Consider the following 56,631-nt stretch of genomic DNA (forward strand, 5'->3'; position numbering starts at 1 on the left):
ATACCTTTTTACATTCATCTCACCACTTATAGAAGTGGAAGACTTTTGCTGAATAAAGTTAAAAGTCGTTCAAAAAAGATGGTCTTTATTTGAACACTTATTGCTAGAAGTTTTTCGCATTTGGTTTATTAAAGCCATAACGTTCGAAAAATTCTTCTCTAAAGTCGCCAAGACGATCTTCTCTAATCGCTTGTCTGACTCCTTCCATTAATTTTAACAGAAAATAAAGATTGTGGTAAGTTGTAAGACGAATTCCGAATGTTTCGTCACAGCGAATCAAATGCCGGATATAAGCGCGGCTGTAATTTCGGCATGTGTGACAATCGCAATTCTCATCAATTGGCCCGAAATCCCTTGCGAATTTCGCATTTTTCACAACTAATCGTCCATTGCTTGTCATCAGTGTACCATTACGAGCAATTCTCGTAGGCAGCACGCAATCAAACATATCGATTCCGCGAATCGCACCATCTATTAATGAGTCAGGCGACCCTACTCCCATTAAATATCTAGGCTTGTCCGCCGGTAGCAATGGAGTCGTGAAATCTAGCACCCGATTCATGACATCTTTCGGCTCGCCTACAGATAATCCTCCTACAGCATACCCGGGAAAATCAAGAGAAACAAGATCTTTTGCACTTTGTTTTCGCAGTTCTTCATATTCGCCACCTTGCACAATTCCAAATAGGCCTTGGTCATTTGGGCGTTTGTGTGCATTTAAGCATCGTTCTGCCCAGCGGGAAGTCCTTTCAACCGACTTCTTCATATATTCAAAAGATGCCGGGTATGGCGGACATTCATCAAATGCCATCATAATATCTGAGCCAAGGGAGTTCTGAATTTCCATCGCTTTTTCCGGTGATAAAAATAATTTATCTCCGTTTAAATGATTGCGGAAATGGACGCCTTCCTCCTCGATCTTGCGAAATTCACTTAAACTAAAAACCTGGAATCCCCCTGAGTCGGTTAATATCGCACGATCCCAGTTCATGAATTTATGCAGCCCGCCTGCTTCCTCGACAATTTCCTGTCCCGGACGCAGCCAGAGATGATAAGTATTGCTCAAAATAATTCCGGCGCCCATTTCAACTAATTCTTCTGGAGACATTGTTTTTACAGTGGCTAGAGTTCCAACCGGCATAAAAACAGGAGTTTCAAAGGAACCGTGCGGCGTATGAACACGCCCAAGACGAGCTCCTGTTTGCTTACATGTTTTAATTAATTCATAGCGAATAGCTGTCATGATATTCTCCTTCCATTTCATTTGTTCTAATTATAGGATCAGCATGGCATCTCCAAAGCTAAAGAAACGGTAACGTTCTTCAACAGCCTCATGATAGGCATTCAAAACGTTATCCCGGCCTGCTAATGCGCTGACAAGCATGATAAGGGTCGATTTGGGCAAATGAAAATTAGTAATCATTCCGTCAATCGCTTTAAATTCATAGCCCGGATAAATAAAAATATCCGTCCACCCGCTTGCCTCTGTAAAACGGCCATTTTGTGCAGTTGCAATCGTTTCCAGTGTTCTAGTAGAAGTCGTTCCAACTGTAATAATTCTTCCACCTTGATCCCGAACATCATTTAACAGCCTAGCCGTACCTTCAGTCATTTGATAAAACTCTGAGTGCATCTCATGCTCGTTTATATCTTCAACATTAACCGGGCGGAAGGTTCCGAGCCCAACATGAAGAGTAATAAAGGCAATATGTACACCGTTTGCTGTTAATTCTTCAAGTAATTTTTCTGTAAAATGAAGGCCAGCTGTCGGTGCAGCTGCTGATCCCCTCTCACGAGCGAATACGGTCTGATAGCGATCCCGATCATCTAATTGCTCTTTAATATAAGGAGGCAATGGCATTTCCCCCAATTGCTCGAGAACTTCATAAAAAATTCCTTCATAGTGAAACTCAAGAAGTCTGCCTCCATGCTCTGAACTGCCTACACACTCGGCGGTCAGGATTCCATCCCCGAATTCAATCTTTGTGCCTTCTTTAACACGCTTCGCAGGTTTGATGAGTGTTTCCCAAACATCGCCTTCTTGCTGTTTTAATAAAAGCACTTCTATCTTTGCACCTGTTCCTTCTTTTTCACCGAACAGTCTCGCAGGCAAAACCCTTGTATCATTTAAAACAAGACAGTCCCCTGGTTGCAAATAATCTTTAATATTTTTGAAGATATCATGTGTTATTTTTCCTGTTTGTTTATCCATCATCATTAATCGGCTACTTGCTCTCTCTTCAAGAGGCGTTTGTGCAATTAGCTCTTCTGGTAAATGAAAATCAAATAAATCTACTTTCATGTTGTCACCTATCTTTATATTTAGCAGTTTTCTTAGTTACCTTTACTCCGCAGGTATCTCCATCTGAAAATGGCGGTATACGAGATCTGTTACCAATCTCCCCCTTGGCGTACGTTGAAGAAAACCAATTTGTAATAAATATGGTTCGTAAACATCTTCAATTGTATGTGCCTCTTCTCCAATCGTTGCCGCAATCGTTTCGAGACCAACGGGGCCACCACGGAATTTTTCAATAATCCCTCTTAGTAATTTATGGTCAATATGGTCTAGGCCTAAACGGTCTACCTGCAGAAGCTCCAACGCTTCTTTTGCCTGTTCCTCACTAATTTCCCCATTTCCTTTCACTTGAGCAAAGTCCCTTACCCTTCGCAAAAGCCGATTAGCAATACGGGGCGTTCCTCTTGACCTTCTGGCAATTTCTGCAGCAGCAAAATCTTCAATTTCAGTATCTAAAACATCTGCTGTCCTCAATACGATGTCTTTCAATTGAGACTCATTATAGTATTCCAGTCTGCTGAGAACCCCAAACCGATCCCTTAATGGAGCCGACAATGAACCTGCTCTTGTCGTAGCACCCACTAATGTAAATGGCGGAAGGTCAAGTCTTACTGATCTGGCACTCGGACCCTTTCCGATTACTATATCAAGACAGAAATCTTCCATCGCAGGATACAAAACTTCTTCAATCGTTCTTGGCAGACGGTGGATTTCATCGATGAATAATACATCACCTGGCTCTAAAGCTGTCAGAATGGCAGCCAAATCACCCGGTCTTTCGATTGCCGGGCCAGCCGTCGTTCGAATATTTACGCCCATTTCATTGGCTATAATCGCAGCAAGTGTTGTTTTCCCCAAGCCCGGAGGACCGTATAAGAGTACATGATCAAGTGTTTCCTGCCGCATTCTTGCTGCTTTAATAAAAATCTCAAGGTTATCCTTCACCTTATCCTGCCCAATATATTGTTTTAAGTTTCGAGGTCGCAGACTCTGTTCAAAAGACATATCCTGAATATCAGCCTCGCTAGATATTATCCGCTCTTCCATTGATCCATCATCCTCCTACACTAAAACAATTCCGTTTTTCCAAGGCAACCTAATTATTTTAGGCTGTTTTCGCATATATTGTTGCTTTAGCCTACAAAGTTTGCCCGTTGATTTACTAGATAAATTTCACATTATAAAAGCAACAAACTTTACGAGAATAGCCTTATTTTAAAAGCCTTTGGAGAGCTTTTTTTATGTATTGGTCTGTTGTAAGCTGTTCTTTTTTCAATTCAGGTGAAATCTTGTTAATTTCTTTTTCTGAATAGCCGAGTGCTTTTAATGCAAGCATCGCTTCTTCAAATTCTGAATTGCTGTTTTGCTGCAGCTGTATTTTATCCGCGGAGAATAAATCCGGAAAAAAGTCAGGGACAACATTTTGCAATTTTCCTTTTAAATCAAGGATCATTTGTCTTGCTGTTTTCTTTCCTACTCCTGGAAACTTCACAAGAAAGGCTTCATCTTCATTTTCAATCGCCTGAACCACTTGTTCAGGCTCGCCAGACGCAAGAATGGCCATGGCACCCTTTGGGCCAATTCCTGTTACATCTAACAGTTTTGTAAAAAGCTTTTTTTCTTCGCGAGAATGAAATCCGTATAACGCCATGACATCTTGTCTAACATGATGATATGTAAACACTCTTACTTCCTGTCCATATTCATATGTATAGCTAAACGGATTCGGAGTTAAAATTTGATAGCCGATACCATTATTTTCGATGACGATAAATTCAGGCCCGATAAATTCGACCCGGCCTTTAATAAATTCAAACAATACCTTTCGCTCCTCTGATTTGCTGTACACCATTGTATCATACTTTTTTCAGGTTTATTGAAAAAAAAGTTGCAAAAAAAGATTCGATTTAATTATAATGAAAAATGTTTTTAAAAAGATCGGAGGTCATTAAATGAAAAAATTATTAGCACTTTTAACAATTTTCTCACTCTTATTCGCAGTAGCAGGATGTTCATCAAAAAAAGAAGAAACAACCAATAAAGGTACTGAGGAAAAAGCGGCCGGGTTAACGGATACGGTTAAATCAAAAATGTATAATTCCGTTCGGGTTGCTGAATTAAAGGTGAATGAAGTATTCCATAAAGAAACGGCTGGTGATGGAGAAATACCTATCATTAACGGAAGCTTTGCTGAAGATAATAAAGCTGTTGAATTTTTATCCAAATACTACAGTGAAGAAGTAGCAAAAGATATTTATGCTCACTATGCAACAGTTAAGAAAACAGCAGAAGGACAAATGATTATTAATGCGGAACCTTACTTTACTCCTTCCTTTCTCGAAACAAGCCAGCAAGATGTAACAATCGAAGGTGACGAAAAGAAGGCAACGATAAAATCAGCAGGAATGACCTACCATGTTGAATTAAAGGATGGACAATATATTATCACTAGTGTGGAAAAATAAATAAACGAATGTCCATGTTTAACATCGAAATAGACCGGCTTTAAACCGGTCTATTTATCTTTAATTCGCTTGCTTTTCTGATTTAGAATAAGTTTTGAATGCTTCCAATACTTCAACATACTGATCCTTTGTTTTTATCGGTATCCCCTTTTTTAATTCCTCACATTTTTTGCTTTCTAGCCGCCCTAGATCAATTTGAAAAAAAGATTGAATGATATTCATCTTTTGCGGTCTGCCGTTGAATATCGTTAAAACCCCATCATCTGTAATCCCAAAATATCCATTTGCTTTCAATAACGGTGAGATATCGTCCATTTGCTTGCGAAAAACCATTTGATCTTCGCCCATATCAATTAATTCCCATTGATCATATTTTGCCCAAAAGTCTTCCTTGGACCAAATCGTTTCAGTTACCACTTCTTGACTGATTTCTCCGTCTAAATACTTTCTTTCTAATATGACGATCATATTAAACGGACCGTTTATCTCCTCTTGTATCTTCGGTTGAACATTAGCCGATGCATGATTTTTTTCGGTGTCGCCTTCTTGCATACCAATAGATTGAAAGAGAATAAAAGGAACGGCAATGTAAATTGCTAATATAGAAGAAGCCCAATGGGTTCTCATATACGATCACCTCGGAGCCTAAATTTTGTTTCATCTCAATATTTATTTTGGCCATATTTTTCAAGCTTATCCAGATATTTTTAACAGATTTTGAAATGGCTGTGCAAATGAAAAAAAGAGCAAAGCGAATTCGCTTGCTCCCTTTTTCATTTCCAGGGCTATCTGTTTCTGATGGGACGGAATAAATTTTGGATATCTAAGTCAATTTGTTCCCTCGGTCCGCCATCCCTAAGGTCATTATCGATATTTCTAATCCGGCTGAATGTTGCTTGATCTGTTATGATTGTGTCTGTATCTACATTTGTATATGGCAGGACAGCATGACGTATTTTGGCTTTTGTTTCTCCCTCCCGACTGTAGTCTGAAAGGAGAACGCCAATTAGTACATCATTGCCATACACGATTGTACGAACATCTGCTACATTATTTACCGATTTCGCAGCATTGCTAATCTGTTCGGAAAGATTCCCTTCATAAGCATGATAATAGGAGCTGCGGGCATTTCGAACATTATTTCCTAAATGTCCATGATAATTGATATCATCACGGCTAAAAAGGTGATTATTCCGATCTATCCGATTGTCCGTTACCTGCCTAAGGGGATGTCCCGGGTCAGCATTTAATCCCTCTGTCTTTACCTGAAGTATTCCTCTTCGATTACGATTATTCTCACCTTCCAAACCGAGTGAATGGTCCATTATTTCCGTAACTGGTCCATCATTATCATCAAGAATCTGGGCGTTTCCGCCGTTAGTCCGATGGTTTTCATTGGAATAATAGCCCACTGGCTGAACATTTTTAGGACGGCTGCCGTGAACCCCTGATCCATCAGTCGCCCCGCAACCTGCTAAACCGATTGACATCAAAGCAGCTATCGGAAATACTGCCAGTTTCTTATTCAAGCGCAAAACACCCCTTCATAAAAGATCAAATTCGACTTGACGGATTTGCGCCCAGATTTTTCCCTTAGCTTGCTCGATAAAAAATCTGAGGCGTCCGCCGGAGGCTTAACTTTATTCAGCCAGGGTTTGAACCCCCACTGTATTGATTACCTATTTGCATTCATCTCGCCACTTATATTGTTTAGAGACTTCTGCTGAATAAAGTTAAAAACATGAGCAATCTGCTCTTTAGTAGGGTTTCAGCAAATGGGTATTTTCATTCTGACAGTTAACTCCAATTTATTTTTACTTTTTATCAAGCTGATTTTTTAATTCTTTGAAAAACCCCTGCCTTTCCGAAAATTGACCAACTGTCATGTCTACTAATTGCCGGATCTTCAGCGGCTGTAAATACGTTTTTTCTCTAATCGTTCGATTCCATTCTCTAAAAATATCTGTCGGAAAAGCAAGTGCATAAAGGAAACCTTTTTCATTAAGAAAGGGCTTCATTTTCCTATACCCGGATAAATCTCGAAACGACCAATTCAAAAATGGCAGAATTCGATTTGCATATTGAAGATAATCGCCATGGGGAGTTCCAAGGCTTATTAAATCAAAATCAATTAAAAAAAGATCATGATTTTTGGCCCGTAAAAAATTATGATGAGCCACATCACCATGAAGAATCACTTTCCTTCCATTTTGAAATAGATGTGATTCTTTTTGTATTCCTTGGATAGACCAATTCATCCAAACGAGTAATTCATGGATAATTTCATTTTGAATAAAATATTTGATAATAGGTAAATTATTCAAAAAAACAGCCGCCCTTTCCTGCCATTTTTCAATTTGTTTAAAAGCAGGAATAATTGAATGATATCGATAGAATAATTTTTCTGTGGCAGTATGGAATTCATCTAATAAATCAAGCCCCTCTAGCCGGTTTTTTGGCAGGTGATAAGTAAATAACTGATTAGAGGGATGGATATATTCAAGACATCCATAATAATTTTGTTCAAAATATAGAGGGGGGTCTTCGGCAAATTGATAAAATGTATTTGTTTTTTTAAATCCTTCCTGAATTAAGGAAGCTGAAAAGGCTTCTTGTAATTTCAGCTTGCTATATGACGAGAAGCCTTTTAAGATAAAGGTTCGATTTTTGGCCTTCACTAAATGGACCTGCTGTCTAATTGGCTGGATTTCATCAATTGGAAAATCAAACTGCTCTTGTAAATAGGAGAAGAGACGATTATGAAAAAAATCGTCTCCTCCATTGTTAACCGTCGAATTCACTGCTTTCCTCGATACTGCGCGGCATTCCGAATGGATATCCCCCCGTTGGTCCGTATCCATATGGATTAGCGTAAGGTGCAAAACCAGCTGGCGGACCATACGGCGCTGCCCCCATTCCATAAGGTCCTGGTGCAAATCCTGGACCATATCCTCCCATTGGCGGCATTCCTCCACCACATCCACAGTCTGCTTCTATACCCTTAACGCCCTGAGCAGGCATTAATGGCATCTGGCTTTGTGTTGGCATTAACGGCATTTGACTTTGTGCCGGCATTAACGGCATCTGGCTTTGTGTTGGCATTAATGGCATTTGGGCCATAGGTTCTTCCATGACGCCCTGAACTTGTGGCATTACACCCATTGGCGGATATCCGCAAGGCATCTCATAAGGCATTGGTTCACAAAAGCCTGGCCCTGGCATAACCGGGGATACTGGGATCATTTCGTACGGTGGACATGGATAACCATACGGTTGTTCCATCATCGGTGCTGTATATGTTGGCTGTAGCGGCATTTGATATTGAGTTTCTTCCACCCCCATAACAGGTGCAGGCATTTGTGCTTGTGCAGGGCTAGTTAGCGGCATTTGATGCTGCATTTGGTGATGCATATGGTGATGCATATGATGCGGCATTTGGTGCATTGGCATATGAGAGGAAGATTCCATATATCCATGGCTTTCAACCCCGGCCATGCCATAATGCGGCATTTGATGTGGCATTTGATACATCGGCATTGTCGCACCTTTTACATGTTGCATTGGCATGGTTTCTGCTGCTTGAACTTGCGGGTATGGCATTTGGTACTGCGGATATCCACCAGTGAAACCAGGTCCGGGCATTGCCGGAGAGACAGGGTATAAACTACTAGGTTGGTATGGATACATCGGCTGATAATAACCTCCTTGTTGTGTATGAACAAATGTTTCACTTTCCACATATTCTGGATATTCTTCAGCAATTGGTTTAACTTGAGGGAGAATATTTACTGGTTTAGGCGGGAGCTGTGGCGCCGGCTGCTGGACTGCTAAATTGGCCATGTTCATCATGTAGTAATTACTCATGTCTACTTCCGGCATAATGGGCTTAGGCATTTTTGGAGCGTATGGTTTTACTGGCATCTCCGCTTGAGGTGACACCATTTTTGGTAATTGCTTCGGTGTTTCCATTTGCGGTGATACCATTTTCGGCAATTGTTTTGGCATCTCCATTTGCGGGGATACCATTTTTGGCAATTGCTTTGGCGTTTCCATTTGTGGTGATACCATTTTCGGCAGCTGCTTTGGTATCTCCATTTGTGGGGATACCATTTTCGGTAGCTGCTTTGGCATCTCCATTTGTGGGGATACCATTTTCGGCAATGCCTTTGGTATTTCTTTCGGAGCCACGATTGGGGCTTCTTTTACTGGCATTGCCTTTGGAGCCTCAACAACAGGCAATGTAATCGGTTTTTCTTTGGCAAAAGGGTGTTCGGCTTTTGGCATTTCTTTTTTAGCACCCATATGAATCTTTGCTTCCGGCACGCCCCCAATCGGAGCTTCTTTTTTTATGGATCCCCCTGGTCCAGGGATTTTTATTTTCATACCGGGCATAATCATATCAGGGTTGCTGAGCTGTGTATTCATCTTTTTCAGCTCTTCAAAATTCACGCCGTACTTCTTGGCGATCTTCCAAAGAGTATCCCCTTTTTGTACGATATGGATCTTCACTCTGATTTCCCCTCCTATGCGTAAGTCCATATAGTGTATGATCAAATGGGCAAATTGCTAACACTCTACATAAAAACTTATGCGTTTTTTATTAAATTTATGAGAGGAGTGCAGATTTTCATGTTTATACAAAAATTATACTTACCTAAAAAAACCTCCTAGAAGGAGGTTTTATGATTGAACGAGCATTCGATCTAATGCCAGCTTAGCAAATGTTGCGACTACTTCTTCTACTTCAATAAGATTTTGTTCTTCGCCCCGCTCGATTGTATCCAGGCACCAGGCTAGATGCGGTAAATCGATTCGATTCATTGTCAAACATGGACACATATGCGGATTGAGGGAAATAATATGTTTATCCGGATGCTGCTGGATAATGCGATTCACTAGGTTCATTTCCGTCCCAATCGCCCATGACGAACCTTTTTCTGAATTCATGATTGCTTCTATTATATAATTGGTAGATCCCGCCATGTCTGACAAAGCAACAACTTCCCTTGTACATTCAGGATGGACGATGATCTTCATATCTGGATAATTTCGACGGACATCCTCTATATTTCCCACAGTAAAATTCTCATGGACGGAGCAGTGCCCTTTCCAAAGGATGACTTTAACTTTTTCTATTGGTCCATCGAATTCCAATTCGTCTGTCATAGGGTTCCATACAGCCATTTCATCTAGCCCAACACCTAAATTAAAGGCTGTATTCCTACCTAAATGCTGATCAGGCAAAAATAATATTCTTTCCTTTTGTGCAAAAGCCCATTGAACCATTTTTTCCGCATTTGATGAAGTAACCGTAGCTCCTCCGTTTTGGCCAACAAAAGATTTAATGGCAGCTGTCGAGTTCACATAAGTTAAGGGAATCATTGTCTCGCCAAACATCTCGCCCAACTTCTCCCAAGCTCTTTCTGTTTGAAATATGTCAGCCATGTCTGCCATTGAGCAGCCAGCACGCATATCCGGCAAGTAAACTTTTTGCTTGCTCGTCGTCAAAATGTCAGCTGTTTCAGCCATAAAATGGACCCCGCAAAAAACAATATGGTCAGCTTCACTATTTTCTTCAGATAACTGGGCAAGCTTTAATGAATCACCCGTTGCATCAGCAAATTGAATAACTTCATCTTTTTGGTAGTGGTGTCCAGGAATAAACAATTTGCTGCCAAGCTTATTTTTTATGAATCTTACTCTTTCCTCCAGATCTGTCACAGTCATATTTCGATATTTTTCTGGAAGAACATTTGACTTTTTTTCTGCCGTTTGAAAAATATTCATACCGCTTATCCCCTTTTTTTGCGTATATTTTACACCTTTAATCTTCTATGATAACTTTCACACTGATATCTAAAGATTTTACCGAGTGGGTTAAGAATCCGAGTGAAATATAATCGACACCAGTCTCCCGATATGCTGCCAAATTTTCCAATGTTATTCCCCCAGATGCTTCCGTAATGATTCCCTTGGGAACATATTGGATCCATTCTTTAATTTCGCTCGGCTGCCTATTGTCAAACATAATGACATCTGCTTTTGCAATAACTGCTTCTTGCACCTGGGCTTTCGTTTCTGTCTCGACCTCAACTTTGACCATGTGCCCGATGCTTGAACGTACAGCCTCAACAGCCTTTGTTATGGTACCTGCAAAAGAAATATGATTGTCTTTGATCATCACTGCATCGTAAAGCCCGAAACGATGATTATACCCGCCACCACATCGAACCGCGTACTTTTCGAGCATTCTTAATCCCGGAGTCGTTTTTCTAGTATCACAAATTTTTGTAAGGGAACTATTTAAAACAGAGACTGCTTCTCTCGTTTGTGTAGCAATCCCGCTCATTCGCTGTACAAGATTCAGAATCACCCGTTCTCCTTTTAATAAATCGGTAACAGCCCCTTTAGCTTCAGCAATAACTTGCCCTTTTTCAATCATCTCACCATCCTTAGCCGTCATTTCAACTTTTATCCTAGGGTCAAGGATCGCAAAGCCCTGCCGGATGACTTCTCCCCCGCAAAAAACGCCATGTTCCTTTGCAATAAAAACGACTTTTCCCTTCTCTGCCTCACCGAAAATCAGTTCACTTGTTACATCACGGTCCCCGATATCCTCTAAAAAAAATTGTTCAAGTTGCAAGCGCAGTTTCAATTTGTTCATGCTTCCCATCCTTTTCTTTTTTTCGGCACTGAACGATCTGCTTTCTTAACCAAAAGTGATTATTTTCACATGGATAATCTTGACGAAAATGCCCTCCGCGACTCTCTGTTCTTTTCAAGGCGGAATCAGTAATGAGCCATGCAGTCATAAGCATAAATACTCTGGACATTTCTTTAATTGTTAGATGGTCAAGTCTCACGTCTAGCCAATTTTTCATGCTAAAGCTTTCTAGCCATTCTTTCTGTTGTATTAGACCTTCTTTCGTCCGAAATATCCCCGCATGATCCATCATTGATGTTTGAATCGCATGAGCGGAAGGCAATTGATCGAAACAAAATTGTAAGGTTTGATAGGAGAGATCAGTGATGGGACAATCAGCAATTTGCGATTTACTGTTTTCCATCGTAAGCTCTGCCTCGAATCGTTCAGAAAAAACGCGTCCAAATGGATCACTGATTGGCTGTGTGTTGATCCATTCTGCTAGTTTTTTCCCAAAAAATAACCCTTCTAATAAAGAGTTGCTTGCAAGCCGGTTCGCCCCATGAACACCTGTGCACGCTGCTTCACCAATTGCATATAGCCCTTTCACACTGCTTTTTCCAATTAGATCCGTCTTGATGCCCCCCATTAGAAAATGACTGCCCGGAACAACTGGAATCATTCCTTTCTTTACATCAATCCCCCTTTGTTCGCACAAAGCAGTTACTGTAGGAAATTTGCCCTGAAAATTAACCACGGCGGAAATATCTAAAAATATTTGGATTCCCTTTTTTAAATAGCTGTAGATCGATTGGGAGACGATATGTCTTGGTGCTAGATCGCCAAGAGGATGAACGCCAGCCATAATCGGTTTTCCATCTTCCGTCACAAGACGCCCACCCTCGCCTCTTACTGCCTCTGACACGAGCCCGGCAGCTTTTCCATTTGCATAAAGAAGGGTCGGATGAAACTGAATGAACTCCATATCAGTGATTTCAGCCCCTGCAAGGTAGGCGAGTGCGATCCCATCACCAGTAACAGGTTCCGCATTTGAAGTGTAGCTATATAACTGCCCGCACCCACCGGAAGCAATGACAATATGATCGGCAAAAAAAGTTTCCGTTTTGCTGTCCAAGTCCTTGCCCTTCACACCGACACATCGATTCCCGGATTCATCTAGCAATAACTCATAAACAAAGATATTTTCGATGATTTCTATATTCGTATTTATTTGCGATGTCATAAATTGAATAAGCGTTCTCCCGGTTGCATCCCCGCCCCCGTGGACAATTCTATTTTCACTGTGTGCCCCTTCCAGCCCAAGAAGGAGTTCCCCGTTTTGATCTTTATCAAACATGCAGCCCTCATTTAAAAGGCCATTAATTAGAGAAGGGGCCTCATGTGTTAACGCAAGAACTGCCTCCGGATCATTATGGAATCTCCCTGCTTCAAGTGTATCAAGATAATGCTTTTCCGGATGATCGCTTTTTCCGATGGCAACCGCTACACCGCCTTGAGCAAGATAAGAGTTGCTATTGTTCAAATATGACTTTGTGAGAATAATCACATTCATATCACAGCGAAGGCTTTTGGCCAATTTCAAAGCCGCAATACCGCTGCCAATAATTATGACATTGGTGTTTTTCATCTTTTACCTCCTGTTTTACAGGTGTCTTGACACCTATATTTACATAGATTTAAACTTATGACAAGTGTTTTTTTAGTTTAGTTGTTTTACATCCTATTAAAGTAAGGCTTTGTTAAACTTGCCTGTTGATTTCCATTCCAGGCGCTTCGCTTTCCGCGGGGCGGGCAGTGAGCCTCCCCGGCGCACTGCCCTGCGGGGTCTCACCTGTCCCGCTGCTCCCGCAGGAGTCTACGCGCCTTCCGCTCCAATCAACAAAGTGCAAAAATCAATATTGAGCTTTAACACAACCTAAAGTAAAAATAGATTATTGAAAGCTGGTGTGAAACATGAAATATTTCGATTATGCAGCCACTTGTCCACTAGATGAAGAAGCAGCGCAAGTTTATGTAAAAGCCGCAACTGAATATTACGGTAATGCACAAAGTCTTCATGATACAGGCAGTCAAGCTAAGGAGTTATTGGAGAATTGCCGTCATGAATTTGCCAAGTTGCTTGGCGTAATGAAAGAAGGAATTTATTTTACAAGTGGTGGTTCTGAAAGCAATTTTCTTGCTATTCAATCGTTATTATCTTCAAGCTTAAAAAAAGGGAAGCACATAATAACAGGGATTGCGGAGCATTCTTCCATTTTAAGCACATTGGAAAAATTAACAGAGGATGATTATGAGGTGACCGCACTCCCGCTAAATTCACTAGGCCAAATTGATTTGGAGCAGGTCAGAAATGCGATCAGAGAAGATACAGTGTTAATCACCATCCAGCACGGGAACCCGGAAACTGGCATCCTGCAGCCGCTCGAGGAAATAAATAAGATTTGCAAAGAACATCAGATTCTTTTCCACAGTGATTGTGTCCAAACATTTGGAAAAGCGGAGTTAAAAACCGTTGCTCAGTTTGTTGATAGTTTATCCATTTCCGGCCATAAATTTTACGGACCTAAAGGAACGGGTGCTGTTTATATTCATCCGCGCTTTCATTGGAAAGCATTTTATCCAGGGGCTTCCCATGAAAAGGGCTTTAGACCGGGAACAGTGAATGTACCTGGCATCGCAGCAATGACAGTCGCAGCACAAAAAGCACTGGGTAATCTTGAAGACCACATAAAAAAAGTTCACGTACTGCGTAAAACATTTCTTAACGCCTTAGACCCTATAAAGGAAAACTGTATTATTTATGGTTTATCTGACTCTAGGCAGCTCCCATCCACGATCGGAATGAGAATAATAGGGCTTGAGGGACAATATGTCATGCTTGAGTGCAATCGCTACGGATTTGCAATTTCGACGGGGAGCGCTTGCCAGGTGGGGATGCAGTCGCCTTCGAAAACAATGAAAGCAATGGGCGTTTCAGGAAAAAGTGGCAAAGAGTTCATCAGAATTTCATTTGGATGGAAAACAACAGAAAGGGAGACACAAGAATTAGGAGAAGCACTTGTAAAAATTGTTAACCAATCGGTACGGACCTAATGGGATTTATTGTTGATCTGCCATTTATGATAGAATGAATATTATTGGGATGTAAGGGAGAATAAAAAATGAAGGAACAAAAGAAGGTGCTTGGTGAGGAAAGAAGAGAGCTACTGCTCCGACTTTTGCAAGAAAAGGGAGAACCGATCACAGGCAGCGAGCTCGCATCGAGAACGAATGTGAGCAGACAGGTGATTGTCGGGGATATCACGTTGTTAAAGGCAAAAGGGGAGCCCATTATTGCTACAAGCCAGGGATATATGTATTTATTGCAACCATCACATTCCCCTGCTGTGGAACGGACGATTGCTAGTTCCCACCCTCCAGAAGGAACCGAGGAGGAACTTAACATTCTTGTCGATTACGGTGTAACCGTAAAGGATGTTAAAATTGAACATCCGGTATATGGAGATTTAACTGCCTCTGTCATGGTATCCAACCGGAAAGAGGTAAAACAGTTTATGGAAAAAATCAAATCAACTAAAGCCTCTTATTTATCTGAACTTACCGGTGGAATCCATCTTCATACCATTTCGGCAACATCTGAACAGAAGCTAAATGAGGCGGAACAAGCATTAAGAAGAGCAAACTTTTTAGTCGAATAATAGAAAAGGATCCGTCATCCGGATCCTTTTTCTATTATTTCACTATTTCAATAGCGCTTTTTTCATGCCAAGCTGATAGTAGGGGTAATTCCCTAAAATCTTCACTTTACAATCCAGTGCCTCTAATTCCGCGACAACACCAGGGATTAATACCTCGTCTTGCTTCATATCGACATCGATGATAAAAAAGTAATTTCCCAATCCTGTTTTCGTCGGCCTCGATTCGATCTTTGATAGATTTAAATTGCGCCAAGCAAAAGCAGACAACACTTGATGGAGGGAACCTGAACGATCTGATGGCAGCGTGATCATAACAGTTGTTTTGTGGCCTTTAAATGACTTTTTTTCCTCACTAAAGGGAACTTGTTTTTTGGAAACAACAATAAAACGCGTATGGTTATAATTAAAATCATGTATATCCTCGCGAACAATCTCGAGTCCGTAAACTTCTGCTGCTAACTCGTTAGCAATAGCTCCTCCCTTCACTTGCGGATTGTCCTTAATATACTGGGCCGCTGCTGCAGTGGAAGTTGTATTTTCAGTCGGAATCCCCTTTAGTTCTTTATGTAAGAACTTATGGCATTGGGCAATCGCATGTGAGTGGCTATATATAACACCCGTTTCTTTCCATGTATCTTTATTATCTGGATGAACCATAAAATGCTGGCGAATCGGGGAAGTAATTTCACCAATAATTGGCAAATCCACTTCATGGACTAAATAATCAAGAGTAATATTCACGGAGCCCTCAAGTGCATTTTCAAGAGGAACGACCGCCATTTCGATTTCATCTGCCATTAATGCATCGAAACAATCAGGAATCGTTGGATATGGAAAAGATTGTTGCTCTGGAAACATTTCCCGAACAGCAATATCTGTAAAGGTTGCTTTCGGACCTAAAAAGCCAATTTTCACGGTTTTCTCCTCCTTCAGAACACTTATAATTATCGGTTAATAATACCACTTTAAATAATGTATGTAAAAGAAAAAAAATAGGGCCGGAGCAGCCGCATAAAAAATTTTATGCGCCTGACCCGAGCACCTCTACTTTTTCAACGAATTCCAATCTTCTTAGCCTCGTCAATAATTCTTCAATTTCGATGTCCAACCCAATCGTATTCAAAGATAAAGTCACATTCGCTCTTCCTTGCAACGGGATGGTTTGATGAATCGTCAAAACATTACAGCCAGATGAAGCTACAACACTTAATAAATGGGATAATGTGCCTGAGCGGTCTTCAAGATGAAAGAATAATGAAATGATACGTTCCTTAACAACCGTATGAAAAGGAAAAACTGTGTCCCTGTATTTATAGAATGCACTTCTGCTTAAATCGACTTTTTGAACTGCGTCCCATACAGATTCCGCTTTTCCCCTTTCAATCATTTCTTTTGCATCTAATGTTTTCTTCATAGCTTCAGGTAAAACATCTTCCCTGACTAAATAAAATTTTTTATCGAATTTATCTTGTCTCATTTCCCACGCCGCCTAACCTGAGATTAATCCATAAACTCGAATTCATATTCCATCAGCTTAACCGTATCCCCGTCTTTTGCTCCTTTTTCACGAAGGGCATCATCGACTCCCATGCCTCTAAGCTGTCTTGCAAATCGACGGACAGATTCATCCCTTGAGAAATCAGTCATCACAAACAGTTTCTCAATGGCATCACCTGATACGATAAAGGTGCCGGCTGAATCCCTTGTTATCACGAATTCTGTAGCTTGAGCTTCATGCTTGTAAACCACGCGATGGACGCCTGTCTCCTCTTCTTCATGCAGAAGCGGGAATTCAGGTGTTGCTTCAATTTTATCAGCAATAGCAAATAACAATTCTTTCAGCCCTTGTCGTGTGACTGCTGAAATCGGGAAAATCGGATAATCTTCCTCCAATTTTTCTCTGAATTTTTGAAGGTTTTCTTCCGCATCCGGCATTTCCATTTTATTTGCAACAATAATTTGTGGTCTTTCAGTCAATCGTAAATTATACTCTCGTAACTCTTTATTAATTGTTAAATAGTCTTCGAACGGATCTCTGCCTTCAATTGAGGCCATATCAATGACATGAACAATCACCCGAGTACGCTCAATATGCCTTAAAAATTGGTGACCAAGCCCAACCCCAGAGTGAGCACCTTCAATTAATCCCGGAAGATCCGCCAGTACGTAACTCCTGCCGTCTTCAGTTTCTACCATCCCTAGATTAGGGACGATCGTCGTGAAATGATAATCCGCAATTTTGGGTCTAGCGGAAGATACGACTGATAAAAGCGTTGATTTTCCGACGCTTGGAAATCCGACTAGCCCTGCATCAGCCAAAAGTTTTAATTCGAGAACGACTTCCCTTTCATACCCAGGCTCACCATGCTCAGACAATTCAGGTGCCGGGTTTGCTGGTGTAGCAAAGCGGCTATTCCCTCTTCCGCCCCGGCCCCCTTTTGCAATGACGGCTCTTTGGCCATGCTCCGTTAAATCGGCAATAACTTCATTCGTTTCTGCATCGGTAACAACAGTGCCAGGCGGAACTTTTACAACCATATCTTTCGCATTTCTGCCATGCTGGTTTTTGGACATTCCGTGTTCTCCACGCGGCGCTTTAAAATGGCGCTGATAACGGAAATCCATTAGTGTGCGGAGCCCTTCGTTCACTTCAAAGATTACATCTGCTCCATTTCCACCATCACCGCCAGCCGGCCCACCTTTTGGAACATATTTTTCACGGCGGAAAGCAACCATTCCGTTGCCTCCATCTCCGCCCTTTAGATAAATTTTGACCTGATCGACAAACATATTTTATTCCTCCTGTCTTGGCTGTCTATCATACTGACAGCAAGAACCGAATGTTTCGATTTATTGGGTAAGATCCCCATAATCATTTACATTAAATTCCATCGAGAGTTCTTGCTCCGTTATTACATGAACTTTTATTTTCGGAGAAGAAGACGCCTCTCTCAAGAAAAATTCAAGTTGTTCTCTATCTGTTATTATCCCTCTAAAATCAAAAAAGAAACGAGTGGCTTCTTTTTGGGGATCGATTGTGACGGATAAATGATTTTCGTCAAAGCAATTGATGGATGAATTCAAGCAGGCAAAAAAAGAACTCGTCCACTTTGCAAGCCACTCATCATTCAAATAATCGCATTTTGAACCGTCTAAAACGTCATATTCCAATTGAAACAAATGATTTTCCCAATTATAGGTGAGAAGCAATGAGGCGAATTGGGGAAGATTCAAGTTTGAAAGCTTTGCCTCGGCTTGGGCTTCCATAACAATTTCGTCAATAATTTCTTTTGCTCGGTCCATTTTATTGAGGGCCAAATTTCCTTTTATTAGTTGGATTTTATTTAACCAGTCGTGCCGTGCATAGCGCAGCACCTCGATCACATTCCAGTCTTTATTCATAATGTACTCCTACACGGGTTATTAAGAGTAGTATATCAAAAAAGAGTGAGGGCGTAAGCAAATTTTAGGAATTAATATAATTACTGCTAACGAAAAAGGCAAAAAGAAAACTCTAACCTTAGGTGGTTAGAGTTTTCCATCAAAAGCTTACGCTTCTTGAGCTGCAGGATATACGCTCACTTGTTTGCGATCACGGCCTAAGCGTTCAAACTTAACAACGCCGTCAACTTTTGCAAATAGTGTATCGTCGCTACCTTTACCAACGTTTACTCCAGGGTAGATTCTTGTCCCACGCTGACGGTAAAGGATAGAGCCGCCAGTTACGAATTGCCCGTCCGCACGCTTCGCGCCAAGACGTTTAGCGATTGAATCACGACCGTTCTTTGTAGAACCTACTCCTTTTTTAGAAGCAAATAACTGAAGATCTAATTTTAGTAACATTTATTCCACCTCCTGCTTTTTGAAGGTTATTTTAATATGCTGTCCGTATTCTTCTTCAATCGTCCGCAATGATACAACCATTCCTTCTAAAAGAAGCTGAATTTTCTCATCTGTATCTGCCGGAATAGTATCCGGAATCACACAACTGAGAAATCCGTCCTCCTTCTGTTCAATCTCGGGAGTAATACCGGTTAGGGCATGTACTGCGTTAATTGCACCAATCGAGACTGCTGATACGCCCGCACAGACGATATCATTTCCCCTCTTGGCGAAAAAGGCATGGCCGCTTACTGTAAATGATTGAATCGTTCCGGATTGTTTACGATGAATCGTCACTTGAATCATTTTTGATCGCCTTAAGCGTTGATTTTTTCAATCACAACTTTAGTGTATGGCTGACGATGACCTTGTTTCTTATGATAGTTTTTCTTCGCTTTATACTTGAAAACAATGATCTTTTTCGCACGACCTTGTTTTTCAACTTTAGCTGTAACAGTAGCACCTTCAACAACAGGGCTTCCTACTTTTACACTTTCTCCGCCAACGAAAAGAACTTTATCAAAAGTAACTGTTTCGCCTGCTTCTACGTTAAGCTTTTCGATGTAGATTGCTTGACCTTCTTCTACTCTTACTTGCTTACCACCAGTTTCAATAATCGCGTACATGAACTGCACCTCCTCTTAAACTAAGACTCGCCATCTTCAGGCGTTTTACCGAAGTAAAAACTTATCACCTGTTCTGAGCGGTTGTAGCACGGGTGCTACAAACATAACATAAGAATCCTATCATAAAATGACTAAGAATGTCAATATCATTTTCTTTTTAACTCAGCTGCTTTTCCAAATTGACGAATTTCGTAAAATGGCTTTTCTGAATTTGAATCTACAAAAATAACTTCCAAGCCAGTTAACTCTTCAATTCTTCTTTTATGGATATTCTGTTCGCCTGAAAAAGTCTTTTGCACGTCAATAGAAGCGTGAATCAGGACAGCCTCATAATCTCCGCCACGATGCTCCCATAGCTCTCTTTCCAGCCGAAAAGCGACCGTTTCTGGACTTAATATCCTTCCAGTCCCTTCACATGTAGGGCATCTCACAGTCAGCGCTTCAGAAATGGCGGGCTTCGTTTTTTTCCTTGTTAGCTGGAGAATTCCAAGTGGAGTAAACCCAATTAGGTTTGTCCGTCTCTCGTCTTTCTTTAATTCTACTTCCAATTTGGAGAGAATATGCCTCCTATCCTTCTCCTCTTTCATATCAATAAAATCAATTAAAATCATGCCTCCGATATCTCGGAGACGGATTTGCCTCGCTACTTCCATCGCGGCCCATTCATTGGTTTTTATGACTGTCTCACGAAGATCATACTTTCCGGCATATTTTCCTGTATTCACATCAATAACGGTTAGAGCCTCTGCTTCATCAAAAATTAGATAGGCGCCATTTTCCAGCCAGACAATTCTTTTTAACGCTTTTTCAATTTCATGTTCAAGCCTATAGGCTGAAAAAATATTTTCTTTCCCGCTGTATAGCTGTATGGGAAGATGGCTATTTTTTTGAATAGCGGCTTTCGTGTCCGCATCATCCACGATGATTTCGCCAGTCTCCATTTTCTTAATTTCTTCCAATACATCATCTATAAAAGCATTGCGTTCAAGTAATTTTCCGGGTTTTTTTAAGGATTCCGCCTTTTGCAGCACTCCTCTGTAATCCTGACGCAATTTCTTTAGTTCTACCGTCAAGTATCCTTGGTCGATATTTTCGCAAGAGGTTCGAAAAATTAAGCCCTCTTCAGGCTCTTTCATTTGATAGCCAAATTGGCGCCACTTCTCTCGAGTAAGACTGTCTTCCATTTTTTTTGATACAGCGACATATCGTCCGTGAGGCATATAAATCAAATTGCTCCCTTGGAGTTCAATCACGCCAGTAAGACGAGGTCCCTTAGTTCCTGTCGCATCTTTTTCAACTTGAACAAGGAGCTTTTCTCCTTGATGGACATAAGAAGAAATGCTACGGGCATCTTTTACAGCCTTTTCATCATCCGCAATGACAAATGAAGCTAGTTTATCCCGGTGCAAATACCCGCTTTTTCCCTCGCCAATTTCTACAAAAGCAGCATTCATCCCGGGAAGCACTTTTTCTACAATCCCCAAATAAATATTCCCGACCGATGAATGTTGTTTTGGCTGATTAATCACAAGCTTTTCAACAACCTGATCCTTCAATAAAGCATATCGTTTTTCCCTTGTTAAATTATTTATAATGATCGTATTCAAATCCATTTTCCTCACTTCAAAACATTATTCGACAAAATTCGGGTGGTGCCTTTCACCATGTATACAGTAAATCACCAACACGCGCAGTGACGATTTTTTCTGTAAAGTACGCATGCAGTAATTCATTTTCGTCCAGGCTGCCTTTTTCTTTTCCGTCTTTTTCAATAATAATCGGATGCTTGCACCCGCGTTGGAATTTTTCTAGCACATGAATGACCATTTCCTCTTCTTTTACAACAAGTGGCTTTAATGTACGGAAATCACTATTATTTCCGTAATACCTTTCAAGGAGAAAACGAATAAAAACATACCTGCTTTGCTTCCATTCATAATAAAGAGAAAACAGCAAAAAAGCGAGGACAACCCAAATATTCAAGTTAATTGGTGAAGTAATGAAGAGAACTACAGCAAATACAGCCATACAGCCTACAGAGATTTGCAGAGCTTTCCGGTGGGCTATCGGAAATGCATAGTAAAGAGACATCCATAGAAAAATTAATTTCCCGCCGTCAAGCGGCCAGACTGGCAAGAGATTAAATAGCAAGATCATGAGATTGTACTGTATAAATAGCTGATAAATCCCCTCAGGCAGCAAAGAGAACTGAAAGAGAACATATGCCAGACCCATCATCCATAAATGTTGGAGTGGCCCAGATAAGATCACGATGACCTCTTCCTTTAACGGCCGATTCCCATGTTCATCCATTTCCGCAACACCGCCAAATGGCAAAAGAGCAATTCTTTTAATCCGCCACGAAAAAAAAGACGCTGCAGCGGCATGTCCCATTTCGTGTACAAAAATAATCAGCAGTAAAAGCGACAACTCTATAAAGTGAGCGGTGGCAATCGCTATCCCGATTACTGCCCATAGGAGCGGGTGGATTTGAATATATTTTAACAATCCTATGAATTTATTCAAATGGGATCACCCGAATCGGATCAATGAAATCATCATCTTTTTTAATAGCGAAATAAAAAGAACCATTCATTCCATCTTTCGTATCAGTTGAAGTGCCCAGCTCTGTTCCTTTTTCTATTTGTTCAAAAAGATTTACGTTGATTTTATCTAAATTGCCATACCAGGATTCACTATTATCAACATGTTTAATAATAACTGTTTTTCCAAAACCGTCTTTTTTCCCTGCAAATTTGACGAGTCCTTCACTCATTGCTTCAACAGCAGCTCCCTTACCAGTTTCAATTGTAATTCTTTGCCCGTTCACTTCAAAGTTCTCGAGAATTCTTGCTGATGCAGGCAAAGCGTACTCCTTAGTAGGGGAGGAACCATCTTTCTTTCCGTCGATGGAAGGTAACAAGGCCAGTGGCTTACCGAACTGTTTTTCATACCAGTTTGAAACAGCAACAAATTGAAAATCCTCATTCATGGATGATTTAACAAAGTTCCTAGCTGGTTCTAATGGTGTAGCTTCATTCTTAAATAGGATGGCGACAATAAGAAATAAACAGGCAGAAGCAAGTATTTTGAAGATAAACCATTCTTTGCGAAATAATGGATGCTCGCCTTCTCCCGTCTTCCCTTCATAGGATGAGAGTTTACTAAATCCATATCGTTCTTCATCTTCTGCCCATAAAACATGATGATTCGTATTTTTCGTCATCCTGTCACGTTCTTTTTTTCTTTGTGTCATCCGTTTCCGAATATCATCCGCTCTTGATCTCATAATCTCCCCACCATTCCCTTTTAACCATTTTGTACAAGTCTATGAGTTGTCCAAAAAGAGTATGACTCATTGGGAATGAACAGAAGAAATTATTAGTGAAAGAAACGTATAAAAAACAAAGCCAGGGAATTTTCCCTGACCTTCTCATATCTTTTATTTAACGCCAAAAAACTTTTTAATTTTTGTAAAGACGCCTTGATTTTGTTCGTCAAGTGATTGGAGTGGGACTGATTCACCCAAAATTCGGCGGGCGATATTCCGGTAGGCGATGGACGCTTTACTGCTAGGATTCATCGCGATAGGTTCCCCATGATTGGAAGCTCTTATTACTTCATCATCATCAGCGACAATTCCAATTAAATCAATGGAAAGATGGGCAGCAATTTCATCGACATCGAGCATATCTCCATTTTTCATCATTTGACTGCGAATGCGATTGATAATTAGTTTAGGTGCCTCAACATTCTCTTCTTTTTCAAGTAATCCAATAATTCGATCCGCATCTCTAACAGCCGAAACTTCAGGTGTTGTAACAACGATTGCTTTATCCGCACCGGCCACCGCATTTCGATAACCATGTTCAATCCCGGCTGGGCAATCAATGATGACATAATCATAGTCTTGCTTTAAGTCTTCTACTAAAACTTTCATCTGCTCTGGATTTACCGCCGTTTTATCACTCGTTTGAGCAGCTGGCAATAAATAAAGCAAATCTTCAAATCGCTTATCTTTTACTAGGGCTTGGTGAATTTTGCAGCGGCCTTCTAACACATCGACAAGGTCATAGATAATACGATTTTCAAGTCCCATAACAACATCTAAATTCCGGAGGCCGATGTCTGTATCAACGAGGCAAACGCGTTTTCCTTGCAGGGCTAAAGCTGTTCCAACATTGGCAGAAGTCGTTGTTTTACCGACTCCCCCCTTACCGGATGTGATGACAATTGCTTCTCCCATCCTAGTATCCCCCTTCCAATCTTGAAATATTCGGTCTAAGATGCATTAAAACTTGCAATCTATCAACAGTTATTTGCTCCTGATCATTTATGTAAGCACATTCCATTTCCCTTTTCTCATCATCCTGAGCTTTATCAGGCGCTCTAGTAATGCAATCGCTAATTCTTATTTGTGAGGGCTTCATAATGGAAGCGGCAACAATTGCTTCTTTGTCTCCGTAAAAGCCTGCATGGGCAATTCCTTTCAATGTACCCATAATAAAAATATTACCGCCAGCAATTACTGTTCCCCCCGGGTTAACATCCCCAACGAGCAGCAAATCGCCCGGCACCTGCAAAACCTGTCCAGATCGAATAATTCTGGCTACAGAAACAATCTCATTTTCTTCTTTTAATTTGACTGCCTCTTCTTTCGTTATCACATTGGAACTAATCGAATCAACAACAAGATTTTTCTTATGTCTGATTAATTCTCTTAATTCCTCCTCCTGCTCATTTGTTAATAGTCTATTCCCAACCTGAACCTTCACCGAAATCAAGCGGTCTTCACGGGATCTGGCACTTTCCGTAAGTTTGTGGTCCAATTCTTTTTTCAATTCCTCATAAGAGCAGGAATCATCAAGATGCAGTGTTAATCCATCCTTCGTTCCTTTAATTGTTACATTTTGGAATTTCTTCATGTCAAGATGTTCACCTCAATTAGAAAAGCGCAAGCGCCGACAAGCATAAATCTAGCCGGCGGGTAAAACTTGTACCTTTTAATAAAAATAATTCGACAGAAACCTCGTAAATTCCTTTTTGACACAAAATAATTCGTCCAATAATAAAGTTTATCGACTCTTACTGGTTCCAGGCTCTCCCCATCCGATCGTTAATCGTCTAAGTCTATTGCAAACTTTTCTAAATGCTTTTTAAGAGGAAGGGAGGCTACGATGATAAAGATTACATTCAATAAGGATGTTGGAAGTAATCGCAGCGATAGATAGCTAGAAAAATCCATATGTGTCCGATGAATTAAAAAATTCATTTCATATGCGCCCAACTCTAAGAGCATAACTCCAATAATAGCAACGAAAGAAACCATTACGATATTTGTCTGCAATATTTTCAACAGCTTGGAACTGATATAAATAACTAATGGAAACAGAAACAGATAAATGCCAATGATTTCAGTATAAACAATATCGAATAATAGTCCGAATAAAAAACCATAAATAATCCCATATTTCTTCGATCCATAAGCGGTCAAAAATAACAACGCGACCATTAAAAACCGTGGGACAATGATATGGTTACTGCCAAATAGCGCAAAAGGAAATAATTCAACAAAGATACTTTCTGAAACAAAAAGAAGCATCAATAAAAGAGGAAGAAGGAATCTTCTCACAGTTCCTCCTCCTTATCATCAATCATATCCGCTAAATCAGGCTGCACTGCGCCTCTTTTCACAACCATTACATGCTCAATGTCGTAAAAATTCGCTCCAGGCTTTACATATGCCGTCTGGGTGAGCCCATACTCAGCGGGAACTACTTCTACCACTTTACCAATTGGAAGGCTCTTTGGAAACACTCCGCCCTTTCCGGAACTGATCACATTCTGCCCTTTTTCAACCTTGGAATCAAAGGGAATGCGCTTCATTAATAAGAGACCTTTTTCATTATCATATCCCTCGATGAATCCGAAGATGCTTTCGCCATCAGCCTGAATTTCCGCAGAAATTCGATTAGTAGGGTCCATTGAACTTAATAGCTGGACGGTAGATGTAAAGGACCGGCTGTTTTTCACCTTTCCGATTAACCCCTGTGCCGTAATAACAGCCATATTTTTTTTAATACCATCTTTTGAGCCCTTATTTATAATTAGCAGTTCATTCCATTTATCTGGATTTCTGCCAATAACAGTCGCCTGTCTCGGTTCAAACGCGCTTAAGGCGTCTTTTTTATCGAGAATTTCACGAAGCTCCACATTGTCTTTTTTAAGCATTTGCACTTCCGACTCAAGCCGTGCAAGCTCTTCAAGCCGTGTTTTTAATTCTTTATTTTCGGTATATGTATTTTGCAAGTCTTGCACATTTTCAAAAAAACCGGCAACATAATGAACGGGCCGTGAAACACCGGCTTGTATCCAACCAGTTGTATCCTTTATGAATTGCTCAGGCCAGCTTAACTGTGCACGTTCCCTTAATGAAAACCCGATTAATGCCACGAGAATAATGATGCTGACAAGCAACACAATCAAGCGTTTATTCAAAAAGAACTGTGGCATTCCTTCCACCTCGATTTATTTTTTGTGTAAAGAAATGGGGCGGATTTACGCTTAACTTATTTAGTTTAGCCAATCTTTTTGGAAATTTCCCTAATATTGCTCGAAAGTCCAGTAAAGTTTGGCTTCGCTTACGCCGCCTTATTCGGTTCGTTTGGTTGTAAAAACTAAAGTTATTTTCATAGCTAACAGTGGCATTTATACGCCTTTCCCGCTTTGTTTTTAAAAGGAAAACATCCAAAATACGCTGATGAAGCCCAGTCACGTTTAGAAGGTGAATGGGCTTTCGTCGCGTTCAAACTAGCATGCTTTCAATTGAATTTATTAGCGGGAATCCCTTGTTTTGTTTTTGAATAGATCAATATGATCCAACGCTTTTCCGGTACCAATCGCAACACAATCAAGCGGATTTTCAGCAATCAGCACTGGCATATTCGTTTCTTCACCGATTACCTTGTCCAAATTACGGAGTAAGGCACCGCCGCCAGTCAATACAATCCCACGATCCATAATATCTGCCGCAAGCTCTGGAGGGGTTTTCTCAAGTGTAACTTTTACTGCATCTACAATCGCATATACAGTATCATGCAATGCTTTTGATATTTCTTCAGCGGTAATTTCAATCGTTTTCGGAAGACCTGTCAAAAGATCACGACCACGGATTTCAAGATTTTCAATTCCTTCTGAGTCTCCAGCAGAACCAACTTCTACTTTAATTGTTTCAGCCGTGCGATCACCGATTAGCAAGTTATAGTTTTTTCGGATATAGTTAATAATCGCCTCATCCATATCATTCCCGGCCACTCTGACTGATTGACTTGTCACAATTCCGCCTAATGAAATAATTGCTACTTCTGTTGTTCCTCCGCCAATATCAACGACCATGCTTCCAGTTGGCTCCCACACAGGCAGATTCGCTCCGATAGCTGCTGCAAAAGGCTCTTCAATTGGATAGGCATCTCTCGCTCCTGCTTGGCGGGTAGCGTCAATAACTGCGCGCTGTTCTACAGCTGTGATCCCGGACGGAACACATACCATTACATAAGGCTTACCAGAGAAAAGACCTTTGCTTTTATTGGCCTGCTTAATATAGTATTTCATCATGACTGCAGTTGTCTCATAATCAGCGATGACACCATCCTTCATTGGACGAAGAGCAACGATGTTCCCCGGAGTTCGGCCGATCATATTTTTAGCGTCATTACCGACAGCGACAATATGTTTCGTGTCCGTCTGCAAAGCAACAACTGAAGGCTCCCGAACGACAATTCCTTTTCCTTTTACATAAACAAGTGTATTAGCAGTCCCCAAATCAATTCCAAGGTCTTTTGTTCCAAACATAGTTGTATCTCCCTTTCTGATACGAAATGCAATTTTTAAGATAAGGTTATTAGAATAGCGCAAGCGCCTTCGCAACAATCAAAGTGTGATTTTTCCTACGGTGTTCTAAGGAGCTTTCCTTCGGGCATGAAAGATGCCGGTTCGGTACCGGTTTATCGGATGTTATACGATTCCAGGCACGTATGAAGCTCGTTCGTTACTGAGTTCTCGGATGTTACACGATTTCGGGCACATAAGTGGCCGATTTTAGTGATTTTATTCATTTCCATGTAAAAAAGCATAAACATTATTATATCTTATCGTCAAATAAAAACATAGTGTTATAAATAACCTTTTTCCTTTAGGCTAATAAATTTATTTTCCCCGATAATAAGATGGTCGAGCACATCGATGCCAATGATTTTCCCGCACTCGGTTAGCCGCTTTGTCACCTCGATGTCTTCCTTGCTTGGAGTTGGGTCACCCGAGGGGTGGTTATGTGCACAAATGATTGAAGCCGCTGAGCGCCGGAAGGCCTCTTTAAATACTTCGCGCGGATGCACTATGGAGGCATTTAGGCTTCCAATAAAGACAGTCTGTTTGTGGAGAACTTGATTTTTAGTATTTAAATAGAGGCAAACAAAATGCTCCTGCGAGAGGAAGCGCATGTCATTCATCACATATTTCGCCCCGTCTTCAGGTGAGCGAATAACATATCTGTCATCATAAGATAGATTCGAGATCCTTCTGCCAATTTCAACGGCCGTCAGCAATTGTATCGCCTTTGCCGTTCCTATTCCTTTAATCGCGGTTATCTCATCCAATGATGCATCCTTTAAAAGCCTTAAACCTTCGAATTGAGTAAGAAGCCGATTGGACAATTGAAGGACCGATTCATCCTTTGTCCCCGTCCGAAGAAGAATAGCGACTAACTCATGATTGGATAAACTTTGCGGGCCATTTTGTACAAAGCGCTCCCGAGGACGCTCATCCTGTGGGAAATCTCGAATCATTAAGGATTCTGTTTGCATAAACTTATTCCTCCCTTTCCTAGAGGTGTAAGGGAGTTGAGGATGAGAAAAAGATCAAATACGCCTTGGCGTTTTTGCAAACCCAGAATTTATCGAGCTTGCTCGATAAATTCCTTTAAAAAATCTAAAGGCTCGCCGGGGGCTTAACTTTATTCTGCCGGGGTTTGAACCCCCAACCTAATTGGATACCTATTTGCATTCATCTCGCCACTTATATCGTTTAGAGACTTCGGCTAAATAAAGTTAAAAAGGAATAACATATCCTGCATTCCTTAATTCTCGAACCGTTTTCGAAACTGGAAGACCGACGACTGAAAAATAATCGCCGCTGATTTCTTTGACGAGCACACTGCCGAAACCTTGGATGCCATACGCACCTGCTTTGTCGAACGGTTCACCGGTGTCAATGTAAGCGTCAATTTCTTCATCTGAGAGCTCCCAAAACACCACATCCGTTTTTACATGAAATTTAATTTCTTTTCTAGGAGTCATAATTGAAACCCCTGTGTAAACAGAATGCGTTCTTCCTGCCAATTTCTTTAGCATTTCAAATGCTTCTATTCTGTCCTTCGGCTTACCTAATACGGTTCCCTCTGAAACAACAACTGTATCGGCGCCGATCACAAATGAATCTGGGTTCTGCTCATATACTGCCTTTGCTTTTCTACTGCTAAGCTCCATGACAATTTCTCCAGGCGTTAACCCGGGATCAAAGCTTTCATCAACATCACTGCTGGAAACTTCGAATGTTAAATGAAGATTTTCAAGAAGTTCTTTTCGTCGTGGAGAAGAAGAGGCCAAAATGAGGTTTTGCATGCAATCACCTTACCTTTTATTCGTAACAATTTGGGAGATACAACTTAATCGTACCAAAATTCGCCATGACAAACAATTTTAAACCGACAAATATCGAAAAATTTCACACTTATTCGGTTTAAATAAACAAAATAAAGAAGCCTGTCGAAAAGTAATGAACAGACTCCAATAATTTGTGTTATTTCCTAGAAAATATTCGAAAAGAAATAGATTTTGTCATTTGCTGAAGCTTTCAATGCTAGAACACTGGATAGTTTAAAAATGCCAAAAAGGCTCTACGGTAGAAAGATCATTAATATCAATTATATTTAATTTATAAAGAATGGTAGGCAGCAAGAAAGCCGAGCAAATGGTTTTGGTATTTTGTAAGAGTTGCTTGACTCGGGGATTGCTTATATGCCTTTAGTTGTTGAATCGCATTGTCCAACTCGCCTTTTAATGTAATTATTCCATCATTTTTGAGTAGCTTCGATTCAATTCCGCTTAACATTGCACTTTGTTTTTCCACACTAGCAGCTATCGTGTCTGAAATCGAATTCCCTATTGTCGCCTCAGCCGCACCTGCTGCCAATGTTTCATAGATCGTAGGAGCCGCTTCAAGCAGTTTTTTTTCCTCAGGAAGAAGCCCATTTAGTGATTTTTCTTCAAAAGTAATTGGCTTTGCAAAAACATCGATTCCCTTGCTTTTGAATTGAGTTCCGACCTCTTTTGCGTGTTCTATGCTGTCTGCGACACTTAAATAAAGAAAAGCTTGTCCATTCATTTCAATAATTTGCGCTGAAGACCCTTTCGGAATCGTTTCATCCTGAAATTGCTTTGCTGCTTCCGAAGTGGAAAACACACCGCCCTGAACCACAAAGGCTGTTAATGGCTGAAGCATTAACTTCTCTGATCCAGTCGATTGCTTGTCTCCTGGATTTTCGACTGTAATTACAGGCTGCTCAGTTGCTATTTCTTTTTCAGTAATGACAAGCTTCAACATAATTAACCCAAAGCTCGTCCCTAATAAAACAGCAAAGAAAACAGCAATTAATACCGAACTCAGGAAACTGTTTTGATTATTCTTTTTTAAATTTTTACTAATTGTTCCAAAGGGATTCTTGTTTGTCCTTTTCGGCTGCTTGGCAATTGTGTCTTCCTTTGCATCGGATTCCATTGTTTCTTCTGGCAGAATCCAATCGAAACTCTCATCCTCCAATGCTTCTTGAGCTGCAGCCGTTTCAATAGAAGGAAAAGAATCAATTTCCCTATTTGGTACATTCGTTTCTTGAATACTCTCACGTTCAGCTTCCTGTTTGCCTTGACTTTTATCTAGCTCTTTAATCTCCTGATAGGAGCGGTGTTTCCCGTTAATTTTTATCGTGATCGTTCTCCCGTTTTCCGGCCTATCCACAATTCGTCCTCCTTTCGTGTCGATTGCTGATTTTGTTCCATCCTAACACAACGAAAAAAAAAAATAACAAGACTTTTGTCGTCTTGTTATCGAATGCTTTCGTCAAATTTTTTACTAGTTATTTGTAATTAGATCAGCAGAGAGTTCGGCAATCGGGATACCTTGATTACCATTGAAGGAGCATAGACTGCGTTTTTCCCCTTTAAGACATATAGATACAATATTCACACCATTAATAAGCACGTATGTCTCTTCTGAAGGGATTAAATATGTACCGGTGTCTGGATCTTTAAACTGATCAATAAATTGATTCATTGCCAAATCCTTATAAGTTAGTTTTTCAACGGGAACAGTACCACTTGCCACTTCTTGTCTTATATATAATGTTGCTGCTTCTTTAATTGCAAGTGCATTACCAACAAAGGCTTTATCTCTCATATTTTGAATGACGGTTGTAACCGCAATTAAAGCGATCATAGAAATAACACCTAATATTACGATAACAGCCAACAATTCGATCAATGTTAAACCCTTTTCATTTAGTCTAGTTATTCTATACATTCACTAGACCTCATTTCATTTTTTCTTTTATGGCAACTAATCTTTTGTATCTGCTTATTTTACTTCCGAAAAACTACTAAATGGGTTTTTCTTATTTGAAATTCCCGGTGTGTCTAGAGGAGGCAATTCATCACGCAAGTCTTCAAGTTTTGGAAAATAGTACGCTGCAAGTGTAAGTTCGAATTTCACCACTTCAGCGTTTTGTTCGATTGAATGTATTTCATTCAATCCATTAAATTTCAAGGCTTCTATTTTCACTATTCTCGTCAATTCTTCTAAGCTGCCGATAAATTTTTCCATATCGAAGTAAGTTTCTGCTTCCCCGTTTAAAGTAATCGATATTTTCTTTATTCCAGTTGGCAATTTTTCTTCATGTTTGGAAGAGGCATCGGCGTCCCCTGAATTGTTAGATTCCTCACTCGTACGATCATTCTGATTTTCATTGCTTTGAAAATCAATCTCTTCGTCTTTCATTGTTCCATTTAACTTTAGTTCACTAATAGTTGTATCTGAAATAATCTCAGCTTTTTCAATATTAAGCAATAATTGATCAAGAAGACGTTTAACAGGTACTTGCTTTTGAAGTTCCATTGAGCTTAATACTGTTTTTTCCTTGGATTGTTTCAGCGAATTTTCAATGATCGTTAGTTCCTGATTTGCCATTTCAAGCTCTGTATGCTTCCTCTCGAGCTTTTCATATACAGGCTGTAACAATAATAGGTATGCACCTGCAGAAAGAGCCCCGATTATAAGGATAGCCAAAACAATGATGCCTAGTTGTTTTTTAGAGATTTGGAGATTCATGGGGATGTTCCCCCTTCCTCTTCATCCTGATTAGAGTTTTCGTCTCCAATACTTTGTTCGGGCTTATCCTTTTCTTTTTGCTGCTGATAACTGGTTTTTAACAATGGTACATTCATTTTCAATTCATATTTAGCAAAATATCGCGGAAGAATATCGTCCTTTTTCGCTTCTTTGTCCTTTTCTTCCTTCAATATATCTGTTATTTTCGCTTCATTAATGACAGCTTCTTCAATCCAATCGAGCGTTAATAATGAATTTAAGTAATAAGCTGCCTCACTTTTTGTATCAAACTGGACGATTTGTACAATTTTGTTCTCTTCATCGATTTCAAACTCGGCAACAAAACCACGCTTCGGAAGTAACTTAGTTAATTCCTGCAAAACGTAAACCATATTGAAAGGCTGATCTTGAGCCCATTTGACGGCGATTTCAAGTTCATTTACAGAATTTGAAGATTCAAAAGAAGCTTGTTTCTTCCTTTCAGCTTCTAAGATTACATTTGTTTGCATAATTTGATTTTCAATATTTAGCAACTGTTGATTTTTATCTTTGATAAATAAAAAGAAAAACAAAGAGATCAGGATGATAAGCAAAATAATAATTCCAATGATCATATAAGCAGTTTTGGATTTTCTCTCTTTTTGCGGGAGTAGGTTTATGTCAGCAAGCATCGATCACACCTCTTTTAAACCTAGTCCTATATTAAGATGAAAAGAAGACAGGTTATGTGTTTCCTCGGTTGAATGTAGACGGCTATTATCCAATTGGAAAACCGGAACTTCGATTCTTTCTTTCATTTCCACTGAAATATCAGCTAGCCACGGATGGTCTCCATCTAAATAAATATTGGTTATTTGCTGTTTTCCTTGATTTAAAGAATAACGATAAAAATTCAGTACCTTATCTATTTCTCCGTAAATATCCTTCAATGAGAGGAGTACTTCTGTACGGTCACCAGAATAAACAAGTGTCTTACCTACACTTTTTTCTTGTTTTGAATATTCCCATTTCTCTGGATCGATATCCATCATCAAATGTCTCATAAAGACTGGCTGGTGGTTCTCAAAAATACTAACATTAACGGTTGTTATGTCAAATTGAATGAGCAATAAATTTTCATTGGTTTTTGCCAGATCTAAATAATGATATAAACGATATAAAGCTAAGGAAGATACATCTGCAGCAATAGGCTTCAGTTTAACCTGTTCAAGTATTTCTGTATAATCTTTTACGATGTCTTCCGGGGCGGCAAATAATAAAATTTCATTTTGGCTGCCATCCCCTTCCGGAAGCAAATGGAAATCAAATACAGGGTCTTCAAATGGCAGATGAATGCTTGTTCCTAGCTCCATATACAAATAACCTCTTATTTCGTCTTTTTTTACATCAGCAGGGACTTTGAGTTTCCTTAAGACGATATATTGATCAGGGACAAGAAAAGAAACAGTCCTGTTCTTAAGCTTCCAAGAAGAAACACATTCATCCAATATTGTTGTAAGGGTTTCGTGATCTAATATTTTTCCTTCTTTAATAACCCCTGCAGGCAAATACCGTTCTTCCCATTTCTGAACTTGAATCTCTGGAAGGTTCTTAGTTTCAGCAAAACGGATGACATGATCTTTGATTACGATGCTAACAGAGCGCTGCTTCCCAAGCTGAAAACGAAATGCCATTTTGAAAACTCCTTATAAAAATGAATAAAAATACCATTCTATTATTCTTTCACCGTAAAAATAAGCGACAAGCGTACCTAAACCGATATATGGACCGAACGCTATCGGCTTCCCTTTTTCCACCACACCTAACAGCATACCAACAAAGCCGAAAAGGGCCCCAAATAACGTTGCAAAGAAAAACGAAAGTAATACTGCCTTTAACCCTAGCGCAAAGCCTATCACTGCAAACAGCTTAATATCTCCGCCACCCATCCCGCCTTTACTGATCACAGCGATCAATAATAGCAGAGTAAAGCCAACACCAGCACCTACTGCTGAATCCCACCAAGGGCTCAAAGGCAGAAAAAATCTTTCTGCTAGAAAAATGAGTGCAAACACGAGCAGAACTTTATCAGGAATAAGCATATACTTAAAGTCGGATACAAAGATAATTACTATTAAAGAAATGAGTGTCCATGCAATGATGAGCTCTGAACTCCAACCGATTACGAGTGGTGTCACCATAAACAATACGCCTGTCATTAACTCAACAACAGGATAAAGAGGTGAAACCGGCGCCTTACAGCGCCGGCATTTGCCTCCTTGCAGTATATATGACACTACCGGAATTAATTCCAGAGGTGATAAGGTATGTCCACAATACGGACAATGCGACCGCGGCTTGACGATTGATTCTTTCATTGGGACACGGAGTCCTACTACGTTGAAAAAGGAGCCAAAAACAATACCTAAAACAAATACACTAATCAATAATATATACATCATGTTATTAGATTACTTTCACTATTAAGGAGCAGGAGTAGTAATAGTTATTCCAGTTGCGCTTCCTTTTTGTTTATCCCCATCAATAGCTTTAACAGTTGCACCTGAGAATGTAATTTTGTTCTTACCTACTGTCTGCTCTGGAGTTGTTATTTTATAATTAGCACCATCATATTCTACATAGTAATCTCCACTAAGAGTAACACTTTCTAGATATTCTGTTAAATCAGTTTTATTTATTTTATTATTTGTTAATTTATCGGTTCCATTAGCTGCAACATACATTTTAGCAGCATTAATAACTGTAATCGCATCCGCCTTAACAGCATCTTCCTTCGACTTCTGAATAATTCCACCAATACTCGGAATCGCAATCGCTGCAATAATCCCCAAAATAACAATAACAGCAAGTAATTCAATTAATGTTAACCCTTTTTGATTCTTTAGTCTTTGACCTAGTTTTTGTAGCATTTAAATCTTCCTTTCCAGAATAGTTTTTGTGACTTTTTACCTATTTATTATTATACTAAAAAATTACAATAGTAAAAGGTTTAATTGTTAATATTTTGAAAACATTATCCTACATGTTGGAAAATCTCAAACATTGGTACCATGATGGAGGTAACGATCGTTCCAACGATTCCTGCTAAGAATACAATCATTATTGGTTCAATCAGTGATTTCAAGCGGTCTGTTGCACTTTCAACTTCTTTTTCATAGAAATCAGCGACTTTTGATAGCATCGCATCTAAAGACCCGGTTTCTTCACCAATTGCAATCATTTGTGAAACGAGAGGAGGAAAGACCCAATGCTTTCTCATTGGTTCAGTGAGCGACTTCCCCTGTTCAAGAGAATCTCTTGATTGTCTAACTACTCTTGCTACTACTTCATTTTCGACAATGTTTTCAACGATGCTCATTGCCTGCAAAATCGGCACCGAGCTTGCAAACAGAGAACTTAATGTTCTTGTCATCCTCGCCAAAACAGCTTTTTGGAGAATTTTTCCGAAAATAGGCATCCTTAATATTGCGTGATCCAAATAATATTTTGACTTCTTGTTATTTCTTACGAGAACAATACTGATAAAAATAGCAATAAACAATAAGATAACAAGCCACCAATACTTCTGCATAAATTCACTAGAGTTCAAGACAAACTGCGTAATAGCCGGCAATTCGCCACCGAAATCTTTAAACATTTCTACGAATGTTGGAACAACAGATACTAATAGAAAGATAACTACCGCTACAGCAATAATCGCAACCGCAACAGGATAAGCAAGAGCCGAGACAATCTTTTGCTTTGTAAAATGTTGTTTTTCAAAATGTACTGCAAGCCTTTCAAGTGTATCGTCCATATTTCCGCCGGCCTCACCTGCCTTAATCATGTTTACGAACATACTAGTAAAGATTTTTTTATGCTTAGCCGTAGCATCTGACAAGGGGTTCCCTTCACGTAAATCCTGCTCTACTACTAGTAACGCCTTTCGCAACGCCTTGCTTTCTGTTTGTTCAGCAAGAATGGCAGTCGATTCTACGACAGAGACCCCAGCTTTTAGTAAAGTTGAAAACTGTCGCAAGAATATGACAAAATCCTGAAGCTTCACCGGATTGCCGATTGTGATATCCTTTGTAAGAAGCGTTTCTGGAATTTCATTAAATTCCAGCACACGGATTCCCTTTTCTTTTAATTGCATAACTGCTTCCCGCTTAGAAGCTGCTGTGATGGTACCCGACTTCTTCCCGCTTCGGTCACGGCCGCTGTATTTATACCGAGGCATTTTCGTTCACCTTTTCTTGAAGATAAGGCAAAGCCAACTCTCTAGAGATGAATCCTACCTGTAAAAGCTCTTTAATACTTGATTCTAACGTATGCATGCCTTGCGCTCGGGAAGTTTGCATAATATTAACGATTTGGTGAATTTTTTCGTTTCGGATCAAGTTAGCAACTGCGGAATTATTCATTAATATTTCTGTCGCCGCTTTTCTGCCCTTCTTATCAATTGTCGGAAATAATCTCTGAGACATTATGGAAACTAGAACAGACGCTAATTGAATGCGAATTTGTGCCTGTTGGGATGGTGGAAAGACATCAATGATGCGGTTAATCGTTGCTGGGGCACTTGAAGTATGCAATGTCCCTAATACTAAATGCCCTGTCTCTGCTGCGGTAATGGCTGTCTGAATTGTTTCTAAGTCACGCATTTCTCCAACAAGAATGACATCAGGGTCTTGGCGAAGTGCTGCTCTCAGACCATTGGCAAAATTATTTGTGTCAAAGCCAACTTCTCGTTGGTCAATTATACTTTTATCATGTTTGTGAAGGTATTCGATTGGATCTTCAAGCGTAATTATATGTTTTCGCATCGTCTCGTTCATATAGGCAATAAGTGAAGCAAGCGTTGTTGATTTTCCGCTTCCGGTCGGACCAGTTACAAGCACAAGCCCCTGCGGCTTCAGTGCTACTTTCTTTAATACTTCAGGGAGATCCAATTCTTCCAATGCCGGAATCCTCGTCGGAATTACACGTATCGCCATCGCAATACATGAACGTTGAAAATACGTGTTCACCCTGAACCTTGACACTCCCGGAATCCCATAGGAAAAATCAAGTTCCCCTTTTTCTTTGAATTTTTCCCACATATGGTCAGGAATAATAGCTTTTGCCATTCCTTCAGTATCAGCTGGAAAAAGATTGTCCTTCCCATACTTTTTTAAATCGCCATTAATCCGCATGACAGGCGGTACACCAACAGTCAAGTGAATATCAGAAGCTTTTAACTCAAAACCGGCCCTAAGCAGAAGATCCATTTTATTTTTCATCATTTGCACTCCTAATCAGGGATTGCTACCCGTAATACTTCCTCTGTCGTTGTAATTCCTTGTTTTACTTTTAATAAACCATCATCAATTAAAAAAATCGTTTTGTTTTTGACCGCAAGCTCTCTAAGCTTCGAGAATGTCTCCCCATTCATGATCACCTTCCGAATCTCATCATCAATAACGAGAACTTCATGGATTGCAACACGCCCTTTATAGCCTGTCATATTGCAAGATGAGCAGCCTTGGCCACGAACAATTTTCTCTATCCTCATACCTCGTCTTGCAAAAATTTCGATTTCACGTTTTGACGGCTCCTGTGCTTGCGCACAATCACGGCAAATTCTTCTAACTAGCCTTTGGGCAATAATTCCGCTCACAGATGAAGCAACGAGAAACGGCTCGACCCCCATATCAAGCAGGCGGGTGATGGAACCAATGGAGTCATTTGTATGCAGAGTACTTAAGACAAGGTGACCCGTTAAAGAAGCTCTAATCGCAACTTCAACCGTTTCTCTGTCACGTATTTCCCCGACCATAATAATATTCGGGTCCTGACGCAAAATTGCTCTTAGCCCTGTAGCAAAAGTCATCCCTACATTAGAATTGACTTGAATTTGATTAATTCCTTCCAGCTGATACTCTACCGGATCTTCAACCGTAATAATATTTACTTCTTCACTATTTAGTCGATTTAAAGCTGCGTACAAAGTAGATGATTTCCCCGAACCTGTTGGACCTGTTATTAAAACGATGCCCGTTGGTTTTTCTATCATCTCGATAAAGCGATGCAAATTCACCTTGTTAAATCCGAGCTTATTGAGATCATTTAAAGAACTTCCGAGATCTAATAGACGCATGACAATTTTCTCTCCGTATACGGTCGGTAGAGTTGATACCCTTAGATCGACAGGGTGAAAGTCTAAATTCACTTTTATCCGTCCGTCTTGAGGGATGCGGTGCTCTGTTATATCCAAATTTGCCATGATTTTTATTCTGGCGATGAGTACACTTTGCATATGCTTCGGGAGCGTTCGTTCTGTTCTTAACACTCCATCTATCCTGTAACGGATCATTACTTTCGTTTCTTGGGGATCGATATGTACATCGCTTGCTTTCATTGTAGCCGCATTCGTCAAAACCTGGTTAACGAGTCGAACAATGGGTGAATCTTGATCGGCAATCGTATCTCCTTGGGCATCTTCTGTATTGGACGATGTGCCAAATAGTTCCTCAAAACCTTCATCCATATCATAATATTTATTAATAGCCCGCAAAATATCGTCCTTCGTGGCAATGGCTGTTTCAATATGGAAGCCGGTAGATAAGCGTAAATCATCAATCGTATAAAAGTCCATTGGATCGGCCATCGCTACAAACAGCTTTTCTCCATCCTTTTTTAAAGGGATAATCAAGTTCCGTTTAGCCAATTCTTTCGGAACGATATTAAAAAGCTTGATATCAAAAGGGTAACGATAAAGACTGACATGAGGGATACCAAGCTGAAATTCCAACACTTCAATTAACTGCTGTTCTGTTATATAACCCCTTTGCAGCAGCGCATCTCCAAGTTTTTGTCCATCATCTTTTTCCTTTAAAGCAAGCTGAAGCTGTTCTTCAGAAATCAATCCTGATTCAACTAATAAGTCCCCAAGCCGCTTACGATACTGGTTCATATTAATCCCTGCTTTAACCGCTTATTTTTTTGTTTCATCTGGATTTCCCCATATTTCAGATTCTTTTCCTTTGCTGCTGTCTTGCCCTTTTTGTGCATTTTCGCTTTGGGAATTCCCCTCTGAATTCTGCCCAGATTTATCCTCTTGTTTATTATTTCCTGCTTCACTGTCCTGTTCGCCAGCCTCACCATTGGCAGAATCACCTGGCAGAATCGGCCCCGGATTATTATTAACTGCCGAACCAGTCACCTGTTTAACTGTTAGACTTTGGACAATGACTTTATGTACTGGCGGATAAAAATCTTCAGAGACAAGCTCAGTTCTTAACAATTTTCCTGTTTCATCGACAATTTCCCGGTAAACTTTTAAAAGTATGCCTTCCTTGCCTTCTTCTGAATTTCTTTCTTCACCAAAATTAAGCTTTGCATCAAATTGAATAATTTTCTTCGGTTTAAATGTTTCTTTATCCTCAACTGACACATTATATTGATAAATAAATCGGGAACCTCTTAAGGAAACATACAATAAATTATCAATAGATTTAAAATGTAAAATATACCCCTGGTCATTTGGATTTGTGAGGATAAAATCCATATTATTTTTTTGATCGATCTTCGCCTCAAAACCAGCCTCTGCGTATTCTGGCAAAGTTCTGCTAATATGCCTTTCTGTTATTGCAAAATTGCTTGAAAGGACTGTTTTATAAATAGCGGCTGAAATAATACTTAATGTTTTTTGATCGTATGATGTAATCCCCTTCTCATCTAACATTTTTAAAATTGAAAGCTGAGATTGTGGCAGAATTTCAATTGTTGGTATTTCGGCTGCCCATTTTTGAATCAATTTATTTTCACCCACAAGTGAAGTCGTTGATTCTGCAATAAGTTCATCTTCTGAGGATTGTGGAAAATAATCTTGGAGTTTAATCGAATGGCTTCCTTGTTTCAACCTAGAAGCATAGATTAAAAGATCATTCCTTAATTGATCGATATTAAAATCAAAACTTGTTAATTCGGGTGACATTTCAGTAAGTAGATTGGAGAGAGCCTTATTGTCTAATTCAACAAATAGCTGATTCTCCTGACCTGATTGTGCATGTTCAATCGTTCTGTCAAACTGAAATTTATAAATTCCTAAATCTAATTCTTGTTCCTCCTCTTTATACTGCAAGAAAAACTTTGTATTCTCAAGCCATTTCCCCTGTTCTTCAGCCATAAGGGTCTTTGCTTCTTCCGGCGATTTATTCGAAACATCCACTGAGCCAATATGAGTGTTCATTGAATAACTATCATTAGTGCTGAATACTTTCCCATATACAGAACTTCCAAAATATGAAAAGCAGAAAATATAGGCCGTACAAATTGTTAGAATCATGCACAACTTTAAACTAAGCGTATTTTTCATTCTGACCACCTGCTTTTTACTATGCTTCAACATTCATAGATAGCTCAACAACAACACTAGGCCCTTTTGCTTGCGCCTTTACTATTTCATCCATTGTTAAAATCGTTCCTTCAAGGATGAGTACATTTCCATCTAAGTCAACAATATCTTTTAGAACCATTTTCCCAGTTAGTAACTCAATTTGCTTCTCTCTCAAAACTCGTTCTTCGTCATCTATCTCTTCAACAACATCTTCGTTTACAGTTTTATCAGCTTCATTGTTACAGTCCGGATCAAGTTGTAAAGCATTTTCTAAGAAGCCTTGACTAACATCCTCTTTAACAATAATAATATCTTTTCCGAATGTAAGGACATAGCTTGATAACATTGTTACACCCCTATCTCCTAGTTTTAAATCCATTCCTAGAATATGTCCTGTTTCTTCATCTGCATAGAATTCAATTACCTCACCAATCAGTTCACCTTTCCTTGTCATCACTTTCGTATTGTTAATCTTGATTTTTTTATTAACTAACTGATTAGCAATCGGAATCTCATTCAAATCGATAACCGCATGATCATTTTCAATTGTAAGAGCGTATTCACCAATCCCAACAACCCTTTTAAACGGAATTGCTCTTACACTAACTTGCCATTCTTCATGTTCAATCGTTAAGAAGTCAATTGAACCTTTTTCTGGATTTATAACTAAAGATTTAACTTTCCCTACTTGCTGCCCATCAGAAATACTAATTACTGGTAAATTTATAATTTGTGAACTTTTCTTCATTTTCTCCACCACACCTGACTTTTTATTTCTAGCTTTTATTAAGGTTGTCTCATACTATTTATCGTCAACACTAAGAGGATAGTAAGTTAGTAAAAATTGGATCTCCTGCATTAATACTGGATATTTCGCATACTTATCCACTAATATTTTCATTAATTCATGAAGTTTTACATATTCTTTCGTCGAGATATAATGCTTAATTAATAGACTGGCAAATGTATAGTATTCGGAGTACGGCATTTGCGGGTGCATACATGCTTTGAGCATTTTTTCATATTGAGTATTATCAAGAGATTTCCTCGCTAGTTCTGTTTGGGCTAATAAGGTTTTGAACATTTGCTGCTGCAGCTTATTCTTATCTTCATCTTTTTTTAATAAGAGATTGCTTATTTCTGATTGGGTTTGCGGTATCTCTGCTGCTATATTATTTTCCGACAATTCATCAGGATATTGAAGATTAGCTTCAATTGCATTCCCTAGCTCTCGTTCTTCTTCAGTAGTGAGTGCCACTTCATTCTGTATACTTTCAAATTGCGATAAGAAATCAATAAATTCTTCATTATCCGCTTGATCTTTTAGCGAAATTCTTTCTAGACATTGCTCTTTAGGTTCTTTTTCTCCCTCTAGAACTAGATCCTTCTCAACCGTACTTGCCACTTCGTCCGCTATACTTTCAAATTGTGACAATACATCAAGATATTCTTCCTCTTCCTCTAGATTTACCTTGTTAGGATCGAAAGGCATAAGCGGATCCTGATCGCCTTGTTCTTCTACACTTTTAACTTCCCCCACCAGATCTTCCGGATCATCAAATATTAGTTTCTCAAGCTCCGACATATAGCCGAATTCCTGGTCGCTGTCTATTTCTTCGGTAATTATGTCAGTAATCTCTTCTTTGTCGAAGTTTATTAACGTATCATCTGTATGCTGTTCCAACTCATCAATTTTTTCAATTTGAGTTTCAGCAAATAGCTCAGAAATATATTCCTCATCTTCCTCTAAAGCTATATGATCATTCTTACTAACAGCTAACTGGCTAGCATTTACAGAATCATTTGCTTCGTCATCTCTAATAGCGACAAGTTGTTCCTCCAGATACTCATCATTTTCTTTGATGATTTCACTCTCTACATTCATTTGTTTTGTTTCATTCACGGTACCCATATTATCTAGCAAATCCCCATCTAATGACTTGGCATGAACATCACTGGCACTAGATGAACCTTCGCTCTGATCAACAAAGATAAGATGATTAATCTTCTTATCTAGCAAAAATGAGCTAAGTATGGCTAGAGTGAAAACTAATAATGTAATTTGCCACCATTCAAAAATAGCATTGGCTGTTAGGCCTAGAGCAGCTAGCCCAAAGGAAACTGCTAAAACAACTAGCTTCCCTTTTTTAGTTAGGCCTAGAGGAAGGAAGTAAACGAAAGGAACTAGTATAATTAGTGATGCAAGAGCAAATAAATACGTATGCATAGACTCCCCTCCTTCCTCTCTAGTATAAACAAATCATACACTCTTTTTTGTAAAATTTGTTACAAATTTCTATAATTGATGTATTTAGACCTATAAAAACAAAAATTGACTATAAAATATTGTATAATAAGACAAGCTATTTGGAAAGAAGGGGAAAAAATGAATTTTAGAAAAATCCTATTTAATCCAAAAGGATTTACTCTTATGGAAGTTTTAGTGTCCTTGACGATTCTTGGAATCATATTAATGGGGACAATGAAGTTTTTTTCCCAAGCTTATACGTATACAAATATCAATCAAAAGAAAACTGCTGCAATTAACGTTGCAAGAAATACACTTATGTATATTGAGAAAGATAATTTTATTGCAGTAAGAGATAGGTTTGAAAAAGATCCGGAAGAGGAAATTTCACTTTTTATTTGTGATGAAAAATATAAAAAGTTTTGGAAGAATGAAATAGAAGATGTGGGCTGTGAGCCAATTACAATTAATAATGTAAAGTATGAGGTATATATTCGTGCAGAGGAAAAACCTGAACCAGGTAAGAAAAATTATTCATTCTTTGTTCCTCTAAAAGCAACAGTTACTTGGACTATCAACGGAAAAGACAATTCCACAGTATTGGACGGTGTCATAAAAAGTGAAGATCTTCGATGAAAGAGGGATTACCTTATATGAACTTCTGGCAACGTTCGTAATCATGATGATTGTTCTTCCAGTTATCTACGGGGTGTTCTCATCAGGAATAAAGCTTTATCACAAAATCCAAGTAGAAGAACAACTTAGAGATGATGCAGATTATACAGCTACAATGATTATGAATACTTTTTATTCCTTTCCTTTTGATTATGTGAGGGAGTGCGGGGAGAATTGTATTGAATTGGTCGATAGTACACATACGGCTATAGAAGAAGTGAAAGAAAAAGTGCGGGATAAACAAACCTTTTATAGCATTGATCAGAAAAAAGAGAATGAACGCGAAAATTCAATTAAGTTAGAACTTGGGGAAATTGAAAAAGACGGAGAAAAAATTAGCATCTTTCTTATTGATGGCAAACCAATTGATGCCGTTTCTGATTTCAGTGATTCAGAGTTATCACTATCTTGCTCAAAGTGTGAGGAAGGAATGATATCTTTAAACTTCCATCTCGACGATAAAAGATTAAGAAAACCGCTCGAACTAAAAAGTCAATTTGGATTTTAAAGGGGCTGTAAAATTTGATAAATAATGAACGCGGCAACAGCTTAATTACTGTCCTCTTAGTCTCGCTCGTCTTTACTGTGCTTGGAATGGCTATCGTCGCATCATCTATTGGTGGGGCAAAAAGAACTGAAACAAGAGAAAGTGATATTTCGATAACATACGACTCTATTAATCTTGTAGAAAAAATGACTACAGATCTTGCGGAGTCATTAAAAAAATTGGACCTTGATAATTATCGATCAAGAGGCAGCGGTAATAAACTGGAAGTTAAAAATAGCTTTGACATTGATTTACGTAATAATTTATTCGCTGATTTAATTTTGCCAAATCAAGATAATATGTCATTAGAATGTGTAAATATAATCGATCTTAGCACGAATAGTCCCGATTATATTGATCCCACTGATTCTTGCATTGGAAGCATATCAAGTTACGACCATTTTAACATCGAGAAGAACAAGGATTTTACGAGAGTTTTTGATATTATTCTTGTGACAAAAAATCCAGTTGAAACGGAAGGGAAAATTTCACGCACAATTAAAAAGCGGCTTATTCTATCACCTTTGCCAAGCTTTTTAAAATACGCAGTCGGTTCCTATTCTGAAAAAGCTGGGCTTATTCTAAATGGCTCTGCCAATTTTCGCGGGAATGTCTATGCAAATAATTTAACGATCAATAATGAAGCCGAATATATATTAAATGGAGTTAAGAATTATAAGGATACTCCTATGTCCTCTATTAACGGTCATTTATATAGTAGCACGGCTAAATTACTGGACATTTTACAGGAAAATAAATTCTATAAAGATAAGGTTCCAGCACTAAAACATGACAGTCAATTTATCAATATCGATTTTGATAAAACAATGAACGAAAGAACAAATGAAGTGTTAGCTGATAGTGGCATGTCAACCAAATGGAATGGCGGGGGCTCCTCTTTTGCGAAAAGCCTCAAAAATGACATTGCGGATTATCCGTTACCAAATGAAGTTGTAAATAATTGTATTGAATTCACGGATGATGAAGAGCAACTAGACCCTTTGGATGAGAGTTGTATTAAAAGCGATAATGAATCAGTCGAAATAGATTCCCCACTAAATATTAACGGTGATTTTATCGTAACAAGCACCAATTATCCAATATCATTAAAGAAAAAATTAGTGGTTAACGGGGATTTATATCTTGTAGGCTACGCGGATATTTCTCTTGAAGGCGATGTATTTGTCGCTGGGAAAACATATTTAATTAATTATGGCGGAAAGATGGAGCTCAATAAAAATCTTATTTCAGCTGATACGATATTACTAGAATCCTATGCAAAAAATAAAAATGATTTAAACTCAGCAGGACTTAAATTAAATGGAGACATTATTACAGGAAATGATCTCATTATTAAGCCGATAAAAACTTCAGTTGAAATAAATAATAACATCTTTGTTAACCATTCGTTAACAATTAATGGAGATGAAGCTGACGGCTTTGGGGAAGATCATGATGTGATTTTCGATTCTGTTGTTTACGCTGGGAAGGAAGCTTCTATTTCAAAGGCAAATATACTAGGTGCGAATAATAATGAAAAACAGCTTATTCTACTCGCAAAAGAAGATTTACTGATAACAAGAATAAATGAATTTAAATACTTTGATAATAAAAATGAAAATGGGGTCCCTTATCTGCCTGTTGATGATAAAAAAATAAAACCATTAAAGGGATTCTTTTATACAGAAAAAAATGCTGAATTATACGGTGTTGGCTCCCTTTTTTATATTGAAGGAGGGATATTTGCCAAAGAACAGCTTACGATTAACGCGATCCGGGGCGATGTTAAAAGTATTGATAATATTCCTTCATTCCAAGAGAATACCTTCTCACGTTTTATTGTCGATTATGACCAAGACGTTATGTTAAAACGGATTGAAGCCCTCCCGATTGTGAATCAGCTGCAAATTTTTTCTGACGAGCTAATAGTCAAGTAATAAATAAAAATAAGCCAGAAGAGGATCCTCCCTCTTCTGGCTATTTTAGTAAGGCGGCTATGTCTTCATGCCCCCACCGTGTTGCATATTCTGATGCTGTTTTCCCATCTATACTTTTAATACTTGGGTCAGCTCCATTTTCTAATAATATTTCTACAATCTCTTTGTAACCATAATCTGCAGCAATAATTAAAGCGGTTTGTCCGATTTTATTTGTATCGTTTATATTTTGCTTATTTTGATTCAAAAGAAATTGTACTATTTCCGTTCTCCCGTTTAAAACAGCCTGGATCAATGGGGAATTTTCTTCTACATCCATTTGTTCCGTATCTTGAACTTTTGTGAATAGTTGTTTTACAACTTCCATTTGTCCAGATTTCACTGCCATTATAAATGCCGTCTCTCCAGCACGATTTAATTCATTACTGTTTATATTGAATTCTATTAGTCTATTAATTACTTCAGGATGTCCTTTTGTTGCAGCAATATGCAATGCTGTATTGCCGTATTCATCTGTTTCACCAAGTTGTTCGGGAAAAGCTTGAATAGCTGTTTTTAATAATACTATATATTGAGAAACCACTTCTTCATAATCCATGCTCTCTTTTAACTGCTTATAATCATCAAACATATATACCAATTGGATAAACAAAGGAATTAAGGGTTCTTCTCTAAGTTTTGCTCCCTTATGAAGCAGTGCGATTGTGCATTCAAAACTTCCGTGATTCATGGCTGTTTCTAATGGTGTATACCCCTCTTCCGATATAAAATTAACTGGATAATTCTTAGAAAGAAGATTATTTAGTTCTTCAATATCATTACTTATGATCGCTTCGATAATCTTTTCTTGCTTTTCCTCTTTGGAAATAGTATGAATGATGTCACGATTAAACAAAAATAAGAGTAAGAAACCTATTAGCAATACTCCGAATAGTAGCATCCATATTTTACTTTTCATTCATTTTGCTCCTTTTTTAAAGCTATGAAGCCATAACAATTGTTATGGCTTCATAGCTTTAACATTACCATTTATCGTTGGCGTTCTCGTTTCCACTTCCTGTACCAGGTTCAACTACATATACCTTTAACACGGTTGAATATTTTTTTCCATTTTCATCATCTACAGTGATTGTAATCCCAGCTTCACCAACGCGTTTGGCAAATATTTGTCCATTAGAAGTAACATCTAACATATACGTGTTATTTGATACAAAGGACTTATTAGGTCCAATATTCGTTGCATCCCTTGGCAGGTAGACGATATAGTTAGATGCATTTTCAAAACTAGATCCCTTTGGAATAGTAAGTTCCCCACTAGTTGAAATTCCAGTTAAAGGTGATCCAACAATTACCGTAATTTTTTGTTTTACATTTCCACCATCTCTGGAAGAAACTTCAATAACTCCAGTTCCTGTCGACACCCCTCTAATCTTTCCTTTTTCAACAACCTCGACTATATTTGGATCTAAAGATTTCCATACTACATCTTTATTTGTGGCATTCTCAGGTAAAATAGTCACTTTAAATTTGTCGTATTCTTCAAACTTATTTAAACGAATCTCATTTGGCGTTATTGCTATACTATTAACGAGAATAGCTTCTACTATTAGGGTAGACTCTTTTTTTACTAGCTCTCCTGCTGCGTTAGTACCACTAGCAATAATTTTTGTAACGCCTGGTTTTAACCCCGTAATCGTAATTGTCTCTTTATTTAAAGAAGCAATTGATGTATTTTCCAATTGGATATTGATCCCTAAGATAGCATCTTCAGGCGTAAGCTTGATTGGAATTTTTTTCGTCTCTCCAACCTTAATAGACATATTGTCAAGTTCAATCGACTCTACCGGAACCCTTACGGAAACATAAGTTGTGGCTTCTTTTATGTTGCCAAAAACATCTGTAACAGTCACTTTCACTGTTCCTGTCCCTTGTTCATGTGCAATAGCAACCCCAGTAGCAGGATCAATTTTTATTGGGGAATCCGGGTTTGTCACTGTCCAGACAATATCTTTTATTCCCGCATTTTCTGGATAGATTTTCAAATCCACTCGAAAATTTTTGTTAACTCCTTTATTAATAACAGTGCTTTCTGGTAATTCTATTTTATCTAAAGCAATGTTAGCACGAATGGTTACCGGATTAAAAACGGATGTCTGATTATTTTTATTGATGTCCTGATAAGTAATTTGAGAATTATTAAGGGTATAATCCTTTTTCTCTTTTGGAACTACTGTGATGCCAAAACTGATAGGTTGAGATGTGAATTTATTACCATTTCTTTTATATAATATGTTTTCTAGATTACCTGTAACGGTATAACCCTTATCTATAGAACCTGATTTTATAAAACCATCTGGAATAGATACATCCATATTTGCAGGGAAAGTCTCTATGAATTTGATATTTGTTAATTCAATTTCATCTGATTTGATATTATTTGCAGCTGCACCATCGATGTCTTTCGGATTGATCTTGTATTCGATTCCAACTCCTTTATCAACTTGTACAATTCCAGTTTGGGAAATGGATCGACTAATCTCAAGATTCGTTTTTACCTTTTCAATTTTTACAGTTAATGATTTTTCTGCTTTTGCTCCCCTTGGATCTGTTGCAACAATTTTCAATGTTGCTAACCCGCCTTCTGGCATTTTGTGATCTATAGATTGAACTACAACCGAACCGTTCGTAACATTATCTTGAGCGAACACTTCCCGGTCATTTAAATACACTTTCGTTGAAAGATTTTTATCTTTCAAATCAAAGTCCTGTATTTTGTATGAGAGCTCTATTTTTTGATGAGCCGGAATAACATCATTATCACTTGGTGTTAAAACCGTTATTACCGGTGCGTGATTGGAGCCAAGAAAAGCCCGATACATCGTATTTACAAACAGTTTCTGTTCTTCATCTGGGAAACCACTATTTGTATGACCTGTACCTGAATAAGTAATATTCCCTTTTGAATACGTGTAATAATGATTCCAGCTATCAAATTCATCCCTATTGCTACCTGTTATGTTATACCATGGGATAACATCTGGATCCTCTAAATCGAGTGTGTAATATTGGTTGTGTGTAGTGGCAATCGTAATCGAATCTTTAAGCTCATAAGGATATTTTGTCATCATACCTTTATTTACTTTTTGTGTGGTTTTCGATTGATTTGGTGCTCCATACCCCAAATTCGTGTGTGGGGCTTTTTGGCCAGTTGCATCCATAAAGTTATCAACCCAGCTCTTTACGCCATTAAAAATGGTATCATGAGTAAATAGAATACTTTGATTCGTATCAATAAATCGCTTCACAGAATTAACTGCTGTAGGACTTATTGCTGCGTCATTATACACATCCGCAAATCCAAAAATTAACATATCATATTTGCCGTTAATTCTAGAATGGGAATATTGACTTGTATCATTATTAAAAGTTGCCATATCCGTTACATCAATATTAATTTTATACTCTCCTGATACATGTAAATAGCTTTGCTTCATATTATTTTCATTTTTTAATGAGCTCGGATCGCTTTTATTTTTTTGTACTTGAAGGACATTTACCTCAACCATTTGATCCTTAAAATAAATGGTGCCTTTTTGATAATCTTTAAGATTTGTGCCCATATCAACGACTTCTAATTTCCAATTACGAATTCCACTATAGCCTGATGGCAGTTCGTATACAATAGACTGGTTAGAACTTTTAATTTGCTGTTCAAGGACGATTTCTGAAGAATCAAACCTGTCATTGAAATCCGCATCAATATAAAGAATCGCTCTAAGATCTTTGCTTTGCACATTTTCAGGTTTTAACATTTTAATTTCAAATTGAAGCTTATTGCCAGGAACATATTTCGTGTTAGGGTTATCTGTTGGCTTTTTAGTTAATTCAAATCTAGGTCTTGGTTTAAAATCATTTCTAAGGAAACTTTCCATTTGAGAAATTAAACCCTGTTTATTGTTTTTATCATAGTAAATAACATTCTTGTTACTGCCATTATATTTATTAAAATACTTTTGGAGTTGCCCTTTGTTTACAATGCTGTTTTTCTCTAAAATAACCGGCTGGCCTTTATTAATAAAATCCTTAACAATTTCGTTTGCCTTTAATTCAGTAATGTCATTTAAAATATTCTGAGTTTGATGTGCGGCGGTTGCTCCCTTTTCTTTAATCAACTGCGGGGCATCTTTTGTTGAATACTCTCCATCAGTAATTGCAATAAAGTCATATTTCCCGTCCAGCTCTTCACGAGAAGCGACAAACTTTTTCATGGTTATCGTTTCTACTTCAAACGAGTTCGTTCCTAATACATTACTAATTCTCGAATTTCCAATATTTACATCAACAATTTCCAAAATTTTAAGCTTTGGATTATAAACAGGAATTGATGAATCAGCTTTTACCTTTATTAATGGCTGAATAAAAGAAGTTAAGACGAGGATGACTACAGATAATAGCGACAAGACTTTTTTCAATAAACTCTCCCCCTTTTGTAACTCCCAATCTATCAATAATATACAAATAATCTGGATCTTTATTACTATTATTATACCAATTTTCCTAAATAAGCCAAAGGAGAATTTAATGAATCTTTTAGGAACAATTTATACCATTTCGCTCCAGATGTTACATTATACGATGATGAATTTCTCATTTTTAATATATATTTCAGCAACAATGCTTTAAAAGCAAACTTCCGAACAGGATTCCTTTTCTTTCCTATTTCACATACTCAGCCACTCGATTCCTTCCAGCTCTTTTCGCTCCAACATATAACGCTCTGTCCGCATATCGAATGAGGGTCAAGGAATCATCGGCATCGTAGGGGGCGGTGGCAATGCCGATTGATACAGTTATGTTAATTAGCAAGGCTTCACAATCACTTTCCATATGCTGGGTGAGTGTGAATTGATTATTGGCAATTGTTTGTCTGACGTGTTCAGCGATATCGAATGCTTCAGCTTTTGCAACATCCGAGAGCAAGATAACAAATTCCTCTCCACCATAGCGTGCAACAGTTCCTTTGTCTCCTATTAATGCAGTTAATCTGCAGGCAAGGTCACATAAGACTTCATTACCGCTTTGATGGCCATATGTATCGTTAACTGCTTTAAAATGATCGAGATCTAATATAATAAGAGATAATTGCTGTCTTTGATTATTTTGCAGTTTTTCGAATTCTTCATTTAGAAGATTTTCGAAGTAACGATAGTTAAATAGCTTTGTTAATGCACAGCGTTCACTCTTTTCCTTTGTTTCCTCGTAGTACCTAGCATTTTCGACGGAAATAGCAAAATGAGAACAAAGAATATCAACAATCATCAGCTGTGATTTTTTGTAAGCCCTCTTTTGGGTAGAGGCTAGGAAAAGCACAGCAACAACCTTGTTATGGCGAACAATCGGCACGCATAAAACACTTTCTGCTGATTCCGGCATATAACCTTTTGCATAATCTTTCCACTCTTTCTTGGTGTTGAAAAGCGCTGATTTTTCCGTTGCCCATACGACGCCGCTAATTCCTTCGTTTTTTCTTAATGGATTAATTTCTGCTGATTTCACTCCATCTTTTTCGAAGCTGCGAATCACTCGAAGTTCATGATCATCACATACATCCAACAAGTAGGCATAGTCGACTGGCAACATGGTCATGAGCTTTTCCATTAATAAATCGATGATCTCGTCCACGTTAAGACGTTCTGCAAGCTCATGACCAATTTCCATTGCCTTTTGCAAATAATCATTTATTTTTACACTAGAATAGTACAGATTGAGGATGATTGATAAACTAGCAAATGGTACCCCAACAAACAATATTGATAACAAGCCGACATCCTTGTAAAGAATATAGAGGATGAATCCAATTGGAAATGTAATAAGCGAAGTAACGGTCTCCCAAATAAAGTTTTTCCCAAAAAAATCCTCTTTTTGATTATAGACGAGAAATCGGAAAAAACTTAAGAATAGCTGATTAAGCACGTAATAAACAATTGGGTAAACAGCGGCAAGCCAATAGTTCGAAGAGGTTTCTAAAAAATCTGCAGTGGACTTCCCCCCTATCATGTAATAGACTGTACCGCTTAGTAAAGAAACAATAAAAAACATGAGTGAATTTATAGGAAAACGAAATAGTTGATTTATCCGAATCCTCTTTCCAATTAAAAGAACAATAATTGCTACTTGGGCAAGAACCATTTCAACAAAAAGACCGAATGTCAAAAAGACTGCTAATGAAACCCATTGCAGCAAAAAAATTGGTATATTGCTAATCACCATTGGCATGGAAGCCCCAAATGACATCAGCACTAAGAATGCAAGTATATCCCATTCCTGCCCGGAAATTTCGGGTGGAAATAATTTATAGGTCATCCAAATGCCTAGGGGAACAATTACTATCCAGGCAAGCCAAATGATTGTTTTTATTTTTGGACTGACCATATAACTTTTACCTCACTTCAAAATTATACTAGGAAAATAGTCATAACCCCTACGGATATTTTACCAAATTTCCAAACTTTTGTCACATTTCCACTTGATTTTTCTTTGAAAAATGTGAATTGTCCGCTTAACCAAACATCATTCATATAATATTCCATCTCAACAAAAAAACCCAATAAAATATTGGGATTTTTGTTATTTATATTTCAGATATTCCATCCTTACTATTTGATATACGATAATAAATACGGTTTCATTTCAGATAAAAAATAAAGAGATCCTGTTACTACAAGAACATCATCGCTTTTCAGAGCGTTCACTTCTTCGTCCAAAGCTGCTTTCCAATCCTTGTTAAAATGCTTATTATCGTTGCCGCTTAATTTGTATAAATCTTCTGCCTCCGCAGCCCGTGGGAAATCAAACTCAACGAATGTGATTTTATTTGCAACCTCATCCAAATTCAAAATCATTTTGTCTAGCTCTTTATCGGAAAGAGCAGCAAAAACAATGGTTATTTTTTTTTCTTGATAGCGTTTTTTCAATTCACTTGTTAAGGCTTGGATTCCTTCTTCATTATGGGCACCATCAATGACAATGACTGGATTCTCCTGCGAAATGATCTCAAATCTACCAGGCCAATACGCCGATTTTAGTCCAGCATAAATATGCTCGTCCTCAATTAAAAATGAGTAATATTTATTTAATAATTCTACGCCCATTACAGCTAAAGACGCATTTTCCGTTTGATGCTTTCCTGCCATCTCAATTTCAATATCCTTCAATTCCCGAAACTGTGTTTTTACAGTAAAAGATTCGCCAGATGGTGTTGAAACATGCTCATCAATGAAAAACTGTTGGCCTAATGAATACATCGGAGCTTTCATTTCATTGGCTTTATTTTTGATTTCCTCGATGGCCTCCTCTTGCTTAACAGCAGTTATGATCCCTGTTCCAGGTTTAATGATCCCCGCTTTTTCCAAAGCAATTTGCGAATATGTATCACCTAGGATATTTGTGTGGTCAAGCCCGATACTTGTGATAACAGATAGGATTGGATAAATAATATTTGTTGAATCAAATCTTCCGCCAAGCCCTACTTCAAAAAGAACAATATCTGCCGGGTGGATACGGCCAAAATATTGGAGCGCCATTGCAGTAATAATTTCAAATTCTGTCGGGCCGCCAAGATCCGTTTCTTCTAATTCTAATGATAGCGGATAAATATCATTGGCCAACCGAATAATCTCTTCGTCCTTTATAGGGATCCCGTTTAATGAAATTCTTTCATTAAATTGCTCAAAATAGGGGGAGGTAAATGTCCCAACTGAATAACCCGCTTCTTGGAGAATATTGCGGAGAAACGTCACCGTTGATCCTTTCCCATTCGTTCCCCCGATATGGATTGATTTCAGTCTTCTTTCCGGATGATCCAGCTTTTCCATCATCCACTCCATCCTCTTCAATCCGGGCTTTATGCCTAGTCTTAAACGCGAGTGAATCCACTCCATCGCTTCTTCATATGTTGTAAACATGCTTTCGCGCCTCCTAATGACATGAGGAAGACGAATCCAATGAATAAGATTCGCCTTCTATTAACTCTGTTATTCCCCTTTTAACTCATTAATACGAGCCTCAACAGCCGCTCTCTTTTCACTGTAATCTTTCTCTTTTGCTTTTTCTTCTTCGATTACTTTTTCAGGTGCTTTTTTGATAAAGCCTTCATTTCCAAGCTTCTTCTGAACACGTTCTACTTCTTTATTTAAACGATCCCATTCTTTTTGCAGACGAGCAACTTCTTCCTCAATATTGATTAAGCCCTCTAGCGGAAGAATAATTTCTACTCCGGTAACAACTGCAGTCATTGCTTTTTCAGGAGTCTCAACGTCAATCGCAACGGTTAATACTTCCGGATTACAGAAACGTTCAATATATCCGCGATTTTTTTCTAACGTTTTAAGAATACCCTCATCTTTTGCTTTTAAAATCATTTTAATTTTCTTGCTCATTGGTGTGTTCACTTCTGCACGGTTATTCCGAACAGAGCGGATGATTTCAACTAAAAGCTTCATTTCATTCGCAGCCTGTTCATCCGTATATTTTGCTTGAACAGTTGGCCATGCCGCTGTCGTAATTGATTCACCTGCATGAGGAAGGTTCTGCCAAATTTCTTCGGTAATAAAAGGCATGAACGGATGCAACAAGCGCATCGTGTTATCTAAAACATATGCTAGAATCGAACGAGTGGTTTTCTTAGCTGCCTCATCTTCCCCGTAAAGTGGAAGCTTCGCCATTTCAATATACCAGTCACAGAAATCGTCCCAGATAAAGTTGTATAGCACACGGCCAACTTCACCGAACTCGTATTTGTCTGATAATCTTGTTACCGTTTCAATCGTTTCATTTAATCGAGTTAAAATCCATTTATCTGCAACTGATTTTTCGCCGCTAAAATCGATTTCTTCATAAGTAAGACCATTCATATTCATTAATGCGAAACGAGATGCATTCCAAATTTTATTCGCAAAGTTCCAAGTTGCTTCTACTTTTTCCATACTGAAACGCAAGTCCTGTCCTGGCGAGCTTCCAGTTGATAAGAAGTAACGGAGGGAATCTGCCCCATATTGATCGATGACATCCATAGGATCGACACCATTTCCAAGGGATTTACTCATTTTCCGGCCTTCTGCATCGCGAACAAGACCATGAATCAATACATCGTTGAATGGGCGCTGTCCCGTAAATTCAAGACCTTGGAAAATCATCCTAGAAACCCAGAAGAAAATAATATCATAGCCTGTTACAAGAGCGGCCGTCGGGTAGTAACGTTTAAAGTCAGCTGCCGTTTGATCAGGCCAGCCCATCGTTGAGAACGGCCATAAAGCTGAACTAAACCAAGTGTCCAATACGTCTTTATCTTGCTCCCAATTTTCTATATCGGCTGGTGGTTCATGATCTACGTACACTTCGCCTGTTTCTTTATGATACCAGGCAGGAATTCGGTGTCCCCACCAAAGCTGACGCGAAATACACCAATCTCTAATGTTTTCCATCCAGCGTAAGTACGTATTTTCAAATCGGTCTGGAACAAAATTCACTTTTTCCTCTTTCTTTTGCAGAGCAACTGCTTCATCAGCAAGAGGCTGCATTTTGACAAACCATTGAGTGGATAAGTAAGGCTCAACAACTGCACCGCTTCGTTCAGAGTGGCCAACTGAATGCATGTGCTCTTCAATTTTAAACAATACGCCTTGTTCTTGAAGGTCTTTAACAATTTGCTTACGGCATTCGAAACGGTCCATATCCTTGTATTTTCCTGCACGCTCGTTCATAGAGCCATCTTCATTCATTACTAAAACACGTTCTAGATTATGGCGGTTACCGATCTCGAAGTCATTCGGGTCATGAGCCGGAGTAATTTTTACCGCACCTGAACCAAATTCCATATCGACATAATCATCAGCAACGATCGGGATCTCGCGGCCCACAATCGGAAGCTTGACGGTTTTGCCAATGAGATGCTTATAGCGCTCGTCTTCCGGATGAACAGCTACTGCCGTATCACCAAGCATTGTTTCAGGACGTGTTGTCGCTATTTCAATATGTCCTGATTCATCTGTCAATGGATATCTCATATGGTAAAAAGCGCCTTGAACATCCTTGTGTATTACCTCGATGTCAGATAAAGCCGTTTTCGTTGATGGGTCCCAGTTGATAATATATTCGCCGCGGTAGATCAGCCCTTTATTATAAAGTGAAACGAACACTTCACGTACAGCCTTTGATAACCCTTCATCAAGCGTGAAACGTTCACGGGAATAATCTAAGCCAAGACCTAGCTTTGACCATTGCTCGCGGATGTGGCTTGCATATTCCTCTTTCCATTTCCATGTCTCCTCAACAAATTTTTCACGCCCTAAATCATAGCGGCTTTTTCCTTCACTGCGCAGCTTTTCTTCTACTTTTGCCTGTGTGGCGATTCCTGCATGGTCCATGCCCGGAAGCCATAATACATCAAAGCCTTGCATGCGCTTCATCCGTGTTAAAATATCTTGAAGGGTTGTATCCCATGCATGGCCTAAATGAAGCCTGCCTGTTACGTTTGGAGGCGGGATAACAATTGTATACGGTTGTTTTTCCGCATCATCCTTCGCCTCAAAAAACTTCCCCTTTGACCACCAATCATAACGACCCTGCTCAATCGAGCTTGGGTCATACTTTGTCGGCATTGTAAGTTCTTTCGTTTCCATTACTATCCATCCCTTACTATATTATTTTGCTAAAGGCTGTTTTCGCATATATTGATGTTTTAGCCTTGAAAGTTTGCCCGTTGATTTCCGCTGCGGGCACTTGCTTTCCGCGGGGAG

General features: G+C 38.8%; 52 protein-coding genes and 1 other annotated feature. Of the genes, 6 read left to right on the plus strand and 46 right to left on the minus strand.

What is annotated here, in order from left to right; translation table 11 throughout:
* Window positions 1-103 precede the first annotated feature (103 nt).
* The 4 genes from tgt to ruvA form a co-directional block, all read right to left on the minus strand.
* Complete coding sequence (gene tgt / locus BGM26_RS11085; RefSeq protein ID WP_217039870.1) at window positions 104-1,243, minus strand: tRNA guanosine(34) transglycosylase Tgt; 1,140 nt, start codon at window positions 1,241-1,243, stop codon at window positions 104-106.
* Window positions 1,244-1,273: 30 nt separating this feature from the next.
* Window positions 1,274-2,302 (minus strand): tRNA preQ1(34) S-adenosylmethionine ribosyltransferase-isomerase QueA, encoded by a 1,029-nt coding sequence (gene queA / locus BGM26_RS11090; protein WP_217039871.1) that lies wholly within the window; start codon window positions 2,300-2,302, stop codon window positions 1,274-1,276.
* A 42-nt stretch (window positions 2,303-2,344) separates the two neighbouring features.
* Window positions 2,345-3,346: a Holliday junction branch migration DNA helicase RuvB gene (gene ruvB / locus BGM26_RS11095; RefSeq protein WP_217039872.1), complete on the minus strand. Its 1,002-nt coding sequence runs from the start codon at window positions 3,344-3,346 to the stop codon at window positions 2,345-2,347.
* Window positions 3,347-3,509: 163 nt separating this feature from the next.
* The gene (ruvA, locus tag BGM26_RS11100) at window positions 3,510-4,118 is read right to left on the minus strand and encodes a Holliday junction branch migration protein RuvA (protein ID WP_217039873.1); all 609 of its coding nucleotides are present in this window, start codon (window positions 4,116-4,118) and stop codon (window positions 3,510-3,512) included.
* Between the two features lie 133 nt (window positions 4,119-4,251).
* Here ruvA and BGM26_RS11105 point away from each other — a divergent pair, with 133 nt between their 5' ends.
* On the plus strand, window positions 4,252-4,764 hold the full coding sequence (locus BGM26_RS11105; RefSeq protein WP_217039874.1) for a YgdI/YgdR family lipoprotein: 513 nt from the start codon (window positions 4,252-4,254) through the stop codon (window positions 4,762-4,764).
* 60 nt (window positions 4,765-4,824) lie between these two features.
* Here the strand turns inward: BGM26_RS11105 and BGM26_RS11110 are convergent, their stop codons facing one another.
* The 7 genes from BGM26_RS11110 to nadB all read right to left on the minus strand — a co-directional run bounded on the left by BGM26_RS11110 (window position 4,825) and on the right by nadB (window position 13,055).
* Window positions 4,825-5,391 (minus strand): intercompartmental signaling factor BofC, encoded by a 567-nt coding sequence (locus BGM26_RS11110; protein ID WP_217039875.1) that lies wholly within the window; start codon window positions 5,389-5,391, stop codon window positions 4,825-4,827.
* Between the two features lie 158 nt (window positions 5,392-5,549).
* A complete protein-coding gene (locus tag BGM26_RS11115; protein WP_217039876.1) occupies window positions 5,550-6,293 on the minus strand; it encodes a YhcN/YlaJ family sporulation lipoprotein in 744 nt (247 codons plus the stop codon).
* A 285-nt stretch (window positions 6,294-6,578) separates the two neighbouring features.
* The gene (locus BGM26_RS11120; protein WP_217039877.1) at window positions 6,579-7,565 is read right to left on the minus strand and encodes a phosphotransferase; all 987 of its coding nucleotides are present in this window, start codon (window positions 7,563-7,565) and stop codon (window positions 6,579-6,581) included.
* Window positions 7,549-9,273: a SafA/ExsA family spore coat assembly protein gene (safA, locus tag BGM26_RS11125; RefSeq protein WP_217039878.1), complete on the minus strand. Its 1,725-nt coding sequence runs from the start codon at window positions 9,271-9,273 to the stop codon at window positions 7,549-7,551. Before safA ends, BGM26_RS11120 begins: the two co-directional genes overlap by 17 nt.
* A 171-nt stretch (window positions 9,274-9,444) precedes the next feature.
* Window positions 9,445-10,551: a quinolinate synthase NadA gene (gene nadA / locus BGM26_RS11130; RefSeq protein ID WP_217039879.1), complete on the minus strand. Its 1,107-nt coding sequence runs from the start codon at window positions 10,549-10,551 to the stop codon at window positions 9,445-9,447.
* Window positions 10,552-10,588: 37 nt separating this feature from the next.
* A complete protein-coding gene (nadC, locus tag BGM26_RS11135; protein WP_217039880.1) occupies window positions 10,589-11,428 on the minus strand; it encodes a carboxylating nicotinate-nucleotide diphosphorylase in 840 nt (279 codons plus the stop codon).
* On the minus strand, window positions 11,397-13,055 hold the full coding sequence (nadB, locus tag BGM26_RS11140; RefSeq protein WP_217039881.1) for an L-aspartate oxidase: 1,659 nt from the start codon (window positions 13,053-13,055) through the stop codon (window positions 11,397-11,399). The genes nadC and nadB overlap by 32 nt, the downstream gene beginning before the upstream one ends.
* 326 nt (window positions 13,056-13,381) lie before the next feature.
* Here nadB and BGM26_RS11145 point away from each other — a divergent pair, with 326 nt between their 5' ends.
* The gene (locus tag BGM26_RS11145; protein WP_217039882.1) at window positions 13,382-14,521 is read left to right on the plus strand and encodes an IscS subfamily cysteine desulfurase; all 1,140 of its coding nucleotides are present in this window, start codon (window positions 13,382-13,384) and stop codon (window positions 14,519-14,521) included.
* Window positions 14,522-14,589: 68 nt separating this feature from the next.
* Window positions 14,590-15,126 carry a transcription repressor NadR gene (locus BGM26_RS11150; protein ID WP_217039883.1) on the plus strand — a complete coding sequence of 179 codons (537 nt, stop codon included), beginning with the start codon at window positions 14,590-14,592 and terminating at the stop codon, window positions 15,124-15,126.
* Window positions 15,127-15,168: 42 nt separating this feature from the next.
* Here BGM26_RS11150 and pheA read toward each other — a convergent pair whose 3' ends face one another.
* From pheA to BGM26_RS11300, 30 genes are all read right to left on the minus strand, one after another.
* Entirely contained in the window at window positions 15,169-16,041 is an 873-nt protein-coding gene (pheA, locus tag BGM26_RS11155) for a prephenate dehydratase (RefSeq protein WP_217039884.1), read from the minus strand.
* A gap of 106 nt (window positions 16,042-16,147) precedes the next feature.
* Window positions 16,148-16,603, minus strand: a complete 456-nt coding sequence (locus tag BGM26_RS11160; protein ID WP_217039885.1) for an ACT domain-containing protein — start codon at window positions 16,601-16,603, stop codon at window positions 16,148-16,150.
* A 23-nt stretch (window positions 16,604-16,626) separates the two neighbouring features.
* Complete coding sequence (gene obgE / locus BGM26_RS11165) at window positions 16,627-17,916, minus strand: GTPase ObgE (RefSeq protein ID WP_217039886.1); 1,290 nt, start codon at window positions 17,914-17,916, stop codon at window positions 16,627-16,629.
* A gap of 60 nt (window positions 17,917-17,976) precedes the next feature.
* Complete coding sequence (locus BGM26_RS11170) at window positions 17,977-18,528, minus strand: sporulation initiation phosphotransferase B (protein ID WP_217039887.1); 552 nt, start codon at window positions 18,526-18,528, stop codon at window positions 17,977-17,979.
* A 147-nt stretch (window positions 18,529-18,675) separates the two neighbouring features.
* Window positions 18,676-18,969 (minus strand): 50S ribosomal protein L27, encoded by a 294-nt coding sequence (gene rpmA / locus BGM26_RS11175; protein WP_217039888.1) that lies wholly within the window; start codon window positions 18,967-18,969, stop codon window positions 18,676-18,678.
* Window positions 18,970-19,314 carry a ribosomal-processing cysteine protease Prp gene (locus BGM26_RS11180; RefSeq protein ID WP_217039889.1) on the minus strand — a complete coding sequence of 115 codons (345 nt, stop codon included), beginning with the start codon at window positions 19,312-19,314 and terminating at the stop codon, window positions 18,970-18,972.
* An 11-nt stretch (window positions 19,315-19,325) separates the two neighbouring features.
* Window positions 19,326-19,634, minus strand: a complete 309-nt coding sequence (gene rplU, locus BGM26_RS11185; protein WP_217039890.1) for a 50S ribosomal protein L21 — start codon at window positions 19,632-19,634, stop codon at window positions 19,326-19,328.
* A gap of 13 nt (window positions 19,635-19,647) precedes the next feature.
* Window positions 19,648-19,727, minus strand: a sequence feature (ribosomal protein L21 leader region).
* 53 nt (window positions 19,728-19,780) lie between these two features.
* Window positions 19,781-21,247 carry an Rne/Rng family ribonuclease gene (locus BGM26_RS11190; RefSeq protein ID WP_217039891.1) on the minus strand — a complete coding sequence of 489 codons (1,467 nt, stop codon included), beginning with the start codon at window positions 21,245-21,247 and terminating at the stop codon, window positions 19,781-19,783.
* A 46-nt stretch (window positions 21,248-21,293) separates the two neighbouring features.
* The gene (locus BGM26_RS11195) at window positions 21,294-22,160 is read right to left on the minus strand and encodes a M50 family metallopeptidase (RefSeq protein WP_217039892.1); all 867 of its coding nucleotides are present in this window, start codon (window positions 22,158-22,160) and stop codon (window positions 21,294-21,296) included.
* The gene (locus BGM26_RS11200; RefSeq protein WP_217039893.1) at window positions 22,153-22,923 is read right to left on the minus strand and encodes a M23 family metallopeptidase; all 771 of its coding nucleotides are present in this window, start codon (window positions 22,921-22,923) and stop codon (window positions 22,153-22,155) included. Before BGM26_RS11200 ends, BGM26_RS11195 begins: the two co-directional genes overlap by 8 nt.
* 153 nt (window positions 22,924-23,076) lie before the next feature.
* Window positions 23,077-23,880 (minus strand): septum site-determining protein MinD, encoded by an 804-nt coding sequence (gene minD, locus BGM26_RS11205; RefSeq protein WP_217039894.1) that lies wholly within the window; start codon window positions 23,878-23,880, stop codon window positions 23,077-23,079.
* Window position 23,881: 1 nt separating this feature from the next.
* Window positions 23,882-24,559, minus strand: coding sequence for a septum site-determining protein MinC (gene minC, locus BGM26_RS11210; RefSeq protein WP_217039895.1), 678 nt, complete (start codon window positions 24,557-24,559; stop codon window positions 23,882-23,884).
* 191 nt (window positions 24,560-24,750) lie between these two features.
* Window positions 24,751-25,266 (minus strand): rod shape-determining protein MreD, encoded by a 516-nt coding sequence (gene mreD, locus BGM26_RS11215; protein WP_217039896.1) that lies wholly within the window; start codon window positions 25,264-25,266, stop codon window positions 24,751-24,753.
* Window positions 25,263-26,147 (minus strand): rod shape-determining protein MreC, encoded by an 885-nt coding sequence (gene mreC, locus BGM26_RS11220; protein ID WP_217039897.1) that lies wholly within the window; start codon window positions 26,145-26,147, stop codon window positions 25,263-25,265. Before mreC ends, mreD begins: the two co-directional genes overlap by 4 nt.
* Before the next feature lie 321 nt (window positions 26,148-26,468).
* Entirely contained in the window at window positions 26,469-27,485 is a 1,017-nt protein-coding gene (locus tag BGM26_RS11225) for a rod shape-determining protein (protein WP_217039898.1), read from the minus strand.
* 320 nt (window positions 27,486-27,805) lie between these two features.
* Window positions 27,806-28,495 carry a RadC family protein gene (gene radC / locus BGM26_RS11230; RefSeq protein ID WP_217039899.1) on the minus strand — a complete coding sequence of 230 codons (690 nt, stop codon included), beginning with the start codon at window positions 28,493-28,495 and terminating at the stop codon, window positions 27,806-27,808.
* Between the two features lie 243 nt (window positions 28,496-28,738).
* Window positions 28,739-29,311: a Maf family protein gene (locus tag BGM26_RS11235; protein ID WP_217039900.1), complete on the minus strand. Its 573-nt coding sequence runs from the start codon at window positions 29,309-29,311 to the stop codon at window positions 28,739-28,741.
* Between the two features lie 313 nt (window positions 29,312-29,624).
* On the minus strand, window positions 29,625-30,704 hold the full coding sequence (locus BGM26_RS11240; protein ID WP_217039901.1) for a hypothetical protein: 1,080 nt from the start codon (window positions 30,702-30,704) through the stop codon (window positions 29,625-29,627).
* Window positions 30,705-30,818: 114 nt separating this feature from the next.
* A complete protein-coding gene (locus BGM26_RS11245; RefSeq protein ID WP_217039902.1) occupies window positions 30,819-31,265 on the minus strand; it encodes a type II secretion system protein in 447 nt (148 codons plus the stop codon).
* A 54-nt stretch (window positions 31,266-31,319) separates the two neighbouring features.
* A complete protein-coding gene (locus tag BGM26_RS11250; RefSeq protein WP_217039903.1) occupies window positions 31,320-32,069 on the minus strand; it encodes a pilus assembly protein PilO in 750 nt (249 codons plus the stop codon).
* Window positions 32,066-32,740, minus strand: coding sequence for a fimbrial assembly protein (locus BGM26_RS11255; RefSeq protein ID WP_217039904.1), 675 nt, complete (start codon window positions 32,738-32,740; stop codon window positions 32,066-32,068). Before BGM26_RS11255 ends, BGM26_RS11250 begins: the two co-directional genes overlap by 4 nt.
* A gap of 3 nt (window positions 32,741-32,743) precedes the next feature.
* Entirely contained in the window at window positions 32,744-33,742 is a 999-nt protein-coding gene (gene pilM, locus BGM26_RS11260) for a type IV pilus biogenesis protein PilM (RefSeq protein WP_217039905.1), read from the minus strand.
* A gap of 12 nt (window positions 33,743-33,754) precedes the next feature.
* Window positions 33,755-34,507: a prepilin peptidase gene (locus BGM26_RS11265; RefSeq protein WP_217040754.1), complete on the minus strand. Its 753-nt coding sequence runs from the start codon at window positions 34,505-34,507 to the stop codon at window positions 33,755-33,757.
* Window positions 34,508-34,531: 24 nt separating this feature from the next.
* Window positions 34,532-34,978 carry a type II secretion system protein gene (locus tag BGM26_RS11270; RefSeq protein ID WP_217039906.1) on the minus strand — a complete coding sequence of 149 codons (447 nt, stop codon included), beginning with the start codon at window positions 34,976-34,978 and terminating at the stop codon, window positions 34,532-34,534.
* A gap of 104 nt (window positions 34,979-35,082) precedes the next feature.
* On the minus strand, window positions 35,083-36,288 hold the full coding sequence (locus BGM26_RS11275; RefSeq protein WP_217039907.1) for a type II secretion system F family protein: 1,206 nt from the start codon (window positions 36,286-36,288) through the stop codon (window positions 35,083-35,085).
* Complete coding sequence (locus BGM26_RS11280; protein ID WP_217039908.1) at window positions 36,275-37,330, minus strand: type IV pilus twitching motility protein PilT; 1,056 nt, start codon at window positions 37,328-37,330, stop codon at window positions 36,275-36,277. The genes BGM26_RS11275 and BGM26_RS11280 overlap by 14 nt, the downstream gene beginning before the upstream one ends.
* 11 nt (window positions 37,331-37,341) lie before the next feature.
* Entirely contained in the window at window positions 37,342-39,003 is a 1,662-nt protein-coding gene (locus tag BGM26_RS11285) for a GspE/PulE family protein (protein ID WP_217039909.1), read from the minus strand.
* A 21-nt stretch (window positions 39,004-39,024) separates the two neighbouring features.
* A complete protein-coding gene (locus tag BGM26_RS11290) occupies window positions 39,025-40,407 on the minus strand; it encodes a G5 domain-containing protein (protein ID WP_217039910.1) in 1,383 nt (460 codons plus the stop codon).
* Between the two features lie 19 nt (window positions 40,408-40,426).
* Window positions 40,427-41,176, minus strand: coding sequence for a PRC-barrel domain-containing protein (locus tag BGM26_RS11295; RefSeq protein ID WP_217039911.1), 750 nt, complete (start codon window positions 41,174-41,176; stop codon window positions 40,427-40,429).
* Window positions 41,177-41,230: 54 nt separating this feature from the next.
* Window positions 41,231-42,655 carry a hypothetical protein gene (locus BGM26_RS11300; protein ID WP_217039912.1) on the minus strand — a complete coding sequence of 475 codons (1,425 nt, stop codon included), beginning with the start codon at window positions 42,653-42,655 and terminating at the stop codon, window positions 41,231-41,233.
* A gap of 159 nt (window positions 42,656-42,814) precedes the next feature.
* On the opposite strand from BGM26_RS11300, the gene BGM26_RS11305 reads away from it, so the two are divergent.
* From BGM26_RS11305 to BGM26_RS11315, 3 genes are read left to right on the plus strand one after another with little or no spacing between them, the layout of a single operon-like run.
* Window positions 42,815-43,312, plus strand: a complete 498-nt coding sequence (locus BGM26_RS11305; protein ID WP_217039913.1) for a type IV pilus modification PilV family protein — start codon at window positions 42,815-42,817, stop codon at window positions 43,310-43,312.
* The gene (locus BGM26_RS11310) at window positions 43,296-43,859 is read left to right on the plus strand and encodes a hypothetical protein (RefSeq protein ID WP_217039914.1); all 564 of its coding nucleotides are present in this window, start codon (window positions 43,296-43,298) and stop codon (window positions 43,857-43,859) included. Before BGM26_RS11305 ends, BGM26_RS11310 begins: the two co-directional genes overlap by 17 nt.
* A gap of 14 nt (window positions 43,860-43,873) precedes the next feature.
* Entirely contained in the window at window positions 43,874-45,835 is a 1,962-nt protein-coding gene (locus BGM26_RS11315; protein ID WP_217039915.1) for a hypothetical protein, read from the plus strand.
* Window positions 45,836-45,875: 40 nt separating this feature from the next.
* On the opposite strand, the gene BGM26_RS11320 is transcribed toward BGM26_RS11315, so the two are convergent.
* The 5 genes from BGM26_RS11320 to BGM26_RS11340 all read right to left on the minus strand — a co-directional run bounded on the left by BGM26_RS11320 (window position 45,876) and on the right by BGM26_RS11340 (window position 56,514).
* On the minus strand, window positions 45,876-46,793 hold the full coding sequence (locus BGM26_RS11320) for an ankyrin repeat domain-containing protein (RefSeq protein ID WP_217039916.1): 918 nt from the start codon (window positions 46,791-46,793) through the stop codon (window positions 45,876-45,878).
* Window positions 46,794-46,857: 64 nt separating this feature from the next.
* Window positions 46,858-50,307, minus strand: coding sequence for an Ig-like domain-containing protein (locus BGM26_RS11325; protein WP_217039917.1), 3,450 nt, complete (start codon window positions 50,305-50,307; stop codon window positions 46,858-46,860).
* Between the two features lie 244 nt (window positions 50,308-50,551).
* On the minus strand, window positions 50,552-52,267 hold the full coding sequence (locus tag BGM26_RS11330; protein ID WP_217039918.1) for a sensor domain-containing diguanylate cyclase: 1,716 nt from the start codon (window positions 52,265-52,267) through the stop codon (window positions 50,552-50,554).
* Window positions 52,268-52,491: 224 nt separating this feature from the next.
* A complete protein-coding gene (locus BGM26_RS11335) occupies window positions 52,492-53,799 on the minus strand; it encodes a bifunctional folylpolyglutamate synthase/dihydrofolate synthase (protein ID WP_217039919.1) in 1,308 nt (435 codons plus the stop codon).
* A gap of 69 nt (window positions 53,800-53,868) precedes the next feature.
* Complete coding sequence (locus BGM26_RS11340) at window positions 53,869-56,514, minus strand: valine--tRNA ligase (protein ID WP_217039920.1); 2,646 nt, start codon at window positions 56,512-56,514, stop codon at window positions 53,869-53,871.
* Window positions 56,515-56,631: the final 117 nt, after the last annotated feature.

Origin of the sequence: Bacillus sp. FJAT-29790, assembly GCF_019039215.1 — a bacterium.
Lineage (GTDB): Bacteria > Bacillota > Bacilli > Bacillales > Cytobacillaceae > Cytobacillus.

Coding starts and splice junctions, on each gene's coding strand:
- tgt (WP_217039870.1), bottom strand. CDS start 1,243: ATGACAGCTATTCGCTATGAATTAATTAAAACATGTAAGCAAACAGGA.
- queA (WP_217039871.1), bottom strand. CDS start 2,302: ATGAAAGTAGATTTATTTGATTTTCATTTACCAGAAGAGCTAATTGCA.
- ruvB (WP_217039872.1), bottom strand. CDS start 3,346: ATGGAAGAGCGGATAATATCTAGCGAGGCTGATATTCAGGATATGTCT.
- BGM26_RS11105 (WP_217039874.1), top strand. CDS start 4,252: ATGAAAAAATTATTAGCACTTTTAACAATTTTCTCACTCTTATTCGCA.
- BGM26_RS11110 (WP_217039875.1), bottom strand. CDS start 5,391: ATGAGAACCCATTGGGCTTCTTCTATATTAGCAATTTACATTGCCGTT.
- nadA (WP_217039879.1), bottom strand. CDS start 10,551: ATGAATATTTTTCAAACGGCAGAAAAAAAGTCAAATGTTCTTCCAGAA.
- nadC (WP_217039880.1), bottom strand. CDS start 11,428: ATGAACAAATTGAAACTGCGCTTGCAACTTGAACAATTTTTTTTAGAG.
- nadB (WP_217039881.1), bottom strand. CDS start 13,055: ATGAAAAACACCAATGTCATAATTATTGGCAGCGGTATTGCGGCTTTG.
- BGM26_RS11145 (WP_217039882.1), top strand. CDS start 13,382: ATGAAATATTTCGATTATGCAGCCACTTGTCCACTAGATGAAGAAGCA.
- BGM26_RS11150 (WP_217039883.1), top strand. CDS start 14,590: ATGAAGGAACAAAAGAAGGTGCTTGGTGAGGAAAGAAGAGAGCTACTG.
- BGM26_RS11160 (WP_217039885.1), bottom strand. CDS start 16,603: ATGAGACAAGATAAATTCGATAAAAAATTTTATTTAGTCAGGGAAGAT.
- obgE (WP_217039886.1), bottom strand. CDS start 17,916: ATGTTTGTCGATCAGGTCAAAATTTATCTAAAGGGCGGAGATGGAGGC.
- BGM26_RS11170 (WP_217039887.1), bottom strand. CDS start 18,528: ATGAATAAAGACTGGAATGTGATCGAGGTGCTGCGCTATGCACGGCAC.
- rpmA (WP_217039888.1), bottom strand. CDS start 18,969: ATGTTACTAAAATTAGATCTTCAGTTATTTGCTTCTAAAAAAGGAGTA.
- BGM26_RS11180 (WP_217039889.1), bottom strand. CDS start 19,314: ATGATTCAAGTGACGATTCATCGTAAACAATCCGGAACGATTCAATCA.
- rplU (WP_217039890.1), bottom strand. CDS start 19,634: ATGTACGCGATTATTGAAACTGGTGGTAAGCAAGTAAGAGTAGAAGAA.
- BGM26_RS11190 (WP_217039891.1), bottom strand. CDS start 21,247: ATGGATTTGAATACGATCATTATAAATAATTTAACAAGGGAAAAACGA.
- BGM26_RS11200 (WP_217039893.1), bottom strand. CDS start 22,923: ATGAGATCAAGAGCGGATGATATTCGGAAACGGATGACACAAAGAAAA.
- minD (WP_217039894.1), bottom strand. CDS start 23,880: ATGGGAGAAGCAATTGTCATCACATCCGGTAAGGGGGGAGTCGGTAAA.
- minC (WP_217039895.1), bottom strand. CDS start 24,559: ATGAAGAAATTCCAAAATGTAACAATTAAAGGAACGAAGGATGGATTA.
- mreC (WP_217039897.1), bottom strand. CDS start 26,147: ATGCCACAGTTCTTTTTGAATAAACGCTTGATTGTGTTGCTTGTCAGC.
- BGM26_RS11225 (WP_217039898.1), bottom strand. CDS start 27,485: ATGTTTGGAACAAAAGACCTTGGAATTGATTTGGGGACTGCTAATACA.
- radC (WP_217039899.1), bottom strand. CDS start 28,495: ATGCAAACAGAATCCTTAATGATTCGAGATTTCCCACAGGATGAGCGT.
- BGM26_RS11235 (WP_217039900.1), bottom strand. CDS start 29,311: ATGCAAAACCTCATTTTGGCCTCTTCTTCTCCACGACGAAAAGAACTT.
- BGM26_RS11245 (WP_217039902.1), bottom strand. CDS start 31,265: ATGTATAGAATAACTAGACTAAATGAAAAGGGTTTAACATTGATCGAA.
- BGM26_RS11250 (WP_217039903.1), bottom strand. CDS start 32,069: ATGAATCTCCAAATCTCTAAAAAACAACTAGGCATCATTGTTTTGGCT.
- BGM26_RS11255 (WP_217039904.1), bottom strand. CDS start 32,740: ATGCTTGCTGACATAAACCTACTCCCGCAAAAAGAGAGAAAATCCAAA.
- pilM (WP_217039905.1), bottom strand. CDS start 33,742: ATGGCATTTCGTTTTCAGCTTGGGAAGCAGCGCTCTGTTAGCATCGTA.
- BGM26_RS11265 (WP_217040754.1), bottom strand. CDS start 34,507: ATGTATATATTATTGATTAGTGTATTTGTTTTAGGTATTGTTTTTGGC.
- BGM26_RS11270 (WP_217039906.1), bottom strand. CDS start 34,978: ATGCTACAAAAACTAGGTCAAAGACTAAAGAATCAAAAAGGGTTAACA.
- BGM26_RS11275 (WP_217039907.1), bottom strand. CDS start 36,288: ATGCCTCGGTATAAATACAGCGGCCGTGACCGAAGCGGGAAGAAGTCG.
- BGM26_RS11280 (WP_217039908.1), bottom strand. CDS start 37,330: ATGAAAAATAAAATGGATCTTCTGCTTAGGGCCGGTTTTGAGTTAAAA.
- BGM26_RS11285 (WP_217039909.1), bottom strand. CDS start 39,003: ATGAACCAGTATCGTAAGCGGCTTGGGGACTTATTAGTTGAATCAGGA.
- BGM26_RS11290 (WP_217039910.1), bottom strand. CDS start 40,407: ATGAAAAATACGCTTAGTTTAAAGTTGTGCATGATTCTAACAATTTGT.
- BGM26_RS11295 (WP_217039911.1), bottom strand. CDS start 41,176: ATGAAGAAAAGTTCACAAATTATAAATTTACCAGTAATTAGTATTTCT.
- BGM26_RS11300 (WP_217039912.1), bottom strand. CDS start 42,655: ATGCATACGTATTTATTTGCTCTTGCATCACTAATTATACTAGTTCCT.
- BGM26_RS11305 (WP_217039913.1), top strand. CDS start 42,815: ATGAATTTTAGAAAAATCCTATTTAATCCAAAAGGATTTACTCTTATG.
- BGM26_RS11320 (WP_217039916.1), bottom strand. CDS start 46,793: ATGAAAAGTAAAATATGGATGCTACTATTCGGAGTATTGCTAATAGGT.
- BGM26_RS11330 (WP_217039918.1), bottom strand. CDS start 52,267: ATGGTCAGTCCAAAAATAAAAACAATCATTTGGCTTGCCTGGATAGTA.
- BGM26_RS11335 (WP_217039919.1), bottom strand. CDS start 53,799: ATGTTTACAACATATGAAGAAGCGATGGAGTGGATTCACTCGCGTTTA.
- BGM26_RS11340 (WP_217039920.1), bottom strand. CDS start 56,514: ATGGAAACGAAAGAACTTACAATGCCGACAAAGTATGACCCAAGCTCG.